45 protein-coding genes and 1 riboswitch (2 of these 46 only partly in view) are annotated in these 57671 nt (G+C 71.0%); of the genes, 29 read left to right on the forward strand and 16 right to left on the reverse strand.

Features of this window, described 5'->3' with window-relative positions; translation table 11 throughout:
* The 13 genes from IEY87_RS21845 to IEY87_RS21905 form a co-directional block, all read left to right on the forward strand.
* On the forward strand, positions 1 to 966 hold the 3' end of the coding sequence (locus tag IEY87_RS21845; RefSeq protein ID WP_189140576.1) for a rhamnogalacturonan lyase. It extends 1365 nt beyond the left edge of the window; 966 of the gene's 2331 nt are visible here — the last part of the coding sequence; the start codon falls outside the window, past its left edge; it ends in the stop codon at positions 964 to 966.
* A 384-nt stretch (positions 967 to 1350) separates the two neighbouring features.
* The gene (locus tag IEY87_RS21850; protein ID WP_189140577.1) at positions 1351 to 2328 is read left to right on the forward strand and encodes an ABC transporter permease; all 978 of its coding nucleotides are present in this window, start codon (positions 1351 to 1353) and stop codon (positions 2326 to 2328) included.
* Positions 2329 to 3168, forward strand: a complete 840-nt coding sequence (locus IEY87_RS21855; protein ID WP_189140578.1) for an ABC transporter permease — start codon at positions 2329 to 2331, stop codon at positions 3166 to 3168.
* Complete coding sequence (locus IEY87_RS21860; RefSeq protein WP_189140579.1) at positions 3165 to 5234, forward strand: ABC transporter ATP-binding protein; 2070 nt, start codon at positions 3165 to 3167, stop codon at positions 5232 to 5234. Before IEY87_RS21855 ends, IEY87_RS21860 begins: the two co-directional genes overlap by 4 nt.
* A complete protein-coding gene (locus IEY87_RS21865; RefSeq protein ID WP_189140580.1) occupies positions 5231 to 6940 on the forward strand; it encodes an ABC transporter family substrate-binding protein in 1710 nt (569 codons plus the stop codon). The genes IEY87_RS21860 and IEY87_RS21865 overlap by 4 nt, the downstream gene beginning before the upstream one ends.
* A gap of 85 nt (positions 6941 to 7025) precedes the next feature.
* The gene (pip, locus tag IEY87_RS21870) at positions 7026 to 7973 is read left to right on the forward strand and encodes a prolyl aminopeptidase (protein WP_189140581.1); all 948 of its coding nucleotides are present in this window, start codon (positions 7026 to 7028) and stop codon (positions 7971 to 7973) included.
* Positions 7974 to 8083: 110 nt separating this feature from the next.
* On the forward strand, positions 8084 to 8566 hold the full coding sequence (locus tag IEY87_RS21875; RefSeq protein ID WP_189140582.1) for a hypothetical protein: 483 nt from the start codon (positions 8084 to 8086) through the stop codon (positions 8564 to 8566).
* Positions 8567 to 9085: 519 nt separating this feature from the next.
* Complete coding sequence (locus tag IEY87_RS21880) at positions 9086 to 10147, forward strand: sensor histidine kinase (RefSeq protein ID WP_189140583.1); 1062 nt, start codon at positions 9086 to 9088, stop codon at positions 10145 to 10147.
* Between the two features lie 139 nt (positions 10148 to 10286).
* Positions 10287 to 12863, forward strand: a complete 2577-nt coding sequence (lanKC, locus tag IEY87_RS21885) for a class III lanthionine synthetase LanKC (RefSeq protein WP_189140584.1) — start codon at positions 10287 to 10289, stop codon at positions 12861 to 12863.
* A 4-nt stretch (positions 12864 to 12867) separates the two neighbouring features.
* Entirely contained in the window at positions 12868 to 12999 is a 132-nt protein-coding gene (locus tag IEY87_RS21890) for a SapB/AmfS family lanthipeptide (RefSeq protein WP_189127049.1), read from the forward strand.
* A gap of 76 nt (positions 13000 to 13075) precedes the next feature.
* The gene (locus IEY87_RS21895; protein WP_189140585.1) at positions 13076 to 14785 is read left to right on the forward strand and encodes an ABC transporter ATP-binding protein; all 1710 of its coding nucleotides are present in this window, start codon (positions 13076 to 13078) and stop codon (positions 14783 to 14785) included.
* Positions 14782 to 16509 carry an ATP-binding cassette domain-containing protein gene (locus tag IEY87_RS21900; RefSeq protein ID WP_189140586.1) on the forward strand — a complete coding sequence of 576 codons (1728 nt, stop codon included), beginning with the start codon at positions 14782 to 14784 and terminating at the stop codon, positions 16507 to 16509. The genes IEY87_RS21895 and IEY87_RS21900 overlap by 4 nt, the downstream gene beginning before the upstream one ends.
* Positions 16506 to 18485 carry a prolyl oligopeptidase family serine peptidase gene (locus IEY87_RS21905; RefSeq protein WP_189140587.1) on the forward strand — a complete coding sequence of 660 codons (1980 nt, stop codon included), beginning with the start codon at positions 16506 to 16508 and terminating at the stop codon, positions 18483 to 18485. The genes IEY87_RS21900 and IEY87_RS21905 overlap by 4 nt, the downstream gene beginning before the upstream one ends.
* 34 nt (positions 18486 to 18519) lie before the next feature.
* Here the strand turns inward: IEY87_RS21905 and IEY87_RS21910 are convergent, their stop codons facing one another.
* The 3 genes from IEY87_RS21910 to IEY87_RS21920 form a co-directional block, all read right to left on the reverse strand.
* The gene (locus IEY87_RS21910; RefSeq protein ID WP_189140588.1) at positions 18520 to 19125 is read right to left on the reverse strand and encodes a response regulator transcription factor; all 606 of its coding nucleotides are present in this window, start codon (positions 19123 to 19125) and stop codon (positions 18520 to 18522) included.
* Between the two features lie 273 nt (positions 19126 to 19398).
* Positions 19399 to 19920, reverse strand: a complete 522-nt coding sequence (locus IEY87_RS21915; protein ID WP_189140589.1) for a snapalysin family zinc-dependent metalloprotease — start codon at positions 19918 to 19920, stop codon at positions 19399 to 19401.
* Between the two features lie 87 nt (positions 19921 to 20007).
* Positions 20008 to 20955: a methionyl-tRNA formyltransferase gene (locus tag IEY87_RS21920; protein ID WP_189140590.1), complete on the reverse strand. Its 948-nt coding sequence runs from the start codon at positions 20953 to 20955 to the stop codon at positions 20008 to 20010.
* 113 nt (positions 20956 to 21068) lie between these two features.
* On the opposite strand from IEY87_RS21920, the gene IEY87_RS21925 reads away from it, so the two are divergent.
* The 3 genes from IEY87_RS21925 to IEY87_RS21935 all read left to right on the forward strand — a co-directional run bounded on the left by IEY87_RS21925 (position 21069) and on the right by IEY87_RS21935 (position 23725).
* Complete coding sequence (locus IEY87_RS21925; protein WP_189140591.1) at positions 21069 to 22370, forward strand: lysine N(6)-hydroxylase/L-ornithine N(5)-oxygenase family protein; 1302 nt, start codon at positions 21069 to 21071, stop codon at positions 22368 to 22370.
* Positions 22371 to 22398: 28 nt separating this feature from the next.
* Positions 22399 to 22611, forward strand: a complete 213-nt coding sequence (locus IEY87_RS21930; RefSeq protein ID WP_189140592.1) for an MbtH family protein — start codon at positions 22399 to 22401, stop codon at positions 22609 to 22611.
* 231 nt (positions 22612 to 22842) lie between these two features.
* A riboswitch (cyclic di-AMP (ydaO/yuaA leader) is annotated at positions 22843 to 22989 on the forward strand.
* A 13-nt stretch (positions 22990 to 23002) separates the two neighbouring features.
* A complete protein-coding gene (locus IEY87_RS21935; RefSeq protein WP_189140593.1) occupies positions 23003 to 23725 on the forward strand; it encodes a glycoside hydrolase family 25 protein in 723 nt (240 codons plus the stop codon).
* A 101-nt stretch (positions 23726 to 23826) separates the two neighbouring features.
* Here IEY87_RS21935 and IEY87_RS21940 read toward each other — a convergent pair whose 3' ends face one another.
* The 4 genes from IEY87_RS21940 to IEY87_RS21955 form a co-directional block, all read right to left on the reverse strand.
* A complete protein-coding gene (locus IEY87_RS21940; RefSeq protein ID WP_189140594.1) occupies positions 23827 to 25098 on the reverse strand; it encodes a cytochrome P450 in 1272 nt (423 codons plus the stop codon).
* Position 25099: 1 nt separating this feature from the next.
* Entirely contained in the window at positions 25100 to 25300 is a 201-nt protein-coding gene (locus IEY87_RS21945) for a ferredoxin (protein ID WP_189140595.1), read from the reverse strand.
* A complete protein-coding gene (locus IEY87_RS21950) occupies positions 25300 to 25914 on the reverse strand; it encodes a TetR family transcriptional regulator (RefSeq protein WP_189140596.1) in 615 nt (204 codons plus the stop codon). The genes IEY87_RS21945 and IEY87_RS21950 overlap by 1 nt, the downstream gene beginning before the upstream one ends.
* Before the next feature lie 184 nt (positions 25915 to 26098).
* Positions 26099 to 26941 carry an SDR family NAD(P)-dependent oxidoreductase gene (locus IEY87_RS21955; RefSeq protein ID WP_189140597.1) on the reverse strand — a complete coding sequence of 281 codons (843 nt, stop codon included), beginning with the start codon at positions 26939 to 26941 and terminating at the stop codon, positions 26099 to 26101.
* A 291-nt stretch (positions 26942 to 27232) separates the two neighbouring features.
* Between IEY87_RS21955 and IEY87_RS21960 the strand changes: the two genes are divergently transcribed.
* Both IEY87_RS21960 and IEY87_RS21965 read left to right on the forward strand, forming a co-directional pair.
* Positions 27233 to 28021 carry a DUF6461 domain-containing protein gene (locus IEY87_RS21960; RefSeq protein ID WP_189140598.1) on the forward strand — a complete coding sequence of 263 codons (789 nt, stop codon included), beginning with the start codon at positions 27233 to 27235 and terminating at the stop codon, positions 28019 to 28021.
* Between the two features lie 63 nt (positions 28022 to 28084).
* Positions 28085 to 28312 carry a helix-turn-helix domain-containing protein gene (locus tag IEY87_RS21965; RefSeq protein WP_189140599.1) on the forward strand — a complete coding sequence of 76 codons (228 nt, stop codon included), beginning with the start codon at positions 28085 to 28087 and terminating at the stop codon, positions 28310 to 28312.
* 35 nt (positions 28313 to 28347) lie between these two features.
* Here the strand turns inward: IEY87_RS21965 and IEY87_RS21970 are convergent, their stop codons facing one another.
* Positions 28348 to 29007 (reverse strand): class I SAM-dependent methyltransferase, encoded by a 660-nt coding sequence (locus tag IEY87_RS21970; protein ID WP_189140600.1) that lies wholly within the window; start codon positions 29005 to 29007, stop codon positions 28348 to 28350.
* 233 nt (positions 29008 to 29240) lie between these two features.
* Between IEY87_RS21970 and IEY87_RS21975 the strand changes: the two genes are divergently transcribed.
* Together IEY87_RS21975 and IEY87_RS21980 are read left to right on the forward strand one after the other, a co-directional pair.
* Complete coding sequence (locus IEY87_RS21975) at positions 29241 to 29642, forward strand: hypothetical protein (RefSeq protein WP_189140601.1); 402 nt, start codon at positions 29241 to 29243, stop codon at positions 29640 to 29642.
* 10 nt (positions 29643 to 29652) lie between these two features.
* The gene (locus tag IEY87_RS21980) at positions 29653 to 30606 is read left to right on the forward strand and encodes a WXG100-like domain-containing protein (protein WP_189140602.1); all 954 of its coding nucleotides are present in this window, start codon (positions 29653 to 29655) and stop codon (positions 30604 to 30606) included.
* Positions 30607 to 30617: 11 nt separating this feature from the next.
* Here IEY87_RS21980 and IEY87_RS21985 read toward each other — a convergent pair whose 3' ends face one another.
* From IEY87_RS21985 to IEY87_RS21995, 3 genes are all read right to left on the reverse strand, one after another.
* The gene (locus IEY87_RS21985; RefSeq protein WP_189140603.1) at positions 30618 to 30941 is read right to left on the reverse strand and encodes a YbaB/EbfC family nucleoid-associated protein; all 324 of its coding nucleotides are present in this window, start codon (positions 30939 to 30941) and stop codon (positions 30618 to 30620) included.
* A 135-nt stretch (positions 30942 to 31076) separates the two neighbouring features.
* Complete coding sequence (locus tag IEY87_RS21990) at positions 31077 to 32918, reverse strand: N-acetylmuramoyl-L-alanine amidase (RefSeq protein ID WP_189140604.1); 1842 nt, start codon at positions 32916 to 32918, stop codon at positions 31077 to 31079.
* Between the two features lie 112 nt (positions 32919 to 33030).
* Positions 33031 to 34044 (reverse strand): hypothetical protein, encoded by a 1014-nt coding sequence (locus IEY87_RS21995; RefSeq protein ID WP_189140605.1) that lies wholly within the window; start codon positions 34042 to 34044, stop codon positions 33031 to 33033.
* Between the two features lie 251 nt (positions 34045 to 34295).
* Between IEY87_RS21995 and IEY87_RS22000 the strand changes: the two genes are divergently transcribed.
* The 7 genes from IEY87_RS22000 to IEY87_RS22030 are packed head-to-tail and all read left to right on the forward strand — an operon-like array spanning position 34296 to position 50846.
* On the forward strand, positions 34296 to 35783 hold the full coding sequence (locus tag IEY87_RS22000; protein WP_189140606.1) for a class I adenylate-forming enzyme family protein: 1488 nt from the start codon (positions 34296 to 34298) through the stop codon (positions 35781 to 35783).
* 43 nt (positions 35784 to 35826) lie between these two features.
* Positions 35827 to 42705 carry a non-ribosomal peptide synthetase gene (locus IEY87_RS22005; RefSeq protein WP_189140607.1) on the forward strand — a complete coding sequence of 2293 codons (6879 nt, stop codon included), beginning with the start codon at positions 35827 to 35829 and terminating at the stop codon, positions 42703 to 42705.
* Positions 42702 to 48179 carry a non-ribosomal peptide synthetase/MFS transporter gene (locus IEY87_RS22010; RefSeq protein ID WP_189140608.1) on the forward strand — a complete coding sequence of 1826 codons (5478 nt, stop codon included), beginning with the start codon at positions 42702 to 42704 and terminating at the stop codon, positions 48177 to 48179. The genes IEY87_RS22005 and IEY87_RS22010 overlap by 4 nt, the downstream gene beginning before the upstream one ends.
* Entirely contained in the window at positions 48176 to 48442 is a 267-nt protein-coding gene (locus IEY87_RS22015; RefSeq protein ID WP_189140609.1) for an MbtH family protein, read from the forward strand. Before IEY87_RS22010 ends, IEY87_RS22015 begins: the two co-directional genes overlap by 4 nt.
* The gene (locus tag IEY87_RS22020) at positions 48439 to 48711 is read left to right on the forward strand and encodes a phosphopantetheine-binding protein (protein WP_189140610.1); all 273 of its coding nucleotides are present in this window, start codon (positions 48439 to 48441) and stop codon (positions 48709 to 48711) included. Before IEY87_RS22015 ends, IEY87_RS22020 begins: the two co-directional genes overlap by 4 nt.
* Positions 48708 to 50060 carry a condensation domain-containing protein gene (locus IEY87_RS22025; RefSeq protein WP_189140611.1) on the forward strand — a complete coding sequence of 451 codons (1353 nt, stop codon included), beginning with the start codon at positions 48708 to 48710 and terminating at the stop codon, positions 50058 to 50060. The genes IEY87_RS22020 and IEY87_RS22025 overlap by 4 nt, the downstream gene beginning before the upstream one ends.
* A 24-nt stretch (positions 50061 to 50084) precedes the next feature.
* Positions 50085 to 50846, forward strand: a complete 762-nt coding sequence (locus IEY87_RS22030) for a hypothetical protein (RefSeq protein ID WP_189140612.1) — start codon at positions 50085 to 50087, stop codon at positions 50844 to 50846.
* Between the two features lie 14 nt (positions 50847 to 50860).
* Here the strand turns inward: IEY87_RS22030 and IEY87_RS22035 are convergent, their stop codons facing one another.
* Entirely contained in the window at positions 50861 to 51763 is a 903-nt protein-coding gene (locus IEY87_RS22035) for an SPFH domain-containing protein (protein WP_189140613.1), read from the reverse strand.
* Between the two features lie 243 nt (positions 51764 to 52006).
* On the opposite strand from IEY87_RS22035, the gene IEY87_RS22040 reads away from it, so the two are divergent.
* A complete protein-coding gene (locus tag IEY87_RS22040) occupies positions 52007 to 52432 on the forward strand; it encodes an Hsp20/alpha crystallin family protein (RefSeq protein ID WP_189140614.1) in 426 nt (141 codons plus the stop codon).
* Between the two features lie 58 nt (positions 52433 to 52490).
* Positions 52491 to 52802, forward strand: coding sequence for a MerR family transcriptional regulator (locus IEY87_RS22045; RefSeq protein ID WP_225277239.1), 312 nt, complete (start codon positions 52491 to 52493; stop codon positions 52800 to 52802).
* On the opposite strand, the gene IEY87_RS46995 is transcribed toward IEY87_RS22045, so the two are convergent.
* The 4 genes from IEY87_RS46995 to IEY87_RS22065 all read right to left on the reverse strand — a co-directional run.
* Positions 52786 to 54579, reverse strand: a complete 1794-nt coding sequence (locus IEY87_RS46995; protein ID WP_308112953.1) for an acyltransferase — start codon at positions 54577 to 54579, stop codon at positions 52786 to 52788. The genes IEY87_RS22045 and IEY87_RS46995 overlap by 17 nt on opposite strands.
* A 63-nt stretch (positions 54580 to 54642) precedes the next feature.
* Entirely contained in the window at positions 54643 to 55890 is a 1248-nt protein-coding gene (locus tag IEY87_RS22055; protein ID WP_189140616.1) for a PP2C family protein-serine/threonine phosphatase, read from the reverse strand.
* Between the two features lie 2 nt (positions 55891 to 55892).
* Complete coding sequence (locus IEY87_RS22060) at positions 55893 to 56690, reverse strand: alpha/beta fold hydrolase (RefSeq protein ID WP_189140617.1); 798 nt, start codon at positions 56688 to 56690, stop codon at positions 55893 to 55895.
* Between the two features lie 67 nt (positions 56691 to 56757).
* Positions 56758 to 57671, reverse strand: the 3' portion of a protein-coding gene (locus tag IEY87_RS22065) for a PP2C family protein-serine/threonine phosphatase (RefSeq protein WP_189140618.1). The gene runs 166 nt beyond the window's last position; the window shows 914 of its 1080 coding nt (coding positions 167-1080); its start codon lies off the right edge, out of view — the gene reads right to left on this strand; it ends in the stop codon at positions 56758 to 56760.

Here is a 57671-nt window from a genome sequence, read left to right on the forward strand (position 1 = left end):
AGCGGTCACGTGCCGATGGCCAATCCGTTCAACGCCGCACCGCACGGCGTGGACGGCTCCGACCCCGAGTTCGGCACCATCACCACGCAGGGCTTCCACTCCTTGAGCGTGGCCGACGTGGACGGCGACGGCAGGCAGGAGGTCGTGTACGGCGCGGCGACCATCGACGACGACGGCGACCTGCTCTACTCCTCCTTCGCCGAGGGACCGCCGCAGAGCGACGTGCCGGGGCGGCGCGTGCGACTCGGGCACGGTGACGCGATGCACGTCGGCGACCTCGACCCGGATCGCGACGGCCTGGAGATCTGGACGGTGCACGAGGGCGGCCGGTCGGCCCCCTACGGCTGGGCGATGCGCGACGCCGCCACCGGCGAGGTGCTCTTCGGGGGCTACAGCGGCGTGGACACCGGGCGCGGCATGGTCGGCGACGTCGACCCCGCCGTCCGCGGCCTGGAGGCCTGGTCGTCGATGCCGCCCGGCCAGACGGTCCAGGCGGGCCTGTGGTCGGCACGCGGCGACCATCTGGGCACGGACGCGCCGGGCACGAACATGAGCATCCGCTGGGCGGCCGACATGACCACCCAGCTCGTCAACGGCACCGCCACCACCGTCCTGCAGACCCCGACGATCGACGACCGGGCGCGGGGCACGCTGCTCACGGCGGAGGGCACGCTGGCCAACAACTGGACCAAGGGCAACCCGTCCCTGGTGGCCGACGTCTTCGGCGACTGGCGGGAGGAGCTGCTGGTCCGCACGGCCGACAGCACGGCGGTCCGGATCTACCTCAGCACCGAGCCGACGGACCGCAAGCTCTACACCCTGATGCACGACCCGCAGTATCGGGCGGACGTGGCGCGGCAGCAGACGGGCTACAACCAGCCGGCCTACCCGAGCTTCTATCTCGGCTCCGACCTCGACTGGTCGCGGGTCCCGGTGCCCGGCGCTCGGCGTCCCGCGGATCGGTAGCGGACGCCTCGCCGGCGGCCGGAATTTTCGATCACAAGCGCTTAGCGGCATCGGGTCACGCCGCTTACCCGAGCGCTCCTGATCACGAATGCTTTCTGAATTAGGTGGTCATTGTCTTGATCTCGTGACAATGTCCCTATATTGCGACATCCCCGCTGGGGGTGGTGTTCGTGCAGGTCAGATGGGGTTAGTGACGGCGTTGGGGCGAGAGCCGGTGATCTGACCGTTATATTTCACCCTTGCTGACCGTGACGTACAGCCCGATATTGTTCACTCGAACGTCGTCTTCGCGTCAATGGATTTCCATGATGGCAGACGGCGTCTTCGTTGTAGGGGCCGTTTTCATTCCGAATCGCAGGCCCCGTCCAACGTGGACGGAGAGTGATGGGCAAGTACCTGCTTCGCAGGTTGGCGGTGAATGTGATCTTGGTCGCTGTCGCGGCCAGCCTGGCGTACATGCTCGCGGCGACCACCATGAACCCGCGCGCCGCGTACGAGGGGCGTCAGCCGCCGGTCGCCGAGGCCGTCGTCGACGCGACGCTCGACGCCTACAACCTCAACGACAAGACGCCCGTGCTGCAGCGGTACGCGACGTGGGTGTCGGGGGTGGTCACCGGTGACTTCGGCAAGACCTGGAACGGCGGCTCGGTCAACGACGAGATGGGCCGGCGGATCATGGTCAGCCTCCGGTTGCTGCTCGTCGGCACGCTCGTGGGCTTCGCCTTAGGAGTGGCGCTGGGCGCCTACTCGGCGGTCAAACAGTATCGATTCGCCGACCGCTCGATCGGGGTCAGCTCCTTCGTGGTCATGGCGATCCCGGTGTTCGTGCTGGCCACGCTGCTCGCGATCGGCACCTACAACCTCAACCGCGGGCTCGGGTTCACGCTGATCGAGTACACCGGGGAGTACAACCCCAGGCTGTCGGGCTGGGACCAGCTCCTCAACCGGCTCAACCACCTGATCCTGCCGACCATCTCGCTCAGCCTCGGCTCCATCGCCTTCTACAGCCGCATCCAGCGCAGCATGATGCTGGACGTGCTGAACCAGGACTTCGTCCGCACGGCGATGGCCAAGGGGCTGCGGCGCAGGACCGCGCTGCTGAAGCACGCGCTGCGGACCGCGCTGATCCCCGCGGCCACCTACTTCGCCTTCGCCTTCGGGACGATGCTCACCGGAGCCACGTTCACCGAGAAGATCTTCGCCTGGCACGGCATGGGGGCCTGGTTGATCGACTCGATCCAGCAGAACGACGTCAACGCCGTCGCCGCGGTCAGCTTCTTCTCCGCCGTCTGTGTCCTGGCCGCCGCCTTCCTCTCGGATCTGCTGGTGGCGGCCCTCGATCCCCGAGTGCGGGTGAGCTAGGTGCGATCCAAGGTCGTATTCGCGCGGCTGCTGCGCAACAGGCAGGCCCGCTATGGCGCCATCGCGCTGGTCCTGCTGGTGGCGCTGGCCTACATCGGCCCGTACATCGGTCCCTACGACTGGACCGACAAGGACTTCCTGTCCTTCCTGTCGCCTCCGTCGGCCGACCACTGGTGGGGGACCACCACGATCGGCCAGGACATGTACGCGGTCACGCTGCGGGGCATGCAGAAGTCGATCATCATTGGGCTGCTGGTGGCGCTCCTCGCCACCGGTCTCGCGGCCCTGGTGGGAGCATTCGCCGGATATTTCGGTGGATGGGTGGACAAGGTGCTCATGTGGGGCGTGGACCTGCTCCTCGTCCTGCCCAGCTTCCTCATCATCGCGATCGTCTCGCCCCGGCTGAAGGGCGCCTCCTGGCTCTGGTTCGTCGCGCTGCTCGCGGCGTTCACCTGGATGATCACCTCCCGGGTGGTGCGCAGCATGACGCTCTCCCTGCGCGAACGGGAGTACGTCCTGGCCGCCGTCTACATGGGCATCCCGCGCTGGAAGATCATTCTCCGGCACATCGTGCCGAACCTGTCCTCCCTGCTGATCATCGACGCGACGCTCAACGTCAGCGCCGCGGTCATCGGCGAGGCGGCGCTGTCGTTCTTCGGCTTCGGCATCCAGCCGCCCGACGTGTCGCTCGGCACCCTCATCGCCGAAGGATCCCGCAACGCCACCGGCTACCCCTGGCTGTTCGCCTTCCCCGCGGGCCTGCTGGTGGTCCTGGTGCTGAGCGTCAACCTGCTGGGCGACGGACTGCGTGACGCCCTCGACCCGGGGAGCAACTCATGAGCATCTTGGAGGTCCGCGACCTCAACGTCACCTTCCCCGGCGGCATCGAGGCCGTGCGCGGCGTCAGCTACGAGGTCTCCCGCGGCGAGGTGCTCGGCATCGTCGGCGAGTCCGGCTCGGGCAAGTCGGTGACCTCGCTCGCCATCATGGGCCTGCTGCCGCCGAACGCGGTGGTCAGCGGCTCGGTCAAGCTGCACGGCAAGGAGCTGCTCGGCCTCGACGAGGGCAAGCTGACCGAGGTCCGCGGCAAGTCGATCAGCATGATCTTCCAGGACCCGCTGTCGGCGTTCACCCCCGTCTACACCATCGGCGACCAGGTGGCCGAGGCCGTCCGGGTGCACCAGAAGCTGCCGAAGGACAAGGCGGCCAAGCGCGCCGTCGAACTGCTCGACCTGGTCGGCATCCCGCATCCGGACGCGCGGGCCAAGTCCTTCCCGCACGAGTTCTCCGGCGGCATGCGCCAGCGCGCCATGATCGCGATGGCCATCGCCAACGACCCCGACCTGCTGATCTGCGACGAGCCGACCACCGCGCTGGACGTCACCATCCAGGCCCAGGTGCTGGAGGTGCTCAAGACCGCCCAGCGGGAGACGGGCGCCGGCATCGTGATGATCACCCACGACCTGGGCGTCATCGCGGGCATGGCCGACCGGGTGCTCGTCATGTACGCGGGCCGGCCGGTCGAGCAGGGCCGGGTGGATGACATCTACTCCCGGCCGCGGATGCCGTACACGATGGGGTTGCTCGCGTCGATCCCCCGGATCGACGGCGAACAGGGGCCGCTGGTGCCGATCGAGGGCAACCCGCCCTCGCCGGTGGAGCTGCCGCCGGGCTGCCCGTTCGCGCCGCGCTGCCCGATGAAGGTCGATGCCTGCGACGACGAGGAGCCGCCGCTGGTCGAGATCGGCGGCGGGCGTCAGGTGGCGTGCATCCGCTCGCGCGAGATCGAGCACAAGAACCTGACCGGCACCGACGTCTTCCCGGTGCCCGTCATCCCGCCGAGCGATGCCGTCCGGGTGCCGCGCGAGCAGCGCCCGACCGTGCTGGAGCTCGACGACGTCATCCGGCACTACCCGCTGATGAAGGGCGCGGTGTTCAAGCGCCGCGTCGGCACCGTGCACGCGGTCGACGGCATCAGCTTCGACATCGCGCAGGGTGAGACGCTGGCCCTGGTCGGCGAGTCCGGCTGCGGCAAGACGACCACGCTGCAGCAGATCATGCAGTTGCGGGCGCCGGAGCGCGGCCGCGTCGTCGTGCTCGGCAGGGACAGCGCCACGCTGAACAAGGCCGCGCACAAGGAGCTCCGCAGCGAGCTGCAGATCGTCTTCCAGGACCCGATGGCCGCGCTCGACCCGCGCATGCCGGTCGGCGACATCATCGCCGAGCCGCTGCGCGCCCATGGGCGCAAGGACGTGGCCGTTCGGGTCGACGAGCTGCTGCGGCTGGTGGGGCTCGCCCCCGAGCACGCCGCCCGCTACCCCCAGCACTTCTCCGGCGGCCAGCGCCAGCGCATCGGCATCGCCCGCGCGCTCGCGCTCGACCCGAAGGTGCTGGTGCTCGACGAGCCGGTCTCCGCGCTCGACGTCTCCATCCAGGCCGGCGTCATCAACCTGCTGGAGCGGCTGAAGAACACGCTGGGGCTGTCGTACCTGTTCGTGGCGCATGACCTGGCCGTGGTGCGGCACCTCGCCGACCGGGTCGCGGTCATGTACCTCGGCAAGATCACCGAGATCGGGGCCGTCGAGGACGTCTACGACCGCCCCGCGCACCCCTACACGCAGGCGCTGCTGTCGGCGATCCCGCTGCCGGACCCCGCGCTGGAACGCACGCGTAAGCGGATCCTGCTCGACGGCGACCTGCCCAGTCCGGCGGACCCGCCATCGGGATGCCGGTTCCGCACCCGCTGCCCCAAGTTCGCCCGCCTCAGCCAGGCGGAGCAGCGGCGCTGTGTGGACGAGGAACCGCTGGTCGCTCGGCACGCGAACGCCATGGATCACGGCGTCGCCTGTCACTACGCGGAAGAGATCGAGGTCATCACGGCCTCGGAAGATCAGGAGGAACAGTGAAGGTTCGTTATCGGGCAACGGCGGGAATCGCGCTTCTCGCCATGGCCGTCGCGGCCTGCGGCGGTGGCGGCGGCGCCGCCCAGAAGCCCAATGCCGAGCAGTCGCAGCAGGCTCAGGAGCAGATGTCGCAGACGCCGGGCGTCAGCATCAACCCTGTGCCGTACGAGCAGGTGAAGGACGGCGGCACGCTGACCCTCTCGGTCGGCCAGTGGCCCAGCCAGTGGAACACCTATCACGTGGACGGCAACCAGGCCGACACCGCGGACATGGTGGACACCATCCTGCCGCAGCTGATGGTGGCCGACGAGGAGGCCAACTACACCCCGAACCCCGACTTCGTCACCGATGTGAAGAACGAGGTGTCCGGGGACAAGCAGGTCGTCACCTACACGCTGAACGACAAGGCCGTGTGGTCGGACGGCACGCCGATCACCTGGAAGGACCTTGAGGCGGCCTGGAAGTCCAACAACGGCAAGAACAAGAAGTTCAAGCCGGCCTCCACGGACGGCTGGGACCGGATCGAGTCGGTCGCCAAGGGCGACACGGACAAGGTCGCCATCGTGACCTACGCCAAGCCGTACCCGGAGTGGCAGGGCCAGTTCTCCCGCTCGCCGTTCCTGCACCCCGCCAAGTTCGTGGAGACGCCCGAGGCGTTCGACAAGGACTACCTGCAGAAGATCCCGGTCACCGCCGGGCCCTTCAAGGTGGAGAAGATCGACGAGGGCACCAAGACGCTCACCGTCGTGCGTGACGACAAGTGGTGGGGCAAGAAGGCCAAGCTCGACAAGATCATCTTCCGGACGATCGAGACGCCCGCCGCGCAGGTGAACGCCTTCGCCAACGGCGAGCTCGACGGCGTGGAGATCCCGCCGGGCAGCCCGGCCGACCTCAAGCGGGCCAAGGAAGTCCCCGACGTGGACGTCCGCAAGGCGCTCAGCCCCAACTGGCGGCACATCACCGTCAACAACCAGAGCGACTTCCTGAAGGACAAGTCGGTCCGCCAGGCCGTCCAGTACGCGATCAACCGCGACGTGATCACCCAGTCCGACCTCAAGGACATGGACTGGCCGATCCAGGCGCTCAACAACCACGTCTTCATGAACAACCACAAGGGCTACGCCGACAATGCCGGTGACCTCGGCACGTACAACCTGGAGAAGGCCAAGCAGCTGCTCGACGCGGCCGGCTGGAAGCAGGAAGGTGACTATCGCAAGAAGGACGGCAAGGAGTTCGAGCTGAGCTTCGTCGTCCCCGCGGGCGTGCCGTACGCCAAGACGGAGGGCGAGCTCACCCAGGCCATGCTCAAGGAGGCCGGGATCAAGATTGCGATCCGTCCCGTCCCCGATGACAAGTTCTTCACCGACTTCATCATCAAGGGCGACTTCGACCTGGTGCCGTTCTCCTGGATCGGCACGCCGCTCCCGGTGGGCTCGCTGCCGCAGATCTACAAGACCGGCTCCGAGAGCAACTTCCCCAAGGCGAGCGACCCCGCCTTGGACGCCGCCATCGAGGCGGCCGTGAGCGAGATGGACCCGGCCAAGGCCTTCGAGAAGGCCAACGCCGCGGACAAGCTCATCTGGGACATGGTGCACACCATTCCGCTGTACCAGCGCCCCGACATCCAGGCCACCAAGAAGACGCTCGCCAACTGGGGCGCCTTCGGCTACCACTGGCGGGACTACACCCAGGTCGGCTTCACCGGCTGATCCCCGCTCGTGACGCGTTCCCGGCCGGGGTCTCCCGGCCGGGAATTCGTTTCCGTGTACCTGCGGCGCTGTGTACGTTGGGGCGATGCATCCCCCTATCGAGCCGTATGACCATGGGCATCTCGACGTCGGCGACGGCCACCTCGTCTACTGGGAGGTGTGCGGCAACCCCGACGGCAAGCCCGCCGTCGTCGTGCACGGCGGTCCGGGCTCGGGCTGCAGCGTCGGTCAGCGCCGCACCTTCGATCCCGAGCACTACCGCATCATCCTTTTCGACCAGCGCAACTGCGGCCGCAGCCTGCCGCATGCCAGCGATCCGGCCACCGACCTGTCCGCCAACACCACCCAGCACCTGATCGCCGACATGGAACTGCTGCGCGAGCACCTGGGGGTCGAGCGGTGGCTGTTGTACGGCGGGTCGTGGGGGTCCACGCTGACGCTCGCCTACGCCGAGGCGTATCCGGAGCGCGTGTCGGAGGTGGTCATCGTCGCCGTCACCATGACCCGCCGCTCCGAGATCGACTGGCTCTACCGCGGGGTGGGCCGGTTCTTCCCCGAGCAGTGGCAGCGCTTCCGCGAGGGCGTCCCGGAGGCCGAGCGCGACGGTGACCTGCTGGCCGCCTACTCCCGGCTGATGTCCGACCCGGATCCCGCCGTGCGTACCAAGGCGGCCCACGACTGGGTGACGTGGGAGGACACGGTGATCTCCCTGGAGGTCAACGGCAAGCCGAACGCCTACAGCGACCGCCCGCCCGCTGCCCTGCTGGCTTTCACCCGGATCTGCGCCCACTACTTCTCCAACGCGGCCTGGCTGGAGGAGGGCGTCCTGCTGCGTGAGGCGCACAAGCTGGCCGGCATCCCCGGCGTGCTCATCCACGGCCGCTTCGACCTGGGCGGGCCGCTGGAGACGGCCTGGCAACTGGCCCAGGCCTGGCCCGACGCGCGCCTCGTTGTCGTGGAGGACTCCGGCCACACCGGAAGCGACACCCTCCGCAAGGAGTTGCACGCCGCCGTGGAAGGTTTCGCGCACTGAATTCGGATATTTGATGTTATTTGTCAATAACGTACGCATCACGGAATAGATCGGGCCTTGCTCTGCCTGGCGAAGGTCCGATAAACCCTTCTTGGTCATTGGAGGGGTGTATGCGGGGAATTGGCGGGCGGTACGGTCGCCTGGTCCGGTCGGCCGGGGCGGTGCTCGGCGGCGTGGTGGTGGCCGGAATTGTCGTGGGGCTCGCGGCGCGCCTGCTGATGAGCGCGATCACCATCGCCGCCGCCGAGGAGAGTCAGTTCACCCTGGCCGGGACGGTGGCGATCCTTTTCGTCTTCGCCGTGCTCGCCGTGCCCGCCGCCGCGACCGCCACCGCCCGCCCGGTCGTGCGGCGGGCCGGCCGGTGGCTGACGGCGGGGGCGACCGGCTGGGCCACGGCGTCCACCGGATTCGCCGACGGCCCGGCCGTCCTGCTGGCGCCCGAGGGCCGCATGCCGTACATCGTGGTGCTGATCGTGGCCTTCGGGACGGTCGTCGTCGCGCACGGCAACCTCGCCCAGCTCGCCATGCGCCGCCTGGCCGGTCCGCCTCCCACGGCCGCCCCGCCGCTCGAAGCCGCGCAGGCGTCCGGATGAGCGCGGCGCGCGATCTGAGCGGTGGGCGGCCTCGGGCAGCGCCCATTCCCGCCTGGCCAGATCGCCGTGGCTCATCATCCCGGGCAGACGCGAGAAACTTTCAGCCCGCTGGCGCTTAATCGCATGTGGGCCATAGGAGCAGGCATATGTCCGGATATGTTGCAATTGTGGCAGGTCATGCGGAGTTGTCGAACGAAAATGACCTTGACCAATTGTCGCCCAAAGGGTGAGAGCGGGGCGCCGTTGGGTAGACCGGATGTCCGGTGATCCACGAAAGGCCGGTAAGATGCCCCGCGTCATGAAATAATTTCATATGATAACGGGGCCGTGTCGGAAGTCGTTAACGCGCTTTACATAGGCAGATCAATCAGGTCAATTGGAGGTGAGATGCGCGTTCCATTTTGCATGGTGCGACGCGTCCAGTGGTGACCGACTGATTTCGGGGGATGGGTGAACGGAACAGATGGCTGGTTCGCGCGCAGATCACGTTCCGTGGCCAGGGGTCCCTCCTCTCCACTGATGCTGGGAGGGCTCGGCCTGATGGCCGGGACGCCCGCACTGACGGTGCCGGTTCAGCGGGAATTAGCGACTTCGGGGTACGTCTGCGCGGGTTCGGCGGTCCTGTTCATTCTCCTGGCGGTGCACGCCCGGTTCGTGCTGCGCATGCTGGCCCGCGAGGGCGTCGGGTGGGGGCTGGTCGCCGTCCAGGCAGGGGTGACGTACCTGCCGTTGCCATTCGTCGGGGCGGCCTGGACCCCCGTGGTGGGGCTGCTGTCCGGGGTCCTGCTGCTGGCGGCCCATGAGGTCCGATCCTTCACCGTGGCGGCCCTGGCCGTGGCCTGCGGGCCGGTGCTCCTCGCGGCCCCGTCCGTGGCACTGACCCACGCCGGCTGGGCCGTCACCGCCCCGCTGCTCGGCCTGGTGGAGTACTCCCTGGTCAGCCTGGCCGCGCAGGCCGACCGGCTGTCGGCCACGCGCAGTGACGTGATCCACCGGGCGGTGGTCCAGGAACGCCGGCGCTTCACCAGGGATCTGCACGACCTGGTGGGCCATCGGCTCACCGTCCTGGTGCTGAAGGCGCACCTCATCCAGCGGCTCGTGCGCGAGCGTGACGAGAAGGCCGGCCAGGAGGTGGACGAGACGCTGGCTCTGCTGCGTGTCCTGGCCGCCGACGTGCGTGCCGTCGCCCACGGCGAGCAGCGCTCCTCGCTGGAGACCGAGTTGAATTCGGCGCGTGCCCTGCTGGAGTCGGTGGGGATCCGCTGCCAAATGCGGGTTTCGTGCCGCGACCTGCCACGGGAGGTGGCGGAGGCGCTCACCCATGGGTTGCGTGAGGGTGTGACCAACGTGCTGCGGCACGCCACCGCCCGCGAGTGCACGATCCAGCTGCTCGATCGGGAGCGGCTCGTGAGCCTGTCGATCAGCAACGACGGCGTCCTCCAGCAGTACCGGCTGAGGGACCGCGGGCAGGGGCTGATCAACCTGACCGAACGGGTCGCGGTGCTCGGCGGCCGGCTGCAGGCCACCGCGTTACACGGCGAGCGTTTCTTGTTCGCCCTGCATATTCCGAGAAACCAATAGTGACCGCCTAACAGGTCCATTTGTGCGAAACGCACATAGGGCAGTGTGTTCGACACACCGCACTGCTGTCCCGTGTCACTAGACGAGAAATCAGCGCGCCGTCATTCTTCTTGCGTAGAACTCCTCCGGAAGGCGCGTGATGGACCAGTATGAGCTGTACTGCCTCGCGGATCGTCATTTCTACGACACCCTTGAGCACAGCACGACCGACGACGCCGGTTTTCCCATTCTGCGCAGGCCGGCGCCCGGCGACTGGTCATCCGAGGTCACCGGCACCTGGTGCTACTACGCCCCCGGCGGGCAGCCGCCGCTTCCCGCGCAGGGGTGGAAGATTCACGTGTCCGCCCGGCTCGACGACGCCGAGAAAGCGATCGCGGCCGTGTACGACTACTGCGTCCCCCGGATGATCGCGTTCAAATTCCTGCGCGGCCCGGCGGTCCTGGTCATGGTCAATTCCAAGGCCGCCTCACGCGCCTCCAGCGGCAAACTGATCACGATCTACCCGAGGGACGAGGCGCAGCTCGAACTCGTCCTGAAGGAACTGCACGAACTGCTGCGCGATGTCCGGGGCCCCTACATCCTCAGCGACCTGCGCTACGGCGAGGGACCGCTGTTCGTCAGGTACGGCGGCTTCGCCGAACGACACTGCCTGTCCGGTGGCGGCGAGCGCGTGCTGGCCGTCGAGGACGGCGCCGGACGGCTGGTCCCCGACGTGCGCGGCGCCACCTTCTCCGTGCCGCCGTGGACGACGCTGCCGGAATTCCTCCAGCCGCACCTGGCCGCCCGCAACGCGGTCACCCTGAGTGACCTGCCGTACGAGATCGACACGGTGCTGCACTTCTCCAACGGCGGAGGCGTCTACCTCGCCCGCCACCTGCCCACCGGCGACCAGGTGGTGCTGAAGGAGGCGAGGCCGCACGCCGGCCTCGACGCCCTCGGCCGGGACGCGGTGACCCGGCTGGCGCACGAGCGCGACGTGCTGGAACGCCTGGCCGGTCTCGGCGTGGCACCCGAGCTGCGCGACCACTTCACCGTCGGCGAGCACCACTTCCTCGTCCAGGAGTTCGTCGACGGCACCCCGCTGCAGCGGCGCCTGGTGCACCGCTACCCGCTCACCCGCGCGACCTGCGACGCCGACGACCTGGCCGCCTACACCCGCTGGGCGCTCGGCACCCTGGACCAGGTGGAGGCGGCCATCGAGGCGCTGCATGAGCGCGGCGTCGTCTTCGGCGACCTGCACCCGGACAACATCCTGCTGACCGAGAGCGGACGCGTGGTGCTCATCGACTACGAGGTCGCCACCCTGGCCGGCGACGGGAGCCGGGCGGCCCTGGCCCACCCGGCCTTCGTGGCACCCCCCGACCGGCAGGACACCGACGTCGACACGTACGCGATGGCCTGCCTGCGACTGGGCCTGTTCGCGCCGCAGTGCACGATCATGCTGCCCCTGTGGCCCGCGAAGGTCGCGCAGCTCGGCGAGCTGGTCGGGGAGACGTTCCCCGGCACTCGGGACATGGCGCGGGCGGCCGCGGCCACCGTCATGGGCGGCGACCGGGCCGAGGCGGAGGAGCTCCCGATGCCCGGCTCCGCCCCCTGGCCGCCGCTGCGCGACGCGCTCCGCCAGGCCATCACGGCCGCCGCGACACCCGATCGCGACGACCGGCTGTTCCCCGGCGACGTGGCCCAGTTCCGCCCCGGCGGCGGCCTGAACCTCGCCCACGGCGCGGCCGGCGTCCTGTACGCGCTGGCGGTCACCGGGGCCGGACGCTTCCCCGACTACGACGGCTGGCTGCGCGAGCGGGCACTGCGCCCGCTCCAGGGATCGGGCCTCGGACTGTACGACGGGCTGCACGGCATCGCCTTCGTCCTCGACCGGCTCGGATACCGCGAGGACGCGCTCGACCTGGTGGACATCTGCCTGCGCGAGAAGTGGGACGGGCTGGAGCCGGCGCTCCACTCCGGGCTGGCCGGGATCGGGCTGAACCTGCTGCACCTCGGCGAGCCCGAGCTGACGAAGGCCGGCCTGCGCGCCGTTGACATCTGCGCCGACCGGCTCGGCGGTCCCGACGACGTGCCGGAGGTCAGCGGCGGCGCCAACCCCCGGGCCGGGCTCATGTACGGCTCCAGCGGCCCGGCCCTGTTGTTCCTGCACGCCTACGAGCACACCGGCGACACGTCGCTGCTCGACCTGGCGGCGGTCGCGCTCCGGCAGGACCTGCGCAGATGCCGGGCGGCAGCGGACGGCTCGCTCCAGGTGAACCAGGGCTGGCGGCTGCTGCCGTACGTCGACGAGGGCTCGGCGGGCATCGCGCTGGTGCTCGCCCGCTACCTGGCCCACCGCGACGATCCGGCGCTCGCCGCCGCGCTCGCGGACCTGCTCAAGGCGGTCCGCTCCGGCTTCTTCGTGCAGCCGGGCCTGTTCACCGGCCGCGCCGGCATCATCGCCGCGCTCGCCGGCGTGCCGGCGGAGCCGGACACCGCCCAGGTGCTGGAGGCCCACGTCCAGGGCCTGCGCTGGCACGCACTGCCGTACGGGGGTGGCCTGGCCTTTCCGGGCGACCAGCTGCTGCGGCTGTCCATGGATTTCGCGACTGGTACGGCAGGTGTCCTCTTCGCCCTGAACACGGTGCGGGGCGACAACCCGGGACACCTGCCGTTCCTGGAGGCCGTGCCTGCTCGCCGGCCTGTCACCCACGACTCCCGGAAGGAGGTGTAAGACCATGGTACTTCTCGACCTGCAAGGGCTCGAGACCCCGGCAAGCAGCGACGTCGCCAGCGGCGGCAGCACGCTTACGGTTCTCGGATGTCACTCCGGCAAGCCCAGCAACCTCAGTGTCGCACTCTGTCACTGATAGGTGATGCCGATCCCCGCGCCGGCTGAGAAGGGCGGCGCGGGGATCTTCCAGCTCTGACGCGAGGAGGCCGAGGGTGCTCGCCGGAGACCGGCTGGTCATGCACGCGGTACGGCGAAACGCACCGTGGACCGCGATCCTGGCGGCCACGGCCGTCGGGGGCGCGGCCGCCGAACTGGCCCTGCCGTACATGGCGGGCCGGACCGTCGACGCGTTCGTCGTCGCCGACCCCGCGGCCGTGCGGTGGCTGGCCGGCTGCGCCGCGGTCGTCGCCTGCGTGGTGCTCTGCGAGAGCCTCGGCATGTGGGCCGGTGGCGTGACCGGAGCCCGCGCCGCCGCCCGGCTGCGCCTCGGCATGCTGCGCCACGTGCTCGGCGTCGGCCCCGCCGTCACCCGCCGCTTTCCCGAGGGCGAACTCGTCACCCGCGCCGGGCTGAACGCCGAGGAGGTCGCGCGGGCCCCCGAGTCGGTGACCGGCGCGCTCGCGCTCCTGGTGCCCACCGCCGGTGCGCTGGTGGCGCTGACCCTCATCGCGCCCGTGCTCACCCTGACCCTGCTCGCCGGCATCGTCCTCATCCTGATCGTGCTGAACACCTTCCTGCGCGCGACCACCACGATCGCCGGCGGCTACCAGGAGGCGCAGGGCGAGCTGGCCGCCGGCCTCGTGGAGGCGCTCGGCGGGGCGCGCACGATCGCCGCCGCCGGGACCGAGGACCGGGAGGTGCTCCGGGTCCTGCGACCGCTGCCCCGGCTGCGGCTGCACGGCATGCGGCTGTGGCGCGCCAACGCCACGGCGGGGGTGCGCGCCGGGCTCGTGGTGCCACTGGTGGAGGTGGCCGTCCTGGCGGTCGGCGGCTTCATGCTGGCCGCGGGCGACCTCACGGTGGGTGAGTTGTACGCGGCCGCCAGGTACGCGGTGCTCGGCGCCGCCCTGAGCGGCGCGCTCGGTCCCATCGGCGGCCTGGCCAGGGCGCGGGCCGCGGCCGGGCGGATGGCCGAGGTGCTCGCCGTGCCGCGGACCCGCCACGGAAGCCGGGCACTGCCGTCCGGGACGGGCGCCATGGAGTTCCGCGACGTGACGGCCGCCGGCCTGACCGTGCCGCGACTGGTCATCCCGGGCGGTTCCCTCACGGCCGTGGTCGGGCGGTCAGGGTCGGGCAAGTCGCTGCTCGCGGCGCTCGCGGCCCGGATGGCCGACCCGGACCGCGGCACGGTCCTGCTCGACGGGATCCCACTGCCCGAGCTGACCGGCCCTGAGCTCAGGCGAGCCGTCGGCTGCGCCTTCGAACGTCCGGTCCTGGTCGGCGACACGCTCGCCGACGCCATAACCCTCGGCCGCCCCACCCCGGACGACGCCGTGCTCAACGGTGGGCCCGACGGTGGGCCCGACGGTGTGCTCGACGCTGTCACGGTGGCGGCGCGCGCCGACGGGTTCGTCAGGCGGCTGCCGCACGGGTATGCCACCCGGACGATGGACGCGCCGCTGTCCGGTGGCGAACGCCAGCGCCTCGGCCTGGCCCGGGCCTTCGCTCAGGGGGAGCGGCTGCTGGTCCTCGACGACGCCACGTCCAGCCTCGACACCGTGACCGAACGAGAAATCGGCCGCGCGCTCGCAGACGGCCCCGGCGGCCGCACCCGGCTGGTCGTCGCGCACCGCCTCGCCACGGCCGCCCAGGCCGACCAGGTCGTCTGGCTGGAGGACGGTGCCGTACGCGGCCAGGGACCGCACCGCGAGCTGTGGCGCGATCCGGCCTATCGGGCGGTCTTCCAGGGGGAGGAGCCATGAGGGCACTGTTGTGGCGCGCGCTGTGCCGCGAGCCGCGTCAGCTGGTCCGGATCTGCCTGTGGTCGGTGCTGGAGGCGGCGCCCGCCTTCCTCATCGGCCTCGCGGTCGCCCGGGCCATCGAGGACGGTTTCGCCGCGGGCAGGCCGGAGATCGGACTGGTCTGGCTGGCGGCGCTCGGCGCGGCCTGGGCCGTGGCCGCGGTGGCCGCCCGCCAGATCGTGCTCGCGGTTGCGGCCGTGGCGGAGCCGTTCCGCGACGACCTGCTCGCCCACGTCGTCGGCGGGGCCGTTCGCCGCGCCGCCGCCGCGTCGGGCGCCCGGCAGGACAGCGCCGCCGTCACCCGGGCCGGCCTGCAGGTCGAGCTGGCCAGGGACGCCTTCGCGGCCGTCGTCACCACCGTGCGAGGCTTCGCGTTCACCGTGCTGAGTGTGGCGCTGGGCCTGCTCACGCTGGCGCCGGGGGCCGCGGCGCTGGTGCTGCCGCCGTTCGCGGCCGGGCTGGTCCTGTTCCTGGCGTCGCTGCCACTCCTGGCCCGTCGGCAGCGGGCGTTCCTGCTGGCCGACGAGCGGCTCGCCGAGGCGATGACCGCGATGGCCGGCGGGCTGCGCGACATCGTCGCGTGCGGCGCGGAGGATCGCCAGAGCGCCAGGATGGCCGCCCACGTCGATGACCAGGCGTCCGCCGCGCGCGCCCTGGCCAGGGCGACCGCCGTCCGCACCGCCGCGCTGGGCGTCGGAGGCTGGCTGCCCGTGGTGCTGGTGCTCGCCGGTACGCCGTGGCTGCTGAGCGGTGGGGCGGGTGCCGGGGTGGTCGTCGGGGCGCTGACCTATGTCGCCCAGTCACTGGCCCCGGCCCTCGGCGGGCTGGTGCACGGCCTCGGGGTGAGCGGCGTCCAGCTCGCCGCCACCCTGGAGCGGATCACCGCCGTCCCGCCATCACCCCCGCCGCCGGTCCGCTGTCGGCCCGCGTCGGCCGAGGTGCGGCTCCACGAGGTCACGTTCGCGTACGGCCGCTGGTCCGCCCCGGTCGTCGACGGCCTCTCGCTGTGCGTTCCCGAGGGTGAGCACCTGGCCGTCGTCGGGCCGAGCGGGGCCGGGAAGTCCACGCTGGCAGCCATGATCAGCGGGCTGCTCCGCCCTGACGCGGGCCAGGTGCTGATCGGCGGTGTCCCCGCGGACCAGGCCGAGCACGCCGCCCGGGTGCTCGTCCCCCAGGAGGCGTACGTCTTCCGCGGCACCCTGCGCGAGAACCTCGCCTACCTGCTCACCCCGCCGGACGGCCGGGCGGAGGGCGATGACCGGCCGGACGGAGCGGAACCGAGTCAGTCCGAGCTCGAGGCGGTGGCCGACGCTCTCGGAGCCGCCGATCTGGTGGCGGCCGTGGGAGGGTACGACGCCCGCCTGGACCCGGGCGCGCTGTCGGCGGGACAGCGGCAGCTCATCGCGCTGGTGCGCGCCTACCTGTCACCCGCCCGCCTGGTCATCCTGGACGAGGCCACCTGCCATCTCGATCCCGCCGCCGAGGCGCGGGTCGAGCACGCCTTCGCCGCCCGCGGCGGCACGCTCGTCGTCGTCGCCCACCGCATCACCTCGGCCCGGCGCGCCGGCCGCATCCTGCTCATGGACGGCGGCCGGGTCCAGGCCGGCGTCCACGACGAGCTCGTACGGACCGCATCCCTGTACGCCGACCTGGTCGGCCACTGGCAATCGGAGCCCGTGTCATGAGATATCCGGCGGCAACGCGACTGCCCCTCGTCGAGGACCTGCACGGTCACCGGGTCCCCGACCCCTACCGCTGGCTGGAGGACCCGCACGATCCCGCGACCCGGGCCTGGCAGGCCGCCCAGGACCGGCTGTGGCGCGACAGCGCCGCAGGACTCCCGCTGCGCGAGCGGTTCGCCGCCCGCCTGACCGAGTTGGCCGCCACGGGGCTGGTCACCGCTCCCGTCTGGCGGGGCGCGCGCCGCTTCCACCTGTCCCAGTCCGCCGGTCAGGAGCATCCGGTGCTCAGCCTCGACGACCAGGTGATCCTCGATCCGATGCGGCTGGACCCCAGTGGCCTCACCACGCTCGACGACTGGCAGCCCGACCTGGACGGCCGGCTGCTCGCCTACCAGCTGTCCAGGCGCGGCGACGAACGGGCCGACCTGTACGTCATGGACCTCGGCACCGGCCGGGTGGTGGACGGCCCGGTGGGCGGCTGCCGCTACTCCCCGGTCGCCTGGCTGCCCGGCGAGGCGGGGTTCCTCTACGTCCGCTTCCGTCAAGGGGTCTACCTGCACCGCCTCGGGGAGCCGGACGACGTCCAGGTCTTCAGCCGCGGCGCGGTGCCGTACGGGGTGCTGATCGACGCCAGTGGCCGCTGGCTGACGATCTCCGCGGGCACCCGGACGGGGAACGACATCTGGCTGGCCGACCTGTCCACCTGCTCCGCGCGGCGGCCCGAGCTGCGCGTCGTGCAGGAAGGGTTGGAGGCCGGCACGGCGGCGGCCGTCGGCCACGACGGGCGTCTCTACCTGCTGACCGACCAGGGGGCGCCCCGGCGCAGGCTGTGCGTGGCCGACCCGGCGGCGCCCGACGCCTGGAAGGAGCTGATCTCCGAGGATCCCGAGGCGGTGCTCGGCGCTTTCACCGTCCTCGACGGCGACCGGCTCCTGGTCTCCCGGACCCGCCACGCGATCAGTGAGATCGGCGTCCACGACGCCGTCAGCGGGACCCGGCTGGCCACCGTACCCATGCCCGGCAGCGGAACCGTCACCTCGCTGACGTCCCGGCCGGGCGGCGGCCACGAGGCGTGGTTCGGTTACACCGATGCCGTCACCCCCGCCGAGGTGTGGCGCTACGACGCGCGCGAGGAGCGGGCCGTCAGGTGGGCCGCGGCGCCCGGCCACGTGCCGCTGCCCGGGGTGGAGAGCCGGCACGTGGAGTACCGCTCCGCCGACGGCACGCTCGTCCGCATGGTCGTCTCCGCGCTTCCAGGGCGACAAGGGCCCCGGCCGGCGATCCTGACCGGTTACGGCGGGTTCGGCCTGCCGCTGACGCCCGGGTACGCCGCCGACTCCCGCGCCTGGGTGGAGGCCGGCGGTGTGCTGGCGATCGCCGGCCTGCGCGGCGGCGGCGAGGAAGGAGAGGCCTGGCACCGCGACGGCATGCTGGACCGCAAACAGAACGTCTTCGACGACTTCGTCGCCGCCGCGGAGAGACTCGTCGCGGACGGGTGGACGACGCCCGACCGGCTGGCCGTCTGGGGCGAGTCCAACGGCGGTCTGCTCGTGGGCGCGGCCATGACCCAGCGGCCCGGCCTGTTCGCCGCGGTCGTCTGTTCCGCTGGCCTGCTCGACATGGTCCGTTACGAACGCTCCGGCCTGGGCGCTTCCTGGACGGCCGAGTACGGCTCCGCCGGCGACCCCGGGCAGTTGCCCTGGCTGCTCGGCTACTCGCCCTACCACCACGTCCGCGACGGGGTGGACTACCCGGCGACACTGTTCACCGTCTCAGGAGCGGACTCCCGGGTCGATCCGATGCACGCCCGCAAGATGTGCGCCGCCCTGCAGCAGGCCACCTCGGGGGACCGGCCGATCCTGCTGCGGCACGAGCCCGACGTCGGCCACGGCGCCCGCGCGGCCAGCCGCTCCATCACGCTCGCGGCCGACATCCTGGCCTTCGTGGCCGACCGCACCGGTCTGATCGCACCGGTCTGATCGCACCGGTCCGGACTGGTCAGGGCCGGGCGGTTCAGATCCAGCCTGACTCGCGGGCGATGCGGATGGCGTCTATGCGGCTGCGCGCGCCGAGCTTGGCCGTACTGCGATGAAGGTAATTTCGGACCGTTCCTTTGGACAGGTACAGCGAGGCGGCGATCTCCGACACGGACGCCCCCTCGGCGGCGGCGCCGATCACGTCGAGCTCGCGCGCCGTCAGGGGCGCGTCGGGCGGGGTCATCGCGGCGATGGCGATCTCGGAGTCGATGACCCGCTCGCCACAGGCGACCCGGCGGATGGCGTCGGCCAGTTGGCCGGGCTGCGCGTCCTTGGCCATGAACCCCCGCACGTGCGCGTCGAGCGCCCGCCGTAGCAGCCCCGGCGTGCCGACGCCGGTGAGGATCAGGACCCCGCAGCTGGGCAGCTTCTGATGCAGCTCGCCCGCGGCGACCAGACCCTCCTTGCCGGGTAACCCGACGTCGATCACCGCGACGTCCGGCCGGACGGCACACGCGGTGGCGAGGATGCGATCACCGCGATCCACCTCGGCGACGACCTCGATGTCCTCCTCGTACGCCAGCAAAGCCACGATCGCTCCGCGCACCAGATGCATGTCCTCAGCGAGCAGAGTTCGGATCACGGTTGTCCTCGTGGGTCAGCCTGCAAATCCTTACCGATCACAGCAGCCACAGGGCGCCGTCCACGGCCAAAACGTGCCCGGTAAGGTAAGAAGTATGCACAGAAAGTAGGAAAATCACCGCCTGGACAACTCGCCAGGAGATCGAGCCCGGACGGCCGCCCGGCGCGAGCGTGCCGCCGGGCGGTGGGGTGGCCCTGGAGCACCTCACCCCGGCGAGCGGAGATCGCCGGGGCTGTCCTCCCATGGGAGGAGCGGTGGGCTGACGGACCCCGGTCAGCGGTCCACGTGCACGCTGCCGAACGTCACCTGCGGGGTGCTGCCGGCGAAGTTGCCGTCCACTTCGGCCCGTTCGGCCGCGCTGGGATTCGGGTTGGTGCAGCTCACCCCGGCGCTGGAGCCGGACATCAGGTCCGAGCAGCGGCCGGTACGCCGGTCGGGCAGGCCGAGGATGTGGCCGATCTCGTGGGTGGCGATGCGCACCGGATGGTAGCCCTGGTCGGTGGCCTGCCTGCCCATCCAGATCGTGCCCCGGCCCAGGCTGGTGGGCAGCGCCCGGGGCCAGCCGTTGTCGGCGCGCACGGTGAAGTGGGCGGGCGTGCCCGGTTCCAGCCGGACGTTGGAGACGCTGGAGTTCCAGATCTGCGCGGCCTGGTCCACCGCGCCCCGGAACTCCGCCGCCCGGCTCGCGTCGTACCGGAGCACCCTGACCATGGTGACGGCCTGGGCGGGGGAGCTGACCAGAAGGCAGGAGAGGGTGAGCAGGAGGGAGAGGGCGAGTCGAAGGGGGCTTGGCATGGGGGGGCTCCTCCAGGAGTGGCGACGCTGTCACGGTATGCGTGACACCCCTGGGAGGAGACCTGGCAATTTGCCCCTATCGCGGTGTTATGCCCCCCGGGTGAGGTAGCCGCCCATGGTGCGGAAGAGCTCGGTGGCGGGCAGGTCCGTGCCGTCCTCGGTGCGGACGCGTTCGATCACCAGCCCGTGGCTGCGGCCCCGGCGCGCCTCCGCGCCGGCGACGATCACCACGCCGTCGCCCTCGCGGATGAAGACCCGGCCGGGGGTGCCGCCGTAGATGCCCTGGGACACCGAGGCCTTCAGCACGCGGACGCGCCGGCCCTTGTAGTGGGTGAAGGCGTTGGGGTAGGGGTCGGACTGCGCCCGGACCAGCCGCGCGATGTCCTCGGCCGGCCAGGTCCAGTCGATGTCGCCGTCCTCGATCGACCGCTTGTGGAAGAAGCTGGCCTTCGACCGGTCCTGCGGCGTCCAGTCGGTCCGGCCGGAGGCGATGAGGTCGAGCGCCTCGGCGACGATCGGGCCGATCAGGTCGACCGTGCGGTGGAACAGGTCGGTGGCGGTGTCCTCGGGCCCGACGGGCACGGCCCGCTGCACCACGATGTCACCGGCGTCCAGGTCCTCGTCCATCATGTGCGCGGTGACGCCGACCTCCTGCTCGCCGTTGATCAGCGCCCAGATCAGCGGCGAGAAGCCCGCGTAGGCCGGCAGCAACGAGTCGTGCACGTTGAGGGTGCCGTGCCGGGGCAGGCGGAAGATCTGCGGCGGGATCCAGGTCCGCCAGTTGTTGGCGACGATGAGGTCCGGGTCGGCGTCCTTGAGCCGGCTCATCAGCTCCTCGTCGTCCGGCCGGTCACGCAGCAGCACGGGGACGTCGTGCGCCTGCGCTAACTCGGCGACCGAGTCGCTCCAGATCCTCTCGTACGCGTGATCGCTCTGGGGGTGCGTCACCACGAGCACGACCTCGTGCTCGGAATCCAGCAGGGCCTGGAGGGTCCGGTGCCCCCAGGTCTGGTAACCGAACATCACGACCCGCATGGGTGTCTCCTTGTCGAGGGGATCTGATCGGGTTAGGCTCGCCTTAATTAGGCCAGGCTAACCTAATAGAGCTGGGTCATCCACCCCTGAATCGGTCCGTCAGGAAGGCATACATGTCCGCTATGGAGCAGCACGTCCACGATCTCGTAGGCATCGGCTTCGGGCCGTCCAACCTCGCCCTGGCGATCGCCTTACGTGAGCACCACGCGCGGACGGGCCAGTTGATAGACGCCGTGTTCCTCGACAAGCAGCCCGCGTTCGGGTGGCACCGGGGCATGCTGCTGGAAGGGACCACGATGCAGGTGTCCTTCCTCAAGGATCTGGTCACCATGCGGAATCCGGCGAGCGAGTTCAGTTTCCTCGCCTATCTCCAGGACAAGGGGCGCCTACTCGACTTCATCAACCACAAGACGATGTTCCCCTCCCGGATGGAGTTCCACGACTACCTCGAATGGGCCGCCGCCCCCTTCGCCGACCAGGTGCGGTACGGCTCCGAGGTCATCGCGGTCACCCCGGTGGCCGTGGCCGGGACGGTCGAGTACCTCGACGTGGTCGTCCGCCAGGGTGACGGCACGCTGACCACCCGGCGCACCCGCGACCTGGTCCTCGCGGCCGGGCTCGAACCGATCCTGCCGGAGGGGATGGTGAGCGACGAGCGGATCTGGCACAGCGAGGAGCTGCTCGACCGGCTCCCCGGCCTGCGCGACCCGCGCCGGATCGTCGTGGTCGGCGCCGGGCAGAGCGCCGCGGAGGTGACCGGCCACCTGCACACCACCTTCCCGGACGCCGAGGTCTGCGCCGTCTTCACCAAGTACGGCTACACCCCGGCCGACGACAGCTCCTTCGCCAACCGCATCTTCGACCCGGAGGCGGTCGACCACTTCTACGCCGCGCCCGACGAGGTGAAGTCGCGGCTGCTCGGCTACCACGCCTCCACCAACTACTCGGTGGTGGACCTGGAGGTCATCGACGAGCTCTACCGCCGCCACTACCAGGAGAAGGTCCGGGGCACCGAGCGGCTGCGCATCCTCAACGCCTCCCGGCTCGTCGAGGTCGAGCCGGGCGCGACGGACGTGCGCGCCACGGTGGAGTTCCTGCCGACCGGTGAGCGGACCCCGCTGGACGCCGACGCCGTCGTCTTCGCCACCGGCTACCGCCCGGCCGATCCGCTGACCCTGCTGGGCGCGATCGGCGAGCACTGCGACCGGCTGCCCGGCGGCGGGCTGCGGGTCGGCCGCGACTACCGGATCGCGACGTCGCAGGCGATGCGCTGCGGCATCTACGTGCAGGGGGCCACCGAGCACACCCACGGCCTCACCTCGACGCTGCTGTCCAACACCGCGGTCCGGGTGGGCGAGATCGTCCAGTCGATGGCCGACCGGCTCCGCAGTCCGCATTACGCCTTCTCCCGTTGAATCGCGCCGCTTCAGGAGGAATCCGTACATGAGCACCAACCCGTTCGACGACCCGGAAGGCCGCTTCCTGGTTCTGGTCAACGCCGAGGGGCAGCACTCCCTGTGGCCCGCTTTCGCCGAGGTGCCCGCCGGGTGGACGGTCGCCTTCACGGAGAACAGCCGGCAGGCGTGCCTGGACTACGTCGAGGCCCACTGGACCGACCTGCGCCCGCGCTCGCTCGCCGAGGCGATGGACGGCTGACCTCCTTCGCCGTTCAAAAGATCTACCCATAGGCGGGAATCCCTGACAGGCCAGGGGCTCCGGGGTTTAAAAGTGCCTATGTCGCCATTTGCCCCTCTTGCGGGCAAATGGGGGTTTATATACCTTCAGCGTCATTGCGGCAGCGGAAACATGGTTTTCCCTCGACCATCCATTGCCGAATCGTTGACCGGACCGCGCGCTGCCCTGGTGGGACCCCCTGCCAGCCAGGGCAGTGCGCGGCCGCCTAATCCGCTCGCGCGGAGCCGGGGACCCACTCTTTTCCGGGGTGAATCGGATGCCAGCCCACCAGCTGCGTCCGTAGGGCACTTTCCAGCCCGAACCCGTCAGCTAACCCGGTAGGCGGCATGGAAGCAAGGAGTCAAACCCCCTCATGCGCAACCCCCGCCTGCGCCCGTACCTCGCCGGGTCGGCCCTCGTCGCCGCGAGCCTGCTCATCGCCGCTCCCGCACACGCGGCACCACCGGAGAACGCGCCCTCGGCCCAGGAGCGGTCCATCCCGCTCACCTACGGCCAGGACGTCTCGAACCACCAGCCCCACCACGACTGGAACGCCAGCCCCGCGAAATTCGGCATCATCAAGGCGACCGAGGGCGTGACCTTCCGCGACCAGACCTTCGCCCGGCACTGGCAGGAGCTGGACGCCAAGGGCATCGTGCGCGGCGCCTACCACTACGGTCATCCGGGCAACGACCCCGTCGCCGAGGCCGAGCACTTCCTGTCCATGGTCGACTCCCAGCCCGCCAAGCGCGGCGACCTGCTGGTGCTGGACCTGGAGACCACCGACGGCCGGTCCGTCGCCCAGGTCAACAGGTGGGCCAAGACCTGGCTGGCCCACGTGAAGGCCAAGACCGGCACCACCCCGATGTTCTACAGCGGCTGGAAGTTCGCCAACCGCTACGGCAAGGGGCTGGCCGAATACCCGCTCTGGGTCGCCCACTACAGCAAGGCCAAGGGTACGGTCACCCCGCCGGCCGACTGGAAGTCCTGGGCCATCCACCAGTACTCCGACAACCCCGTCGACCAGAACGTCTCCCCGCTCACCCCTCGCCAGCTCCGCGCCCTCGGCCGCACCGCCGTCAAGGGCGGCCGCTGAGAGTCGAGGCGCCGTCGCGGCCGGCTCGTCGCCGTGCGAGCCGGCCTCGTCCTTCCTCTCGGCCTCGGCTCCGTCGGCGCCCGCGTCGCGGCGGCCGGGGATCAGGCGATGCGCAGCGGAAGCGTACGAGGTCCGCGCACCTGACCCTTCGCCCAGGTCACCCCCGAAGGGTCGTCGAGGCTGAAGCTCGGGATCCGCTCCAGCCAGACCTCCAGGGCGACGCGGAGCTCCATCCGCGCCAGGTGGGAGCCCACGCACCGGTGAATGCCGAGTCCGAACGCGGCATGCCGGTTGACCTCACGGTCGATGACGACCTCGTCCGCCCGGTCGAACTGCGCCGGGTCACGGTTGGCCGCCGGGAACGACAGCAGCACCCAGTCCTCGGCCTTCATGTCGACGTCACGCCAGCGCATGTCCTGCTTCACCAGCCGCGCCATCGTCACCGGCGCGTAGGCCCGCAGCATCTCCTCCGCCGCCGTCGGCACCATCTCCGGCTCGGCGACCAGGCGCTCGCGGTCGGCCGGGGTCTTGGCCAGATGCCACAGCGAGGCGCCGATCGCGCTCCACGTCGTGTCGATGCCGGCGATGAGCAGCAGGGCCATCGTGCCGGCCACGTGCTCGGACTGCAGCTTGTGGCCGTACAGCTCGGCGTTGATCAGGTAGGTCGTGAGGTCGTCGCGCGGGTCGTCGAGGTGGTCGTGGATCTGCTTGTAGAGATAGTCGAACAGCTGGTTGAACGCCTCCATGCGCTCGTCCTGCGGGTTGTTGACGCCTTCGAGCGTGTTCTCGATGAACACCTTGAACTGCGGCGCGTCCTCGGGCGGGAAACCGAGCATGTCGGCGATCACCCGGATCGGGATGTGCTGCGCGTAGTCGTGGGCGGCGTCGACGACGGGCCTGTCCCCGAAGGAGTCGATCAGCGAGTGACAGAACGCCCTGGTCGCCGCCTCCCGCTTGGCGACCGCCGACCTGGTGAACACCGGCAGCAGCAGCTTGCGCGCGCCGTGGTGGAACGGCGGGTCGGAGGAGATCGGCGGAATGGCGCCCATCGGCGCGAGGTCGAGCGGCGGCCGGAAGTTGCTCATGACGACCGAGCGCGAGGAGAAGCGCTCGGTGTCGTAGGCGATCTCCGCCACGTCCGCGTAGCGCGTCGGCAGCCACGCGCCGCCGAACCGCTCGGTGTGCGCCACCGGGCAGCGCTGCCGCAGGTCGTCCTGGATGGTGTAGGGATCGGCGGCCCACTCGGGCTCCACATGGGAGAAGTCGGTCGCCCAGTCGGCCACCGGGCCGGTGACGACCTCGTTGCGCGTCCCGGCCGGTTGATCCGGATCCGAATCTCGGTGGTCTTGGGTGAAGCGGTCGTCAACGGCCATGTCAGCTCTCCTCGGACAGGTCGATCGCGCTCTCCGGACAGTTCGACCTCGCCAGGCGCGCCGTGTGCACCTGGGCCGGCTGTACGACGCCGTCGCCGGGCACCGTCCCGTATCCCTCGTCGTCCTCCCCGAACAGGTCCGGGGCCAGGGTGTAGCAGCGGCCGTGCCCTTGGCATCGCTGGGGGTCGATGTGCGCTTTCACTACAATGCTTCCCTCTGTGCGGCTAATGACGGTACGGCCAGAACGGTCACGATACGGGTGAGCAAGGCGGTCCACTCCGCGTCGTCGACCGTGTGCAGTTCCGGTGTGATCAGGGCGCTGCCCATCGACAGCAGCAGGCAGAAGTGGGCCACCGCCGCCGGCGACACGGCCGGGTCGAGCTCGCCGCCGTCCTGGCCTTTGCGGACGAGGTCGGCGATCCAGTCGGCGCGCTCACCCAGGTAGTCGCGCATCGGCCGCGCCACCTCCTGGTCGCGACGGGCCGCGACCAGCGCTTGGACGATGAGGTGGCAGGAGGCGTCGCCCCGGCGGGGGAGCCACCGGCCGACGGTGACGAGCAGGTCCTTGATCGGCCGGTCGGGATCGGCGGCGACCAACTCGGCGAGCAACTGCCGCCCGTGCGCCCGGATCGCCGCCACGAGCAACTCGGCCTTCGACCCGAAGTGCGCGTACAGGGCGCCGTTGCTCACGCCCGCGGCGGCGGCGATGTCGGCCACCCGCGTGCCGTCGTACCCCCGCTGCGCGAAAACATCGGCGGCGGCCCGCAGCAGCCGCGCCCGCGTCTCGGCGGCGGTGACGCCGGCGATCCGTCCCATGAATGAATTAAAAGATCATTCATTTGATTCGTCAAGCACAAATCCGACTAAATCACCTTTTGTGGCTAGCGCACTTGCAGATGTCAGTACGGCAATCAAGGTGTCAGAGCACCTGGCAGCGGGACGTCGGGACTGTCAGCAGGCGCGTGTTCGGCAGGAGGCTCGGCTCGGGAGATGGTGACGGTCAGGCCACGGCGTCGTCGTGGGCGGTCGCGGCGGACTTGGCCCGCCAGGGGGCCACGTCCTGCTCGATCTGGTCCAGCTTGACCTGCAGCCGGTCCAGGGTGTCGGGGCCCAGGTACAGGTGTGTGGGCAGGGTGTCCTGGCCGGTGACTTCGTAGATCAGTGCCGCGCCCTTGACCGGGTCGCCGAGCTGGGTGTGGTTGGCGGTGCCGGCCCAGTCGAGGGTGACGTGGGCGGGGGTGCCGTCGTAGGCGGCGATGCGGGCCGCGGCTGTCGACAGGGAGCTGGCGTCGAGGAAGTCGGTGCGCAGCACGCCCGGCTCGACCACCATCGACTGGATGCCGAACGGCTCCAGTTCCTTCGACAGTGCCTCGCTGATCCCGGCCACGGCGAACTTCGAGGCGCTGTACAGGCTCACTCCGGGCTCGCCTTCGAAGCCCGATCGCGAGCCGATGTGCACGAGTTTGCCGGTGCCCTGGCGGCGCATGACGGGCAGGACGGCGCGGGTCATGTCGATGAGGGCGAAGACGTTGAGGTCGAACAGCGAGCGGGCCTCGGCGTTGCTGATCTCCTCGAGCGCGCCGAGCAGGCCGCGGCCGGCGTTGTTGACCAGTACGTCGATCCGGCCGAACCGGTCGACGGCGGCCTGGACGGTGGCCGGGATGGCCGCGCTGTCGGTGACGTCCAGGGCGACGGTGAACACGTTGCCGGCCTTGGCGAGGTCGTCTGGCACGCGGGCCGGGTTGCGAACAGCGATGACGACGTTGTCGCCCTGGGCGAGGGCGGTGCGGGCGATCTCGGCGCCGAGCCCGCGGGATGCTCCGGTGATGAACCAGGTGGCCATGACGGTGTCCTTCGCTTTCGTTCCGTTTGGCTGGCATTTAGGAGTTTGCCCAGGTCAGTGAGATGGAAAAAGGTCGCGGAATTCCTAGGAGTGTCATACCTAGGAACCGGGCCGTGCGGCCACCGCTCCTTCCGCGATCCGGGCCGCACGGGTCAGGGGTCTGCGGGTCAGGAGGTGTGGCACGCGTCGCCCAACCTTTAGACAAGCAGCAGGCCTGGATGCTCCGGCGGAACACGCATCGGGAGAAGCGCAAGGCAGACAGGGCAGCAAACCTGTCGGTAGTTTCTGATCATGTCCGATGCCGACTTCACCCCCCACCGCATCACCTACCGGTCGCCCACGCTCGGCCGCACGCAGATCCGGGACTGGGCGAGAGAGAATGGCCACTTGGTCAGTGAGCGTGGCCGGATGGCTCCAGACATCACCGAGGCCTTCTTCGCCGCCCATCCCGAGATCCTTGAGCAGGCGAGCACGTTCGAGATGGTCCGCGCCACCGCGAGAACCCCCGGCGCCTCGCCGGAAGATTACGGGTGGGAAGAAGGCAGCAGGCTCGGCGACATCTACACCATCGTCTTCGTCCGCGGGCTCGACGAGCATGAGGTGCTTCGCCGGATGGGGGCCACGAACGAGGACATCCGGCTCATCACGGACGAGGACTACTCCCAGCCGGAAGGGCCGGCGATCATCACCGTCAGGAGGATCGAGGGCTGGACGATCGCCATCGAGGACTGCGGCTGGCGCGGCCTGCAACAGGAGGTGTGGGGCGCCCTGTCGCACAACGGCGGAGAGGTCGTGGCGGTGCACCGGCATGACTACGCCCAGCACCAGATCACCTACGCCGTCGACGGCCGGCTCATCACCGTCATCAATCCAGGGTTCCCCATGGACAGACACGGCGTGGATCCCGACCGGCTCGATCGTCACCTCCGGGAGCTGGGCATCGATCCGGCCGCCGGCGACAGCATCGACAACCCCATCCTGGCGGCCCTGGCACTGGCCGGCCGCATCACCGGCATCCTGGTGAGCCCGCAACACCTTCGCCGCCCTATTCTCGGCGCCGCCATCCCCGGCGCCTACTGATCCGCTTTGACCACTCTCAACGATGACCTGGACGTGCTCAGGGTCTTGATCAGCCGGTTTCGGATGAGGCTCTTCAGCCTCCTCTTCCGGGTCGGTCCGGTCACCGTGAGCGAGCTCGCCAGGAGGATGGAAGCCGATCCCGGCCAGGTGAGCTATCACCTGCGGCAACTGCAGAAACATGGCTTGATCGAGGACGTGCCGGAGCTCGCCCGGGACAGCCGGGAACGCCGGGTGCGGTCGGCTATCGCGGTCACTCTCCGCCGCCTCGCCGACCATCTCGAACCCGCCTGACAGTCCGTACGGATCTCCAGAGCGCGATCCTGGGGTCAGGCCCGGGTTCCCGCTCCCCAGTAGAACGGCCCGGAGGTTGAGTGAATCTTGATGCGCCAGCCGAGCTGCTCGAGTCGTTGTTCGAGGTCCGGCGGGCGGTGCGGGACTTTGACGATCCGGTAGGCGGTCCCGTCCAGGAGCCGGCGTTGTATGGTCGCGGATTGCTCGCCCTCGATGAGTTCGTCGGGGGTGCGGTAGTCGTCATCGACGAAGAACACCCGCCCCTCCGGCTTCAGGCAGTCGGCCACCAGCGACCAGAAGGACGCGAAGCGTTCGGCCGGAACGTGCGACAGCCAGAACCCGAAGAAGACGACGTCATAGCGACGGTCCGGCTGCCAGCCGAACAGGTCGGCCGACACGAAGCGCACCCGCTCGTCCTCGCCCACGCGCGCCGAGGCGATGGCGAGCATCTCTGGAGACGCGTCCACGGCCTTGACCTCGGTGGCGTGCTGGAGCAGTTGGGCGGTCCAGCTGCCTGGGCCGCAGGCGAGTTCGAGCACGCTGCCGGCCGGCCGGAACGCGTCGAGCGCCGCCGACAGCTCTGAGACTCCGGGAAAGGGCAGAGCGTGGCGCTCGTATTCTGCGGCGATCGCCCGGTAGTAGACGACCTGCTCGTCGAGTAGCTCTTGCAGGTTCCCGCCATCAGCCGAGGTCATGGATCGACTATCACCAGATCATCCGGCGGGTTGCAATACCGACAAGGCCGACGCCTTAGAAGCCTGAGGCGGGAATCCTTGCCGCGAAGAGCCTGCCCATCCTCCCTGTCATCTGGTGCCGTCACGTGAGCCCCACGGGTCCGAAGAGTGCGCAATGGCAACAAATTGATCATCCTCCGGTAATCGTCGGGACGGAGACTGGCCGCGCAGCGCAGTCCATGGAGGTGATCATCTTGGAGCACGACCATACGAGCATGGAGGCGGCCGGCCAGGCGATCCACACCGAGGGAGGGGAGTTCCGGCAGAGCGCGGACCGGCTCGGCACGCAGCTGGCGCGGTTCATCCCCTACTTCGGCAACCCGTCCAGCGACGAGGCGGCGCGCATCTTCCGCCTGGGCGAGGAGGGGCATCCCGGCTTCGACTCCGCCTACGAGGATCTGAGCGAGGCCCTGACCAGCCTGAGCGAGGCGTACAAGGCCGTCGGCACCGCGGTGGTGTCGATGAGCAAGAACACCAAGGCGGGCGACCTGGCCAGCATGATCGACCAGAACGCCTTCATCCAGGAGCTCTTCAAGTTCGCCGAGCGCGAGAACGACGGCATCAGCGTGCCGAGCACTCCCGTCGAGCGAGCCTGAGGAGGCGGACATGCCCATCGGGGTCGCGGCCAAGGTCGCCCTGGGCGGGATGGCCGGTGCCGGCGCGGCCGGGATCCTGGCGCCCGAGTTCCTGTTCGGCGTCTCGTACCTGGAAGGAGACCCGGACAAGATCCGCGAGGCGGCCGACGTCCTGGACGACATCGCCGACGCCATCGACACCCACTTCCACGAGGCGAACACGGCCGCCGTGGTCGTCTGGACGAAAAGCTCCGGCCCGGCGGTCGACGCGTTCAAGAAGTTCTGGACCAAGCGGTACGGTCCGGCCGTCCTCGCGGTCTCGCTCAAGCACCGCAGGGCGGCCGCCGCCTGCCGCGCCTACGCCGACGTCATCGAGAAGGTCAATCACGCGCTGCGGGTGCTGTGCTGGATCATGACGGTGGACATGATGTTCACCATCGGGTATCAGGTGCTCACCTGGAAGCTGCTGCAGGCCATCATGAAGCGGCAGGTGCTGCTGCTCAAGTTCACCGCGCGCCGCTACGTCACGATGCTGCTGCCCCTGCTGGCCTACTACATCGCCGACAGCACCGCGTACGCCGGCGGCCAGGTGCTGCTGCCGCTCGGGCTGAACCTCGCGGGCGGCATCAAGACCGACCTGGCCGGCAACGACGTGCGCTCGGCGGGCCACAACCTGACGGTGTTCCGTGAGCACTTCGTCGCCAACATGGTCTTCGACGGGGTGGCCGACGGTGGCGTGGCGCTCGCGTCCAAGGTGCCGGGCCTGCGCACGGTCGCCACCAACGTCAAGCTGGGGAAGAGCGTGACACTGAACACCGGCAACTTCGTCCCCCGGATGGCGGCCTCGACCGCGTACTCGATGAGCCTGGACGCACAGCACGGCGACAACCCGCTCCCTGGCACCGAGCACGGGCTGACCGAGGAGGAGATGTACCAGAAGTTCATCATCCACGGCACCCGCAGCCTCATCCCCCGGATCTTCTGACGGGGGCGCCCCTACCGGCTGTCCGTCTCCAGATAGGGCCGGGTCAGCTCCATGGTCCGGCGGGCCGCGTCCTCGGTCGCCCGCCGCGACAGCTCCACGATCGTCTCGGCCAGTTCCTGCGAGCCCAGCCGCATCGCGCGGGGATCGATGCGCAGGCCCAGCAGTTGCCCCGAGGCCGACACCCGCACCCTGATCTTGTCATCGGCACCGGCCGCCTGGCCGACGACGTCCCCGATCTCGGCCATGACGCCGGCGAACTCCTGGGAATTCGCCTGGAACTCCGTCATGAGCCGGTCGAGTTCGGGGTCGCCGGTACGTCGTTCGCGTTCAGCCATGCTGCATTGTCTACCGGATAGTCACATACCTGACAATAGGTAAATTTCGTGACATATCGGGTGTGAGGTCGGACATTAAGCCCATTTCCCCTTCAATGGCGTTTTCCAGGGAGGCCGCGTTGGCAAGCGCGCCGTTCACGCCTCGGTCACGTCGACGTCCTCGCTCTTGACGAACATGACGCGGTGGCCGAACTGGATCTGGTGGTACTGCTGAGTGCCGCGGACCACGCGGTGCAGCGTGGTGTCGAAGGTGGTCGCCTTGTAGAACTCGCCGGTCGTGGTCAGGCCGACCGTGTACGACTGTCCGGCCGGGAACGTGTACTGCAGCGGGATCCGCGGCTGCACCTCCACGTCCGCCGGGTACGCCGCCGGCTCCGGGTACGCGCGGCCGTACACGGGAACCGAAGTCAGGCCGGGCCGGGGCGTCGCGATCAGGGTACGGCTGGGTACGGCCACAGGATCGGACGCCGGATTGTGGAACCACGCCTTCTGGCCCAGGTACCAGATGGCCGTCCAGTCGCCCCGTCGCTCGGCGACGACGTAACGCTGGCCGGTGCCGGCGCGGGCGGCGTGATCGTACACGCTGTAGCTGGACTCATCCGTCGGGTGTTTGCCGATGTCCTTCACGAGGGGTGACTCCCCGCGCGGCTCGGTGTGCAGCCAGACCGAGGCCGACCCGTGCGGCGGGCAGGTGGCGTCGGGGTGCTCCTTGTCGCAGCCGATGTAGTGCGGACGGTTGCGGTCGTAGTCGGGCAGGATCATGACCGTGGCCGTGCCGGCCTCGCCGTCGGGGCGCAGCGGGGCGCCCATCAGGTCGAAGAAGTGCGCCCAGTCCCAGTACGGGCCCGGGTCCTCGTGCATCGTCCGCACCTTCTCCGGCAGCAGGCCGGGCACGTTGTCATGGCCGATGATGTGGGCGCGGTCCAGCGGGACGCCGAACCTGTCCGCCAGGTAACGCACCAGCTTGGCGGACGTGCGGTACATCGCCTCGGTGTACCAGGTGCCGCCCGCGGCCAGGAAGCCCTCGTGCTCCAGGCCGATCGCCTTGGTGTTGACGTACCAGTTGCCGGCGTGCCAGGCCACGTCCTTGGTGAGCACGTGCTGCGCGAGGTGACCGTCGCGCGAGCGCAGCGTGTAGTGCCAGCTCATCTCGGCCGGGTCCTGTACGAGGCCGACCGTCTTGTCGTAGAGCTCCTCGGTGTCGTGGATGACGATGTACTGGATCGTCTGGCTGCTGGGGCGGTCGGCGATGTCGTGGTTGCCGTACTTGCCCTCCGGCCGTCTCCTGTAGAGCGCCGGGATCCACTCGCAGGAGACGGAGCCGGGGGACTCCACGGCGTCGGCGCCGGTCAGGTGGGGCAGGTCCAGCCGGGTCAGCCAGGAGCGGGACGGGTGCACCTCGGGAGAGGGCGGCAGCGTCACCTCCGCGCCGGTGTCGGTCGTTCGGGTGGCGCCCTCGTGGATGATCTCGTACACCTCGTCGGCGAAGGTCGCCGCGATCTCCTCGGCCGCGGCGCCCGAGTAGCGCGCCACCGCGCCGTACCAGTCGGCGGGGTCGTCGCTCGGCGGGGCGCCCAGGGCCCGCTGGTAGTCGGCGAGCAGCGCCGCGCCGCCGTCGATGTTGGCCGCCGGGTCCTTGCGCAGGTGCTCCAGGCTCTCCCCGGTCAGCTCGGCGGCGCGCTCCAGGGTGTGCAAGGACGTGGGAGAACCGTTCTGCCGCTCTTCCGGCTCGATGGGAAAGTGTGGAGGGCGGGAGTCGTCGCCGCGTGGGTCCTCGTACCCGTCGAGGTGGTGGTGCCGTGACCGGCTCGGCCCGGCGCCGTCGGTGAGGTGCATGGGGCCGAATCCGGCGGCCGTGCTCAGCCTGCCACCGTTGCAGTCCCAGCGGGATTCCATGTAGGACACGGCGAGCAGGACGCTCTCGGGTACGCCGTGTCTCTTCGCGGCCTGCGCGAAGGTTTTCGGCATCGTGGTCATCACAACCACCTCCACTTGCACCGTCGCATGGACGCCTGTGCGACTGGAGGTGAATTGGCATTATTTTCCGCTTTTTTTGGGCAATATGAAGATATTCTTCACGGGTGTGCGGTCAGAAGGCGATGAATGCGTACAGTGCGAGGTGGTTCGACTTTGTGCCGCTCACCGTGTGGTCGATGCTCGACGGCTGGACGGTGCCCTTGGCGAACAGGTAGTCGATCTTTCTGGAGCCGGAGGTCGCCTTCGCGCCGTGGCCGGTCAGGCCGAAGCCGCTGAGGGTGGTGGCGGCGATGTTCGTGCGGTTCGCGTCGATCCCGACCACGCGGATCGTCGACGCGTTCAGCAGGCTCGTGGCGTCCGCGCCGAGATGGATGCCGGAGTTCGCGATGCCCGTGGTGCCCGCGCCCGCGCAGGCGTTCGCGCCGTTCTGTTCCGGGAGGTGCATGGTCGCGGCGAAGACCTTCGTCCCCGTCTCCTTGATCGTGAACCTGGCGGCGACGGCGCTGGTGCGCTTCCATTTGTGGGCGTTGGTGGTGCCGTCGTCATTGCTCGGCGGCTTGTACAGCGTGCACCCGGCCCCGCCGCGGTACGACGTGCCGGGCTTCAGCCAGCCGGCGCTCCAGTATTTCGAGACGTCGCCCGCCGCGAGGCTCAGCGTCCTGGTGTTGTAGACGATCCCGTTGGTCTGCTTCTTCTTCAGGTCGCCGAGCGCCTGCTGACTGCACTTGTGCGAGGCGCCCCACGCCTCCGGGTCGTCCCACGCGACGATCGCCTTGTACGTGCCCGCCGGATAGCCGAACTTGGCGGAGAGCTGGTCGGCGTAGGCCGTGGCCTGTCCGGTGCCGCGTACCTGCTGCACGATCAGGAGGTCGGGTGCCCGCACGTCGGCGGTGCCCGTTCTGCCGTTGTCGTCGACGAGCATCGACGTGAGGTGGTCCGGGCCGGAGATCCGGGTGCACGAGCCGTCGGCGTTGTTCCGTACCAGGTTCTCGATGTTGTTGCTGTAGACCCGTAAGACGCGGTCCGCCGCGCCCGTGGGCGCTTCGCGCGCCTGCGCGGTCGAGGTGGTGAGCGCGGCAGCCGCCGCGACCGCTAGCACGCCGGGCAGTCGATGATCGAATGACATGGCCGCAGGGTAGCGAATCTCAGGGCGCGCGAGCTTCGGGATGTCATCCCTCTCCGGTGGAACACCCACGCCGGAACACCTCAGGTCATCACGGATTCGAAACCTTTCGGAAATCTTCTTAAAGTTTCTCTGTCGCTGAACGGCCCGCATTGCCTATTCTGCCCGCAAGAGCGTCTGCGGTCATCCCTAGGCCCGGCGGTGTTCATCAGGGAGTGCGTCATGCTGTCGAAATGTTTCGGTGACGGCTTGTGATGAGGGAGGAGCGGCGGATCACGTTACCGGATCTGCTCGCCCGCCGGGCGGAGGAGCAGCCCGAGCGCCCCGCGCTCATCGTGGCCGACGTGGGCGCCCTCACGTTCGGCGCGTGGGACAGACGGGCCAACGCCCTCGCGCACGCGCTGATCGACCGCGGTCTGCCGCCCGGCCACCGGGTCGGGCTGCTGTTCGACGAGCGGGACTGGGCCGACCTCGCCGTCGCCTGGTGCGCCGTCATGCGGGCCGGCTGCGTCAGCGTGCCCCTGTCCACCAGGCTCGCGCCCGCCGAACTGCGGCACGCGCTGCTGGACTGCGCCGTGACCGCCGTCCTGCACGGCGCGGACGTCACCCCGCCCGAGGCAGGGGAGTGGCGGGCGACCTTGGCGGAGCCGGAGGGCGACGACGAGAGTCCGGTACGGCGCGGCCTCCGGCCCGGCGACCTCGCCCAGATCATCTACACCTCGGGCACGACCGGCCGGGCGAAAGGGGTCGGCGCCACCCACGCGAACCTCGCCTACGGCGTCTCCACCCACCCGCGCCGCCGCAAGCTCGCCCACTCGCGGCACTTCCTGCACGCGTTCCCGATCGGCAGCAACGCCGGCCAGACCATGCTCGTCAACGCCCTGGACGCCAGACCCGCCGCACTCACCCTGCCGCGCTTCACCCCGTCCCGCTTCGCCCGCCTGATCGAGTCGTACGGCGCCGGAACGGTCTTCGTCGTGCCGGCCATGGCCATCGAACTGCTCAACGCCCGGGTGCAGGAGCGGCACGACCTGTCCAGCGTCCGGCTGCTCGGCTCCACCGCCGCCAGCCTGCCGCCGGCCGTGGCCGCGGGCATGGCCACGGCGTTCCCGAAGGCGACGATCGTCAACTACTACACCTCGACCGAGGCGGCCCCGGCGCAGACCACGATGATCGTGGACCCCGAGCGGCCCGCGTCGGTGGGGCGGCCCTCGACCGGCAGCGACCTCAAGATCGTCGCCGAGGACGGCAGCGCGGCCGAGCCGGGCGAACAGGGGCACGTCTGGCTGCGGTCGCCCGCCGGGACCCGTGCCTACTACCGGGACCAGCGGCTGACCGACGACATCTTCCAGGACGGCTGGGTGCGCATGGGCGACGTCGGCTACCTCGACCAGGACGGCTACCTCTACCTCGTCGACCGGGAGAGCGACGTCATCAAGTCCGGCGCGCACAAGGTCTCCACACTCCAGGTGGAGGCCGCGCTGTTCGAACATCCCGCCGTCGCCGAGGCCGCGGTGGTCGGCGTCCCGCACCCGGTGCTCGGCCGGGTGACCGCCGCCGCCGTCGTCACCCGCTCCCCGGTCACCGCCGCCGACCTGCGGACCTTCCTGCTGGACCGGCTCGCCAGGCACGAGCTGCCGAGCCGGCTGCTGTTCCTGCCGGAACTGCCGAAGAACCACGTCGGGAAGGTGGTGAAGCCCCGGCTCCTCGACCTGCTCGGCAACCCGGACGCGTCCCTGTGAGAACCCGACTTCAGCGCCAGCGGACAAGACAGAGAGAACGGTCATGACGCACCGCCAGGAGAGCCTTCCGGCTTCCTTCACCCAGCAAGGCATGTGGATCAGTGAGCGTATGGGCGCCGGCCTGGCCTACCACATGCCGCTCGCCCTGTGGCTCGACGGCGACCTCGACGTTCGCGCGCTGCTGTCGGCCTGCGCGGACGTGGCCGCCCGGCATCCGGTGCTGGCCACCGCCTTCGAGGAGAGCGGAGACGGGGTGCGGCTGGTCGCGGGGGCCGAGCCGTCCGTCACGCTCGCCGACGGGCCCGCCACCGACGCCCTCATCCGGCAGGAGAGCGCCCGGGGCTTCGACCTGGAGAAGGGGCCGCTGGCGCGGTTCACGCTCGCACCGGCGGGGCCGGGCCGGCACCTGCTGCTGTTCGTCGCCCACCACCTGGTCTTCGACGGCATCTCCAAGGACATCCTGGTCAGCGACCTGGCCCGCCTGTACGCGTCCCGGATCGGCGCCGGAGCCCCTGATCCGCTGCCGCCGCTGCCCATCGGCGACGCGCTGCGCGCCGAGCACGAGCGCGCGGCGGCGTCCCTGCCCGCCGCCCGCGAGTTCTGGGCCGGCCGCTGGACGCCACCCGCCGAACTCGTCCTGCCCGGCCAGCGCCGCACCGTGCCCGGCGCCGGCCGGCCGCCTGCTGCCGAGCGGGACGACGAGAGCGGGCCGATCGCCCGGTGGCACACCACCGGGCGGTACGGCGTCGGTGAGCAGATCGACGTCGGCGTCGACCGCGAACTCGGCCGGGACGCCGCCGAGGTGGCCAGGGCGGTCGGCGCGACGACGTTCGAGGTGCTGCTCGCGGGCGTGCACGCGCTGCTGTTCCGGTACGGCACCGAGAACGTGGCGGTGGCGATCGACGTGACCACGCGCCGGCCCGCGACCCGCGACCACATCGGCCCGTTCGTCAACGAACTGGCCGTGCTGTCGCGCCCCTCGGCCGACCAGCCGTTCGCTCAGTTCGTCCGGGACCTGCGGGGTGAGGTGCGTGAGCTGTACCGGTTCCGGGAGGTGCCTCTGGCACGGGCCGCCGGACTGCCGGCCGGTGGGGCCGCGATCCCGGTGTCGATCAGCTACCGCGAGGCGGCGGCCGACCCGGTTTTTCCCGGGCTGGAGCTGTCCGTCGACCGCATGATGTTCGGCGGCGGGGTGCGCAACGCCCTGCACCTGCAGTTCGTCGACGGGCCCGACGGGCTGGCCCTGTGCCTGCGGTTCGACCCGGCGGCCGTCGGCACCGGCGCCGTGACCCGGTTCGCCGACGCGCTGCGCGCCCTGCTGCGCGGTGCCGCCGCCGACCCCGGCGTCCCCTTGGCGGATCTGGACATCCTGCCCGAGGCCGAGCGGCGGCGGCTGCTGACCGAGTGGAACGACACCGCGGCCGCCTACCCCGCCGACGCCACCCTGCCCGGCCTGTTCGCCGAGCAGGTACGGGCCCGCCCGGACGCGACAGCCGTGACGTACGAGGACCGCTCGCTCAGCTTCGCCGGCCTGGACGCCGCGGCCGACCGGCTCGCCCTGCGGCTCCGCGCCGCCGGGGTCGAGCGCGGCGACCTGGTCGCGGTCCACCTGCGACGCTCCGACACCCTCCTGATCAGCCTGCTCGCCGTCCACCGCGCCGGCGCCGCCTACCTGCCCCTCGACCCGGACTACCCGGCCGAACGACTCGCCATGATCACCGCCGACGCCCGCCCCCGGCTCCTGCTGTCCGAAACCCCCGCCCCAGCCCTGCCCGGCCCGGTGTTCGTCCTCGGCGAAGAGCCCACCGAGGGGTCCGCTGCCGGTGGTTCGCCTGGTCCGGCGCTTTTAGCCGGGGACGAGCCCGCTGCCGATGGTTCGGCAGAACGCGCTCCGGGTGGCAGGGCTGAGCTGGGGCCGGGGGAGGCACCCTTGCCGGGCGAGATCGCGTACGTGATCTACACCTCGGGGTCTACGGGGCGGCCCAAGGGGGTCGAGGTCGACCATCGCAACCTGGCCAATCTGCTGCTCGCGATGCGCGACCGGCTCAAGGCCGGACCCGACGGGACCTGGCTCGCCCTCACCTCGCCCGCGTTCGACATCTCCGCCCTGGAGCTCTACCTGCCGCTGATCACCGGCGGCCGGGTCGTCGTCGCCCCGCACGGAGCGGTGCGGCGGCCGGCGGCGCTGGCCCGGCTGGTCGCCGAGCAGGGCGTCACGCACGTCCAGGCCACCCCGTCGGTGTGGCGGCTGCTGCTGCCGGGCGGCATCGGCGGCGTGACCGCCCTGACGGGCGGCGAGGCGCTGCCGCCCCGGCTCGCCGAGGAGTTACGCGCCCGCTGCGACCGGGTCCTCAACGTGTACGGCCCGACCGAGACGACGATCTGGAGCACCTACGGCGAGCTCGGCGACACGGTCACGATCGGCCGGCCCCTGGCCAACACCCAGATCTACCTGCTCGACGAGGCACTGCGCCCGGTGCCGGTGGGCGTCGCGGGCGAGCTGTGCGTCGGCGGCGCGGGGGTGGCGCGCGGTTACCGGGGCCGGCCGGGCCGTACCGCCGAACGGTTCGTCCCCGATCCGTATGGTCCGCCTGGTTCGCGGCTGTATCGCACCGGAGACCTGGCCCGGTATCGGGCCGACGGCGAGATCGAGTTCCTCGGCCGCCAGGACGGTCAGGTCAAGCTGCTGGGGCACCGGATCGAGCTCGGCGAGATCGAGTCCCGTCTGCTGGAGCATGCCCAGGTGGCCGAGGCCGCGGTGCTCGTCCGGGACGGTGACGCCGGCGATCAACGGCTGATCGCCTACGTCGTCCCGGCGCCCGGCGCGACGCCCGCACCCGGCACGCTGACCGCCCACCTGGCCCGGACGCTGCCCCAGGCGATGCTGCCCAGCGCGTACGTCACGCTGGCCGCCCTCCCGCTGACCCCGGTCGGCAAACTCGACCGCGCCGCCCTGCCGACCACCACAGGAACACCGACCGGCACCACGCCCCCGACCCCGGAGGATCTGGCCGCGGGGGATCTGGCCGCGGGGGTTCTGGCCGCCACGCCGGCCTCGGAGGTTCTGACCGGCACCGCCACGCCGGCCCCGGTCGCCCCGGGCCCCGAAGCGGGCCAGGCGGCTCAGGCCCCGGTCGGAGGGGGTTCGGTCGCGGGTCTGGTCGATACCGTCCGGGGGATTTGGCGGGACGTGCTGGATCTGGCCGATGTGGAGGAGATCGGCGCCGACGACGACCTGTTCGACCTTGGCGGCCATTCGCTCACCATGACCCAGATCACCGCCCGGATCAGGGAGCGGCTGGGCGTGGACGTGTCGTTGGACGCGTTCTTCGACGACCCCACCGTCACGGGGATCGTCGAGGAGATCACCCGTCTTCGCGCAGCGCATCCGGCGGAGGACGACCCGGACCAAGGGGATGACCGGCCCGTTCCCCGGCCGGCCGGAGTGAGCCCGCCGCTGTCGTTCGGCCAGGAGCGGCTGTGGTTCCTGCAACGGTTCGACCCGGGCGACGCGTCGTACAACATGTGTCTTGTGCTGCGGTTGCGCGGCGAGCTGGACGCCGGCGCGCTCGACGCCGCGCTGGAGGCGGTGGTGGCGCGGCACGAGAGCCTGCGCACCCGCTTCCCCGACCTGGACGGCGAGCCGATCACCGTCATCCACCCGCCCGGCCCCGTCCCGGTCGAACGCCTGGACCTGACCACCAAGACCGCCCCCGGAACCCACCTCGGGACCGAGCACGGAACCCACCTCGGGACCGAGCCCGGAACTCACCTTGGGGCCGCCTCTGGGACTGACCTCGGGACCGCCCTCGGAGCTGACGTTGGGACCGGCTCCGAGGCCGGTGTCGAGGAGTGGGCGCGCAGGCTGGTCGCTGAGCGCACCAATGCGCCGTTCGACCTGGCCGCCGCTCCGCCGCTGCGGATCAGCCTGCTCACTCTCGGCCCCGGCCACCACGTGCTCTGCTTCGTGCTGCACCACATCATCGCCGACGGGGCGTCGTTCAGCGTCCTGTTCGACGACCTGTTCGCGCTCTACCAGGCCGAGGTCGCCGGTGGCGAGCCCCGGCTCCCTCCGCTGCCGGTGCAGTACGGCGACATCGCGCTGTGGCAGCGGGAGCGCGACAACGGGGAGGCGGCCGAGGAGTCGCTGGCGTACTGGCGGCGCCGCCTGGCCGAGCCGCCCCTGCTGGTCCTGCCCACGGACAAGCCCGGCGGGCAACGCCCCGAGGGCGCCTTCCACACGTTCCGGATCGAGCCCGAGGTCGTCACCCGCCTGGAACGGCTGGCCCAGGAGCACGGGGCGTCGCTGTTCATGGTGCTGGTGGCCGCATACCAGGTGCTGCTGGCACGGCACACCGGGCAGAGCGACATCCTGGTCGGCACGCCGTGGGCGACCCGTGACCGCGTCGAGCTGGAGCCGGTCATCGGCTACCTCACCGACACCCTGGTCCTGCGCGGCGACCTCGCGGGCGACCCGTCCTTCCGCGACCTGCTCGCGGCCACCCGCAGCTCGGTGCTGGACGCGCACACCCACCGCGCCGTGCCGTTCGAGCGGCTCATCGGCGAGCTCGGGGTGCCGCGCGATCTCCAGCACAATCCGCTGCTCGCAACCATGATCATCCTGCACAGTCAGGCGGGCGACGGCACGCCGCCCGAGCGGATCGGCGACCTGGGCGTGGAGCTGTACGACGGCGGATTCCGGCAGGCCAAGTTCGACCTGGCGCTGGAGACCTGGCGCAACGACCAGGGGCTGCTCGCCGTGCTCGGCTACGACACCACCCTGTTCCACGCCGCCACCGCCGAGGGCCTGGCCGCACGCTTCGCCGTGCTCCTGCGCGGCATCGCCGACGCCCCCGGCACCCCGCTGTCACGCCTGCCACTCCTGACCGACACCGACAAGGCCGCCCTGACCGACGGCGGCACCGTCGCGCTGACCGACACCGACAAGGCCGCCCTGACCGGCAGTGACACGGTCGCCCTGACCGACATCGACACGGCCGCTCCGGCCGACATCGACACGGCCGCTCCGGTCGACGCCGCCGCGCCGGCAGGCGGGGGCTCGGCGTACCGGCAGAGTGGTCAGGGCAAGGGTGTTCCGGTGCCGGTGCTCTTTCAGCGGGTGGTCGCCGCCACCCCCGAGGCCACCGCCCTGCTGTGCGGCGAGGAGCGGGTGAGTTACGGCGAGCTCGATCTCAGGGTGGCGCGGCTCGCGGCGGCGCTGCGGCGGCGCGGGGTCACCGACGGGTGCGTGGTCGGCGTGTTCCTGGGGCGCTCGACCGAGGCGGTGGTGGCGCTGCTGGCCGTCTGGCGGGCCGGTGGCGCGTACCTGCCGCTCGACCCGGACCATCCGGACGAACGGCTCGCCTTCCTGATCGACGACAGCGCCGCCCGCCTGGTGGTGACCGACGCCGGGCTGGCCGACCGGCTGCCGCCGGACACCGTCACGCTCATCGCCGCCGACGAGTCCCGGCGCGGCGACGACCGGTGGCTCGGCGGATGGCACGAGGTCGAGTTCGACGACCCGGCGTACGTCATCTACACCTCCGGCTCGACCGGCGTGCCGAAGGGCGTGCTGGTCGAGCACGGCAGCCTGGCCGGGCGGGTCCGCTGGATGCGGGAGGCGTACGACCTGCGGCCGGACGACCGCGTCGTCCAGTTCGCCTCGCTCAGCTTCGACGCCCACGCCGAAGAGCTGTACCCGGCGCTGACCGCCGGCGCGGCCGTGCACCTGCTGCCCGGCGGGGCGCTCAGCCTGCCCGCCGCGCTGCGCGACCCGGCCGGCCGGGAGGTCACCGTGCTGGACCTGCCGACCGCCTACTGGCACCGGCTCACCGAGTCGTTCGACGACGTGAGCTGGCCGGAAGGGCTGCGGCTGGTGATCCTCGGCGGTGAGCAGGTCCACGCCACGGCCGTGGGCCGGTGGCGGGACCGGTTCGGTGACCGGATCAGGCTGGTCAACACCTACGGGCCGACCGAGGCGACCATCATCGCCACGGCGGTCACCCTCGGCGCGGACGACACCACCGGCCGCCCGCCCATCGGGTGGCCGATCGACGGCACGACCGTGCACGTCCTCGGCCCGTACGGCGAGCCCGTGCCGCCCGGCTTCCCCGGCGAGCTGTGCCTGGGCGGGGCCGGACTGGCGCGCGGCTACCTGGGCCGCCCGGCGCTGACCGCCGAACGATTCATCCCCGACCCGTACGGACCACCGGGATCCAGGCTCTACCGGACAGGGGACCGGGTGCGGTGGCGGCCGGACGGGGCGCTGGAGTTCCTGGGCCGCCTGGACGGCCAGGTGAAGGTGCGCGGCTTCCGGGTGGAGCCGGGCGAGGTGGAGGCCGCGCTGCTGTCCCATCCCGGGGTGCGCCAGACGGTGGTGACCGCGGCCGAGGACCGGCTGGTGGCGTACGTGGTCGGCGCGGCCGCGCCGGACGAGCTGCGCCGGCACCTGGCCGCGCGCCTGCCGGCCCACCTGGTGCCCACGGGCTGGGTGCCGTTGGACGCGCTGCCGCTCACCATCACCGGCAAGATCGACCACGCCGCCCTGCCGGACCCCGAGCCGGAGGCGGCGGCGCGGTTCGTGCCGCCCGGCACCGACGCCGAGACGCTGGTGGCCGAGGTGTGGGAGCAGGTGCTCGGCCTGGACGCCGGACGGGTCGGCACCCTGGACGACTTCTTCGCCCTCGGCGGCCACTCGCTGCTGGTCACCCGGGTCGCGGCCCTGCTGGGGAACGCGATCGAGGCGGAGGTGCCGATCCGCACCGTGTTCGACCGGCCGACCGTCGCCGCCCTGGCGGCCGCGGTCGAGACCCTGCTGATCGAACAACTGTCAGGCCTCTCCGACGCGGAGGCGGCTCGCCTGCTGAACGCGGAGGCGCCGCCGCCGACGGTGTCGGCTCTGGATGTAGAGGTGCCTCGGTGAGTGGATCGGACGCGCTGTCGGCCACCAAGCAGGAGTTGCTGGCACGGAGGCTGCGGCGGGGCGCCACGGCGGCCGCGCGGCGCACCATTCCCACCCGGTCGGGTGACGAGCCGCCGCCGCTGTCCCACGCCCAGGAGCGGCTGTGGTTCCTGGAGCAGTTCGCGCCGGGCACCACGCAGCTCACCATCCCGATCAGGCTGCGGCTGCGCGGCCCGCTGGACGTGGCGGCCCTCGCCGCCGCGCTCGACGCCGTGGTGGCAGGCCATGACGCGCTGCGCATGCACTACCCGGCGACCTGGGACGGGCAGCCGCAGGTGGTGGTCGCCGCCGACGGCACGCTGCCGCTGATCCGGCGCGACGCCCACGACGAGGCCGCCGCCAGGGCGCAGATGGAGGAGTTCCTGGCCGAGCCGTTCGACCTGGCCACCGGCCCGGTGGCGCGGGCGCTGCTGGTCCGCCTGGCCGACGACGATCACGTGCTGGTCATCGCGGTGCACCACATCGCCGCCGACGGCTGGTCCGCCGACCTCCTGCTGCGCGAGGTCTTCGGCCGTTACGAGGGCGACGCGCCGCCGACCCCCCAGGTCGGGTACGGCGACTACGCCGCCTGGCAGCGCGCCCTGCCGCCGTCGCGGCGCGACCTGGACTTCTGGCGTGACCGGCTGGCCGGGCTGGAGCCGCTGGACCTGCAGACCGACCGGCCCCGGCCGCCGGAACGCACCTACACCGGCGCGGCCCGAGCCTTCCCGCTGAGCCCGGAGGTCTCCGCCGAGCTGGCCCGGCTGGGCCGCGAGCACGGCGCCACGCCGTACATGACGATGCTGGCCGCCTTCGCCGCGCTGCTCGGCCGCTACGCGGGCACCCCCGACGTCGCGGTGGGCTCACCGGTGGCCGGCCGCCAGGCGCCGGAGCTCGACGGGGTGATCGGCTGCTTCGTGAACATGCTCACCATGCGGGTGGACCTGTCGGGCGACCCCACCTTCGCCGAGCTGCTGGAGCGGGTGCGCGAGGTCGCCGTGGACGCCTTCGCCCACCAGGACCTGCCGTTCGAGCAGCTCGTCGCCGAGCTGGACCTGCCCCGTGACGTGTCCAGGTCGCCGCTGTTCGGCGTCATCCTCGCGATGCAGAACTTCCGCGACGCCACCATCGCCCCGCCGGCCGGGCTGAGCGTGGCGGACTTCCCGCTGGACGCCTGGGCGACCCGCTACGACCTGGAGCTGTACGTCACCGACGGCCCGGACGGCGGCTCGTCCGGCCTCTTCGTCTACAACACCGACCTGTTCGACGCGGCCACCGTCGAACGGCTGGCCGGCCACCTGAGCGCGCTGCTGGAGCGGGTGGCCGCCCGGCCCGGCCTGCGGCTGTCCCAGCTCGACCTGCTCACCGGCGACGAGCGCCGCCTGGTCGTCGAGGACTGGAACGACACCGCCAAGGTCTTCCCCGGCCCGGCCACCCTGCACGGCCCGATCCAGGACCAGGCCGCCCGCACGCCCGAGGCGACCGCCGTACGCTTCGAAGGGCGTTCACTCTCCTACGGCGAGCTGGACACGGCCGCGAATCGGGTCGCGCGCACGCTGCGCGGCCTGGGGGTGGGCGCCGGGTCGGTCGTCGCCGTCTGCGCCGAGCGCTCGCTGGAGCTGCTGCCCGCGCTGCTGGGCGTGCTCAAGGCCGGCGCGGCCTACCTGCCGATCGACCCCGACTACCCGGCCGACCGGGTGGCGTTCATGCTGTCGGACGCCGCGCCCGCCGCGCTCCTCACCCAAGCGAGGATCCGGCCGACGCTCCCGCCCACCACCGCGATCACCCTCGACCTGGACGACCCCGCCGTCTGGACCGGCGCCTCCGGGCCGCTTCCCGAGGTGCGACCGGACGACGTCGCCTACGTCATCTACACCTCGGGCTCCACCGGACGGCCCAAGGGCGTGCCGAACACGCACGCCGGCATCGCCAACCGCCTGGACTGGATGCAGGAGCGGTTCGCCCTCGACGCCGGCGACGTGGTGGCGCAGAAGACCCCGCTGAGCTTCGACGTGTCGGTGTGGGAGCTGTTCTGGCCGCTGCGGACCGGCGCGCGGCTCGCCCTGGCCACCCCCGGCGGCCACAAGGACGCGGCGTACCTGCGCAAACTGATCGTCACCGAGGGCGTGACCACCGCCCACTTCGTGCCGTCCATGCTCGCCGTGTTCCTCGGCGAGGACGGCGCGGCCGGCTGCGGCTCGCTCCGCCGGGTGATCTGCTCGGGCGAGGAGCTGCCCGCCGACCTGGCCCGCCGCTGCGTCGCCACGCTGCCCGCCGCCGAGCTGCACAACCTGTACGGCCCGACCGAGGCGGCCGTCGACGTGTCGGCGTGGCACTGCCGCCCCGCCACGCTCACCTCGGCGGCCCGCGTGCCGATCGGCACCCCGATCGCCAACACCGCCCTGTACGTCCTCGACGAGGCCATGCGCCCGGTGCCGATCGGGGTGCCGGGCGAGCTGTTCATCGCCGGCACCGGCCTGGCCCGGGGCTACCTGAACCGGCCCGCCCTCACCGCCGAGCGATTCGTGCCGAACCCGTACGGCCCGCCGGGCTCCCGGCTCTACCGCACCGGCGACCTGGCCAGGCACCGCCCGGACGGCGCCCTTGAGTTCCTCGGCCGGCTGGACACCCAGGTGAAGCTGCGCGGCCTGCGGATCGAGCTCGGCGAGATCGAGGCGGCGCTGCGCGCCCTGCCCGCCGTCCGGGACGCCGCCGTGATCGTCCGGGAGGACCGGCCCGGTGACCCCCGCCTGGTCGCCTACATCACCCCGGCCGACGCGGACCGCGAGGAGGACCTCGACGAGGTGCTCGACCACGCCGGCGTCCGCGCCGAGCTGAAGAGGACGCTGCCCGACTACATGGTGCCGAGCGGCTACGTCACCCTGGCCGCCCTGCCGCTCGGCCCCAGCGGCAAGCTGGACCGGCGGACCCTGCCGGCGCCGGTCGCGGGCCGGGACGCCGGGATCGAGCTCGTCGCCCCCGGCACGCCGACCGAGCTGGCCCTGGCCGCGATCTGGGGCGAGCTGCTCGGCGTCGAGGTGATCGGCGTCGACGACGACTTCTTCGACCTCGGCGGGCACTCCCTGCTCGCCACCCAGGTGGTGGCCCGGCTGCGCAGGCAGACCGGCGGCGCGGTCAGCGTGATGGACGTGTTCAAGCACCCCACCATCCGCGAGCTGGCGGCGCTCGCCGACACCCCCGCCGACCGGCGCGGCCCCCGCTCGCTGCTGCACCGGCTGACCCCGGCCCGCAGCATGGCGCCGGTGCTCAGCTACGTGTGCGTCCCCTACGGCGGCGGCAGCGCGGTCGTCTACCAGCCCCTCGCCGACGCCCTGCCGGACGGGCACGCGCTGTGGTCGGTGGCGATCCCCGGCCACGACGTGGGCCTCGAAGAAGACCCGCTGTCGCTGGACGAGCTGGTCGCCACCTGCGTGCGCGAGATCCTGGAGAAGGTCGACGGCCCCATCGCGCTGTACGGTCACTGCGGCGTCGGCTCGGCCGTGACCGTGGCGATCGCCCTCCGGCTGGAGGCGGCGGGACGCGATCTCGACGCCGTCTACATCGGCGGGATCTTCCCCTTCGCCCGGCCACGCGGCGCCCTCATGTCGAGGATCGCCCGTTTCGCCGAGGCGGAACGGCTGCGCAGCGACCAGCGCTACGTCAACTGGCTGATCTCGCAGGGCGTGGACATGAGCGAGCTCGACCCCGCGCAGGCCCGCCGGATCGTCCGGAACATGCGCCGTGACTCGCGGGAGGCCGAGGAGTACTACACCCGCCTGTTCGAGGCCGGGCCCGACCGGCTGCGCGCCCCGGTGATCAGTGTGGTCGGCTCCGAGGATCCGGCGACGGACTACTACCAGGAGCGCTTCCGTGAATGGCACTTCCTGACCTCGACGTCGGCCGTGGTCGTGCTCGCGGAAGCCGGACACTTTTTCCTGAAATATCGGGCGGAAGAGCTGGCCGAGATCGTCACCACCCTCCACCCCAAGCTGTCCAAGCCGCCGGCCAGGCTGAAACCGGCCCGCGACCCCGACGCCACCTGGTGGCTGCACGACGTGTCGAACGCCGACGCGCCCACCGCCCCGTCCGGGCCGCAGCCCGGCATCCCGCGCTTCCTCGCCGTCGTGCTGAGCCAGCTCATCTCCATCATGGGCACGGCACTGACCGAGTTTGCCGTCCCCCTGTGGATCTACACCACCACCGGGTCGGTGGCGCAGTTCGCCCTGATGGCCGTCGTCGGCCTGGTGCCCGGCCTGCTCACCGCCCCGATCGCGGGGGCGATCATCGACCGGACGAGCCGGCGCCGGGTGATGCTCACCGCCGACGCCGCCGCGTTCACCATCCAGCTCGCCTTCGGCATGCTGCTGTGGACCGGCAACCTGTCCGTGACGATGATCTACCCCTTGCTGGGCTGCCTGTCGGTCGCGCTCACCTTCCAGCGGCTCGCGTACTTCTCCGCCGTGCCGCAGATCGTGCCCAAGCGCTATCTCGGGCACGCCGTCGGCATCATGCAGCTCAGCAACGGCACCACCCAGCTCCTGGTGCCCATCTTCGCCGTCGGCCTGCTCGCCGGCATCGGCCTCGGCGGCATTCTCATCCTGGACGTCGCCAGCTACGCCATCGCGATCGTCATCCTGCTGATGGTGAAGTTCCCCGCCACCATGCCGTGGCGGCGCCGCGAGTCGATCAAGGCCGAGATCCTCGGCGGGCTGCGCTACTCGCTCGGCCACCGCGGCTTCGTCGGCATGCTGCTGTTCTTCGTCGTGCTGAACGTGTTCCTGTCGCCGCTCCTGCTGATGTTCTCGCCGCTGGTGCTCTCCTTCGCCGGGCTCGCCGACGTCGGCCGGATCTCCTTCCTGGCCGGCGTCGGCACGTTCGCGGGCGCGCTCATCATGATCGTCTGGGGTGGTCCGCGCCGGCTGCGGCTGCGCGGCGTGCTGCTGTGCACGCTGGCCCTGGGCGTCTTCTGCGTGGTCACCGGCATGCGCGCCGACCTGACGGTGATCGCGATCGGGGTGTGCGGGATGACGGCCTGGCTCACCCTGCTCAACGGTATCTACACCACGATCGTGCAGGTCAAGGTGCCGCAGCGGTTCCACGGCCGGGTGTTCGCGATGAACACCCTCATCGCCTGGTCCACGCTGCCCGTCGGCTTCGGCCTGGTCGCCCCGTACGCCGCCGCGGTGCTCGACCCGCTGCTCCTGGACAACGGCGCGCTGGCCCCGACCGTCGGCGCGCTCATCGGCACCGGGCCGGGGCGCGGCATCGGGTTCATGTACCTGCTCTTCGGCGCCGCCATCCTGGTGATCACGCTGGTCGCCATGCGGATCCCGGCGCTGGCCCGCTTCGACCAGGAGGTGCCCGACGCCATCGCCGACGACCTGGTCGGCGTACAGGCCCTGCGCCGCGCCACCCCCGCCACCACCGCGAACGAGAAGACGGAGGCATTGAGATGACCGAGGCCGCACGCCACCAGGTGGTCGTCAACGACGAGGAGCAGTACTCGCTGTGGCCCTTCGACCGGCCGCTGCCGGACGGCTGGCGGGCCGAGGGGTTCGCCGGCGGCAGGCAGGAGTGCCTGGACCACATCGACGAGGTCTGGACGGACATGAGGCCGCGCAGCGTCCGCATCCGCCAGGACGCCGAGGATGCGGGGAACGCAGGGAACGCCGGGGACGCCGTGGATGCCGGCGTCGGTGGCGCGGGGGGCGCGCTGTGACGGCGGGCGCGGCGGAGCTCGAGCGGAAGCTGGCGGACATGATCGCCGGGCTGTCCGACGGCGAGATCAGCGCCGAGGAGGTGCTCGCGGGCGGCCACTCGCTCTCGGCGCTCGGGCTCAGCTCGCTGGCCCTGATCCGGCTCGTCGACGCGATCGAGGACGCCTTCGGCGTGGACGTCGACCTCAGCGGCGACCTGTCGTCCTTCGAGTACGTGAGCACCCTGGCCGCCCACCTCGCCGATCTGCTGGTCCCCGGGCGTCCGCGATGACCGTGAGCGGGAACGACGTCCGGACGGTGACGTTCGGCGGGCAGCGGGACGGTGAGGGGACGCTGACGTGGGGGCAGCGGCTGATGTGGCGGGCCGTCCACCTGATGGGGGACAGCCAGTCCTTTCTCAACTGCCCCTGGGTGCTGCCCGTCTACGGCAGGCGCGACCTCGCCGCGGTGCTGGAGGCGCTGCGCGTGCTGCTCGAACGGCACGAGAGCCTGCGCACCACCTTCGCCGACACCCCGGATGGGCCGGTGCAACGGGTGGCCGGCCGCGGCGAGCTGACCGTGGAGCTGGTGGAGGCGGGGCAGGAGCGGGCGCTGGCGGCGGCCGAACGGCTCGCCGGCGAGATGAGCAGGACCGTCTTCGCGCACGAGCACGATCTGCCGCTGCGCTGCGCCATCGTGACCGCCGACGGCCGGCCGAAGGCGCTGGCGTTCGCCTTCTCCCATCTGGCGGTGGACTTCCAGGCGCTGGGCCTGCTGTCCGCGCGGTGGCGAGGGCTGCTCAGGGGCGAGGACCTCCCGGCCGACGCGTGGACGCCGATGGACCAGGCCGAGCTGGAGCGCACCGAGCCGTACCTGGCCCGCTCGGCCAGGTCCGTCCGCCACTGGCGCTCGGTGCTCGAAGAGGTCCCGCTGGAGGTGTTCGACCATCCGCCGGGCGAGCCGGAGGACCCCCGGTTCATCGAGGTCGGCATGGAGTCGGTCGCGCTCGCGGGCGCGGCAGTCCGGCTGGCCGAGCGGTGGACGATCAGCACGACCAGTGTCCTGATCGCCGCCTGCGCCACCGTCCTGGCCCGGGTGAACGGCCGCCGGCGGGCCGTCATGCAGCTGGTCCACAGCAACCGGCGCGATCCACGTACCGAGAGCATGGTCGCCACGGTGGGGCAGGACGGGCTGCTGGTGCTCGACCTGCCGGGCACCGACTTCGCCGACACCGCCCAGGCCGCGCACCGCAGCGCCCTCATGGCCTACCGCAACGCGCACTACGACCCGTACGCCATGCAGGCGATGCGGGAGGAGATCGGGCGGCGGCGCGGCCGGGAGCCGGACCTGGACGCCTTCTTCAACGACCGGCGAGGGGGCGGCAGCTGGCCGAGCCTGCCCAGGCTCGCACCGGGGGAGGACCTGGCCGCGCTCACCGGGAAGACCCACACCTACGTCACGAACGCGTGGCCCGGGGTGCGGTTCAAGGTGTTCTTCACCGTGGGCACGGCTCCCGACACCGGACAGCTCAGCCTCATCATCGACACCGCCTACCTGTCCCGGGAGACGGCCAGGGAGATGCTGCTCGGCGTCGAGTCCCTGCTGGTGCGGAGCTTGACCGAGGCCGTGGCCTGCCCGTGACCCGCCTTCGGCATGATCACCTTCATGAAGAAGACGATCATCGCGCTGGCGGCCTGCGCCCCCCTGCTGGTGGCCCTCCCCGCCCAGGCCGCCGCCCCCAAGGCCAAAGATCCCGTACGGGCGCTGAAGGGCCAATTCGTCGCCGGGCACGGCGTGCGCTTCACCGAGACCACCACCCTGTCGGGCGAAGCCCGCACAGTGAAGGCGCAGAGCCGCAAGGGCACCTTCCAGTTCGGCGCCCAAGGGATCGCGGCCTCCGACACCGTGGCCACGTCAGGCATGGGACGCGAGCGGGTCATCAACATCGGCAAGGTCGGCTACACCTCGGGCGGCTCGGTGAAGAAACTGCTTCCTGAAGGCAAGACCTGGTACAAGTCCCGTGACACCGGTGGCGCCGGTGGCTATCTGGGGCAGGCCATCAACCCCGTCGAGCCTCGGACTCTGGCCGTCCTGATCAAGAAGGGAAAAGTGACCCGGCGCGCCATCACCGGGAAGATCACCTTCAAGGAGCTCGACAAGGTGTCGCCCTGGGCGACCAAGTCGGCCCCGCTGCGCGTGAACAAGGCCACAAAGGTGTCCTACACCCTCACCCTCACCTCGGCCGGGCTCGTGAGCAGCGTGAAGAGCTCGTACGTGTACGGCGACAAGAGCGGCATGACCGTCACGGTCGACAGCCGGTTCACCGGCTGGGGGACCAAGGTGTCGATCAGGGCGCCCAAGTCCACGACGGTGACCGGCAAGCTGATCGGTGAGGTGCCCGACTCGCTCCTGAACGGATCGAAGTAGAGGGATGTCCCCGGTCAGCGGGCCTGGGTGGTGAGGTCGGCGAGGTGGCGCTCCACGACCGCCAGCCGGTCGGGGACCGAGCTGCTGTGCAGGAGCTCGGCCAGGTCGTCGGCCTCGTCCCGCGCCAGCACGATGGTCCGCAGCGGCGTGTCCTCGACGCCGGAGCCGTAGACGAACAGCGTGCGCTCGGCGCCTTGCGCCAGCACGGCCAGGCGCTGCCCGCCGAGGGTCAGGCGGTGGTGCAACGTCCCGGTGCCGGGCACGGTCTGCGACGTCATCGTCTGCGGGGGCACTGTCTGCGAGGCCGCCACGGGCAGGGTGGCCGTGCCGGATCCGTCGTGCTGGGCGGCCAGCGCCGCCGCCCGCCGGATGGCGAACCCGTCGGCCCACTCCAGCAGGTCCTCCTTGAGCCGGATCTCGATCCGGGAGAACTCGACCAGGGCCACCTCGACGCCCCACGCGCCGGTGCGCTCGGTGATCTCGGCCGACAGCTCGCGCAGGTCGTCGTCCGTCAGTCCGGCCAGTTCGATCAGGTCGTGGCGGGAGACGAAGCGGCGGATCGCCTCCTCGGCCTCGGTGACGGTCGCCGAGATCGGTGAGGTGTGATGCCGGGCGTAGCCGACCGGGTCACGCACCGACGCCAGCGCGAGACCGTTGACGCTCACCGTCACCCCGTCGGCCGTGGTGGCGGCGAGCCAGAGGATGTCCAGGTAGTCGGGTTCGTGCGGGGTCATGACCGCGTTGTCCACTCCCGGGAGTACGGCGGTGAGACCGGGGCCCTTCACCGTGGTCTCGCGACCGCGCCTGGTCACCACGAGCCGCCGGCCTCGGGGAACGAAGACGATGACGGCTCTGATGACGGCGGCGGCGAGCAGGATCATGATCATGCTCACTCCGAGGGCGATCGCGTTCATCATCTCTCCTTCCTGCTCGCTGTCCCTCCACTCTGGCCGTTGGCGGCAGGTTCCACTATCGGGCCTGGCACCCATCTTTCGCGGGTGAGCCATGTAGGAGGGACCGGCTCACCCGCGCCGGACCACCGCCGGCACGCCGTCGAAGATTTCTCCGCCGACGTCGCTTGACATCGGAAGGAGAGGTAACCTACAACTGTGATTAGAAGTTAGGTGTCACCGAAGAAGCGACCAAGGGGGTATGCAGAGATGCTTCTCACGTCCATCGACCCGTTCCTTCAGGAGTTCGAGCGCCAGTTCAGCCAACTGGCCCGTAAATCGTTCGACACCGCCGTCATGCCGATGGACGGGCTGCGCCGCGACGACGACGTGGTCCTGCGCTTCGACCTTCCGGGCGTGGACCCCGGCTCCGTCGAGGTGACCGTCGACCGCGGCGTCCTCAGCGTCACCGCCACGCGCGAGGAGGAGATCGGCCAGGACGAGCGGCTGTTCGTCCGCGAGCGCCCGATGGGCACCTTCACCAGGCGCGTCTACCTGTCGGAGCACCTGGACAGCGACAGGATCGAGGCGGGCTACACGGACGGCGTGCTGACCGTGCGGATCCCCGTCACGGAGCGGGCCAAGCCGCGCAAGGTCGAGATCCAGCGCGCCGACAACAAGGCCATCAGGGCCTGATGCGGGTGCCGGGGGGCGGGCGCCCCGGTTCCCGCCCCCCGGACCCGAGGAGGTCATGATGTCCGAGCTGCCCTTCGACGACGAGCGCGCGCCGCTCTATTCCCTGGGTCAGGTGTCCGAGATGCTCCAGGTGCGGCAGGCCTTCCTGCGGCGCCTCGACCAGCACGACGTCATCAGCCCCAGCCGATCGGCCGGCGGCCAGCGCCGCTACTCACGCAGGGACGTCATGGCCGTCCAGCACGTCACGCGGATGGCGGACGAGGGCATGACCCTCGTCGCCATCCGCCGCATTCTCGAGCTCGAAAGCGAGCTCACCGTGCTTCGCGCCGAGCTCAAGGAGGCCCGCGACCGGCTCAGCGGCCAGGAGTGACCGCCTGGTCGTCATGCGCGTCCAGCGCGGGCTCGGGCCGGTGCACGCCACGGGGACGATAGCCGAGCGATTCGGCGACGCCGAGCAGGTCGGCGACGTACCACAGGGTCGCCAGCCACATCTCGGTGCCCTGCAGGCCCGGCCGGTGGTCGCGGTGCTGGGGGCCGCTCAACGGCGGATGGGCGAACGGGAAGCCCTGGCCGTCGACCCACTGCCCGATGATCGCGTCCACCTGCCCGGCCGCCCAGGCGGTCACCTCCTTGGCCCGGTGCGCGCTCTGCCGCCGGGCCAGCCAGAGCGGATGCGCCACGTCCAGGACATTGCACGCGGTGGTGCGGCCGGGCCCGAAATGCCGCTCGTCGGCGGCGTGCGCCAGCACCGTGTCGATGACCCGCTCCGGGTACGGCACCGGCAGCCCGAACTGCGCGAACGAGCCCCGTACGGCCCGGTAGTAGCCGTTGACCGCCTGCAGCAGCCCGTCGGCCGCGCGGGACGGGGACCACAGGCCGCTGTCGCGGCGGCAGCGCACCAGCAGTCCGCCGAGGAAGGCGTCGACGGCGGTGCGCGAGCCTGGGGCGGGAAAGTGGCGGAGGTTCCACATCAGGGCGGTGCCCAGCGTGTCCACCGTCGCTCCCGCACCCCAGCCGCCGGCCCGCCACGCCAGCCCGTCGAGCACGGCGGTGAGGTCGGCCGGCGACATCCGCGCGACCGCGCCGACGGGGTGCTCGAAGCGGGAGCCGAGCAGATCGAGCGCGTACCCGAGGCTGAGCACGTGATAGTGCGCCGACCCGTCCTCGAACCCCGCCGGCGGCGGCCCGGGCGAGCCGGCGGCGTCGAGCAGCGGGGTCAGGCCCGTCACCGGGTCCTGGCCCTGCCGGAGCCTGCGGACATGCTCGGCCTGCGGCAGTTGTCCCGGGGGAGCGTCCGACAGCAGGTACGACAGCTCGACGGCATCGGCGTGCGCCCGCAGGGTGGCGGGCTCACCGGGGGCGTTCACGTACCGGCCGGTGGGTGTTCCGTCGGCGGGTGCGTTCTGGCCGTTGTGCGTCTGGTCGGTGGGGGCCGCGCCTCGGGCGACGGGTGTGTTCGGCTCCCAGCTTCGCTCGATGATCGCGGCCGCCTGCTCTCTGGCCCTGGCCGCCAGGCCGGCCAGGGCGTGTGCGGTGCCGGTGGCGCGGGAGGTGTGGCGGCGGTCGCGGATGAGGCGGGCCGGGTTGCCGGCCACCACCGCCCAGGCGGGCACGTCCTTGGTCACCACGGAGCCCGCGCCGATCACCGCGTGGGAGCCCACCGTGACGCCGTCCACGATCACCACGTTCGAGCCGATCCAGACGTCGTCGCCGATGGTGATGCCGCGCTCGGTCAGCGGCTGCCGGTGGACGGGCCGGTCCGGCTCCATCGCATGGTTGAAGCCGAGGATCGAGGTGTGCGCGCCGACGCGGACGCCATCGCCCATGGTCACCGCGCCGCGCACCACGGCGAAGGCGTTCACGCTGCAGTCGTGGCCCGCGTGGAAGGCGCCGGTGACGTACGCGTGCGCGGCGATGTAGGAGTCGTCGCCCATCCGCAGGCCGCTCGGGTGCACCATGGCCAGCTCCGAGATGAAGACGCGCGCCCCGATCGAGCCGCCCGTGAGCTCGGCGAGGGCCGCCTGCCGGCCGAGCTGGGCCTGGCGCCGCTCCTCGGTCGCCTCATGCCAGAACAGCCAGGCGTTGTAGTCCAGCATGGCCGTGTCGTGGCTCGACGGCTCCACGTCGGCACCGGATGCCGTGTCCATACGCACTCCTCTTGATGGCGAGGCCGCGGGCCTCCCAGAAACGGGGTCAGGGCAGGTACGGGCTCAGGTGGGTGGGACGCCGAGCGCGAGCAGGGCGGTGTCGTCGTCGACGCCCGCGCCGAAGCTCTCGATGAGGCGGGTGGCCGCCGCGATCGTGGCGGCGGCCGATGTGGGGGCCAGCCTGCCGGCGAAGGCCAGCAGCGCCTCGTCGCCGTAGCGTCCGTCGCCGGAGTAGGTGCGGGCCTCGGTGATCCCGTCGGTGTAGAGCAGGAGGGTGTCGCCGCGTTCCAGCCGGGCCTCGGCGACGACGAACGACGGCGACGGCAGCAGCCCGACGGGCATCCCGCCGGTAGTGGGCACGTAGCAGGCCCGGCCGTCGGCGCACAGCAGCAGCGCCGGGGGATGGCCGCCGCCGGCCAGGGTGACGGTGAAGCCGTCCCGCTCGGCGGCGAGGATGCCGACGATGACCGTGCAGTAGCGTGAGCTGTCGCCGGTATAGCGCTCCTGCAGGGCGGTGTTGAGCGTGCCGAGCATGCTGATCGGCTCCGGCGCGTGCAGGGCTGCGGCGCGCAACGTGGCGCGGGTCAGCGAGGTCACCGCCGCCGCCTCCGGCCCCTTGCCGCACACGTCACCGAGGAAGAAGCACCAGCGCTCGCCGCCCAGTGCGAACAGGTCGTAGAAGTCGCCGCTCAGGTCGTCCTGCGAGGCCGCGTGGTAGGCGGCGACGGCCTCCAGGCCGGGCACCTTGGGCAGCGAGGGGGGAAGCAGGCTGCGCTGCAGCGTGCCCAGCACGCTCTTCAGCCGCTCGCGGTCGCGCTCGGCGATCCGCCGGGCCTCCTCCGCCTCGTGCCGGGCGCGCAGCAACTCGCTCTCGTACGCCCGGCGGTCGCGGGCGTCGAAGACCGTGGTCCGGACGAGGAGTTGCCGGCCGTCGCCCGCGGTCTTCACGACGGAGGTGACCAGCACGGGCAGCCGGCTGCCGTTGACGGTCCGTATCTCGAGCGCGATCCCGTTGAGCTCGCCCTGCATGCGCAGCAGCGGCGCGACATGGGTCTCGTGGTAAAGCTTGCCGCCCACCGTGAGCAGATCGGGAAAGCGCAGCCGGCCGATGACCTCGGCGCGGGTGTAGCCGACCCAGTTCAGCAGGGTCCTGTTGATCTTGACGACCGTGCCGTCCATGAGCGTGGACAGGTAGCCGCAGGGGGCGTTCTCGTACAGTTCCTCCGCGCTGTCCTCCAGCAGGGCGCTGACGTCGGCCATGCCGTCCTGGCCGGGTCGCTCGGGCTGTTCGGGGGCGGGCCGGGGTTTCATCGTCAGTCGCGGGCGAAGGAGGCGATGGCCGCGGCGGTGACCTCGGGGGCGCTCAGCTGCGGGCAGTGGCCGACCGCGTCCAGCGTGACGATCCGGCTGCCGGGGATCGCGGCGTGCACATACGCGCCCACCTCGGGCGGCGCGATCATGTCCTGCCGGCACTCCAGGATCAGCGTCGGCATCTTCACCGAAGCGAGATCCTCGCGATTGTCGGACAGGAACGTGGTGCGGGCGAACACCCGGGCGACCGCCGGGTCGGTGCGGCAGAAGCTGTCGGTCAGCTCCTGGCCCAGCTCGGGCCGGTCCGGGGCGTTCACGATGATCGGGGCCATGGTGGCGGACCAGCCCAGATAGTTGGACTCCAGCGAGTCGAGCAGCTCGTCGATGTCGGCGGCGCTGAAACCGCCCCGGTAGTCACCCTCGTCGATGTAGCAAGGAGAGGGGACGAGCAGCACGAGCTTGCCGAAGCGGAGCGGCTCGCGCGCCGCCGCCAGGACGCCGACCATGGAACTGACCGAGTGGCCGACGAACACCACGTCCCGCAGGTCCAGCTCGCGGCAGATGTCCAGCACGTCGTCCGCGTAACCGTCCAGCGACGCGTAGCGCTCCTCCCGCCACGCCGACACGTCGGAACGCCCGGAGCCGACATAGTCGAACAGGACGACCTGGAACTCCTCGGCCAGCGCGGGCGCCACCAGCCGCCAGAGACTCTGGTCGCAGCCGAACCCATGGGCCAGCATCACGATCGGTGCGCCGGGCTGCCCGGTGACCACGACGTTGTTCCGGATACGTACCTCCATACCGGACATTGTGTCATTCGGGTCTCGGCAGGTTCGCGCCCGGCGTACCGGCTCACCTCCGGTCGGTTCAGGCGGGGATGCGGCGGAGCAGGAGCATCGCCGCGTCGTCGAGCAGCGGCCCCCCGACATGCCGCACCAGATCGCCCCGCAGGGAGTCCAGCGCCGTCTGCGGGTCGTCGGCCATCAGCAGCGGGGCCCGCTCGGCCAGGGGATAGAACTCGCCGGAGGCGTTGCGCGCCTCGATGACCCCGTCGGTGAACAGCAGGATCTGATCCCCGTTCTCGAACATCACCCGGTGCGGCTTCGGCCGGTCGGCGGCCAGCGCGCCGAGTCCGAGCGGCAGCCCCTCGTGCGGGGGCTCCATCGCCGTGATCCGCCCGTCCGGGCTGATGAGCAGCGGCGCCGGATGGCCGCAGTTGTACAGCGAGATCTCCGAGTGGTGCACCTCGGCCACGATCGCGGTGACGAACATCTCGCCGCTCAGATGCCGCGCGAGGCTCGCCTCCAGCCGCTCGCCCACATCCGGCAACTCCGCCTCGTCATAGGCGGCCTCGCGGAAGGCGCCGAGCACCCAGGCCGCCGTCTCCACCGCCGCCAGCCCTTTGCCCTGCACGTCCCCGATGAGCAGGCGTACGCCGTGCGGCGTGGTGACGACCTCGTAGAGGTCGCCGCCGATCTGCGCCTCGGCGGCGGCGGAGGTGTAGGACAGCGCCACCCGCAGGTCGGCGGCCCGCCGGGGGACCGGGCGCAGCAGGACGCGCTGGGCCGCCTCCGCGACGAGCCGGACGTTCGCCAGCTCCCGCTCACGCTTGAGCCGCAGGTGGGCGGCCAGCATGCTCGCGGCGGTGACGCCGACGATCGTGACGATGGTGATGGTGTTCTGCCGCTTGAGCAGCAGGCCGTTGTAGGAGGCCAGGGGGACGCAGATGACGATCGCCACCGCGCCCACCATCGCGGTCCGCCGCACGCCGCCGGACACCG

Origin of the sequence: Nonomuraea glycinis, assembly GCF_014646515.1 — a bacterium.
GTDB lineage: Bacteria > Actinomycetota > Actinomycetes > Streptosporangiales > Streptosporangiaceae > Nonomuraea > Nonomuraea glycinis.

Excerpts from the sequence above, each read along its gene's own strand:
- IEY87_RS21850 (WP_189140577.1), top strand. The coding sequence starts at position 1,351 with ATGGGCAAGTACCTGCTTCGCAGGTTGGCGGTGAATGTGATCTTGGTC.
- IEY87_RS21860 (WP_189140579.1), top strand. The coding sequence starts at position 3,165 with ATGAGCATCTTGGAGGTCCGCGACCTCAACGTCACCTTCCCCGGCGGC.
- pip (WP_189140581.1), top strand. The coding sequence starts at position 7,026 with ATGCATCCCCCTATCGAGCCGTATGACCATGGGCATCTCGACGTCGGC.
- IEY87_RS21875 (WP_189140582.1), top strand. The coding sequence starts at position 8,084 with ATGCGGGGAATTGGCGGGCGGTACGGTCGCCTGGTCCGGTCGGCCGGG.
- IEY87_RS21880 (WP_189140583.1), top strand. The coding sequence starts at position 9,086 with ATGCTGGGAGGGCTCGGCCTGATGGCCGGGACGCCCGCACTGACGGTG.
- lanKC (WP_189140584.1), top strand. The coding sequence starts at position 10,287 with ATGGACCAGTATGAGCTGTACTGCCTCGCGGATCGTCATTTCTACGAC.
- IEY87_RS21890 (WP_189127049.1), top strand. The coding sequence starts at position 12,868 with ATGGTACTTCTCGACCTGCAAGGGCTCGAGACCCCGGCAAGCAGCGAC.
- IEY87_RS21900 (WP_189140586.1), top strand. The coding sequence starts at position 14,782 with ATGAGGGCACTGTTGTGGCGCGCGCTGTGCCGCGAGCCGCGTCAGCTG.
- IEY87_RS21905 (WP_189140587.1), top strand. The coding sequence starts at position 16,506 with ATGAGATATCCGGCGGCAACGCGACTGCCCCTCGTCGAGGACCTGCAC.
- IEY87_RS21915 (WP_189140589.1), bottom strand. The coding sequence starts at position 19,920 with ATGCCAAGCCCCCTTCGACTCGCCCTCTCCCTCCTGCTCACCCTCTCC.
- IEY87_RS21920 (WP_189140590.1), bottom strand. The coding sequence starts at position 20,955 with ATGCGGGTCGTGATGTTCGGTTACCAGACCTGGGGGCACCGGACCCTC.
- IEY87_RS21925 (WP_189140591.1), top strand. The coding sequence starts at position 21,069 with ATGTCCGCTATGGAGCAGCACGTCCACGATCTCGTAGGCATCGGCTTC.
- IEY87_RS21930 (WP_189140592.1), top strand. The coding sequence starts at position 22,399 with ATGAGCACCAACCCGTTCGACGACCCGGAAGGCCGCTTCCTGGTTCTG.
- IEY87_RS21935 (WP_189140593.1), top strand. The coding sequence starts at position 23,003 with ATGCGCAACCCCCGCCTGCGCCCGTACCTCGCCGGGTCGGCCCTCGTC.
- IEY87_RS21940 (WP_189140594.1), bottom strand. The coding sequence starts at position 25,098 with ATGGCCGTTGACGACCGCTTCACCCAAGACCACCGAGATTCGGATCCG.
- IEY87_RS21950 (WP_189140596.1), bottom strand. The coding sequence starts at position 25,914 with ATGGGACGGATCGCCGGCGTCACCGCCGCCGAGACGCGGGCGCGGCTG.
- IEY87_RS21955 (WP_189140597.1), bottom strand. The coding sequence starts at position 26,941 with ATGGCCACCTGGTTCATCACCGGAGCATCCCGCGGGCTCGGCGCCGAG.
- IEY87_RS21960 (WP_189140598.1), top strand. The coding sequence starts at position 27,233 with ATGTCCGATGCCGACTTCACCCCCCACCGCATCACCTACCGGTCGCCC.
- IEY87_RS21965 (WP_189140599.1), top strand. The coding sequence starts at position 28,085 with ATGAGGCTCTTCAGCCTCCTCTTCCGGGTCGGTCCGGTCACCGTGAGC.
- IEY87_RS21970 (WP_189140600.1), bottom strand. The coding sequence starts at position 29,007 with ATGACCTCGGCTGATGGCGGGAACCTGCAAGAGCTACTCGACGAGCAG.
- IEY87_RS21980 (WP_189140602.1), top strand. The coding sequence starts at position 29,653 with ATGCCCATCGGGGTCGCGGCCAAGGTCGCCCTGGGCGGGATGGCCGGT.
- IEY87_RS21985 (WP_189140603.1), bottom strand. The coding sequence starts at position 30,941 with ATGGCTGAACGCGAACGACGTACCGGCGACCCCGAACTCGACCGGCTC.
- IEY87_RS21990 (WP_189140604.1), bottom strand. The coding sequence starts at position 32,918 with ATGACCACGATGCCGAAAACCTTCGCGCAGGCCGCGAAGAGACACGGC.
- IEY87_RS21995 (WP_189140605.1), bottom strand. The coding sequence starts at position 34,044 with ATGTCATTCGATCATCGACTGCCCGGCGTGCTAGCGGTCGCGGCGGCT.
- IEY87_RS22000 (WP_189140606.1), top strand. The coding sequence starts at position 34,296 with ATGAGGGAGGAGCGGCGGATCACGTTACCGGATCTGCTCGCCCGCCGG.
- IEY87_RS22005 (WP_189140607.1), top strand. The coding sequence starts at position 35,827 with ATGACGCACCGCCAGGAGAGCCTTCCGGCTTCCTTCACCCAGCAAGGC.
- IEY87_RS22015 (WP_189140609.1), top strand. The coding sequence starts at position 48,176 with ATGACCGAGGCCGCACGCCACCAGGTGGTCGTCAACGACGAGGAGCAG.
- IEY87_RS22025 (WP_189140611.1), top strand. The coding sequence starts at position 48,708 with ATGACCGTGAGCGGGAACGACGTCCGGACGGTGACGTTCGGCGGGCAG.
- IEY87_RS22030 (WP_189140612.1), top strand. The coding sequence starts at position 50,085 with ATGAAGAAGACGATCATCGCGCTGGCGGCCTGCGCCCCCCTGCTGGTG.
- IEY87_RS22035 (WP_189140613.1), bottom strand. The coding sequence starts at position 51,763 with ATGATGAACGCGATCGCCCTCGGAGTGAGCATGATCATGATCCTGCTC.
- IEY87_RS22040 (WP_189140614.1), top strand. The coding sequence starts at position 52,007 with ATGCTTCTCACGTCCATCGACCCGTTCCTTCAGGAGTTCGAGCGCCAG.
- IEY87_RS22045 (WP_225277239.1), top strand. The coding sequence starts at position 52,491 with ATGTCCGAGCTGCCCTTCGACGACGAGCGCGCGCCGCTCTATTCCCTG.
- IEY87_RS46995 (WP_308112953.1), bottom strand. The coding sequence starts at position 54,579 with ATGGACACGGCATCCGGTGCCGACGTGGAGCCGTCGAGCCACGACACG.
- IEY87_RS22055 (WP_189140616.1), bottom strand. The coding sequence starts at position 55,890 with ATGAAACCCCGGCCCGCCCCCGAACAGCCCGAGCGACCCGGCCAGGAC.
- IEY87_RS22060 (WP_189140617.1), bottom strand. The coding sequence starts at position 56,690 with ATGGAGGTACGTATCCGGAACAACGTCGTGGTCACCGGGCAGCCCGGC.